32 protein-coding genes and 15 pseudogenes (1 of these 47 only partly in view) are annotated in these 52,668 nt (G+C 38.4%); 23 read left to right on the plus strand and 24 right to left on the minus strand.

Annotated elements, in window-relative coordinates; genetic code table 11:
- The 10 genes and pseudogenes from P4S71_RS04015 to P4S71_RS04060 all read right to left on the minus strand — a co-directional run.
- Positions 1-210, minus strand: partial view of a MotA/TolQ/ExbB proton channel family protein gene (locus P4S71_RS04015; protein ID WP_007377600.1) — the start only. Its footprint begins 318 nt before the window's first position; the window shows 210 of its 528 coding nt (coding positions 1-210); its start codon is at positions 208-210; its stop codon lies off the left edge, out of view.
- Entirely contained in the window at positions 198-1,580 is a 1,383-nt protein-coding gene (locus P4S71_RS04020; protein ID WP_337150141.1) for a MotA/TolQ/ExbB proton channel family protein, read from the minus strand. The genes P4S71_RS04015 and P4S71_RS04020 overlap by 13 nt, the downstream gene beginning before the upstream one ends.
- Before the next feature lie 10 nt (positions 1,581-1,590).
- Positions 1,591-2,343, minus strand: coding sequence for a DUF3450 domain-containing protein (locus tag P4S71_RS04025; RefSeq protein ID WP_337150142.1), 753 nt, complete (start codon positions 2,341-2,343; stop codon positions 1,591-1,593).
- A gap of 231 nt (positions 2,344-2,574) precedes the next feature.
- Positions 2,575-3,188 (minus strand): annotated as a pseudogene (locus P4S71_RS04030) (DsbA family protein).
- A gap of 8 nt (positions 3,189-3,196) precedes the next feature.
- A pseudogene (locus P4S71_RS04035) lies at positions 3,197-4,182 on the minus strand (GGDEF domain-containing protein).
- Positions 4,183-5,218: 1,036 nt separating this feature from the next.
- Positions 5,219-6,469: pseudogene (locus P4S71_RS04040) on the minus strand (sugar MFS transporter).
- Positions 6,470-6,760: 291 nt separating this feature from the next.
- The gene (locus P4S71_RS04045) at positions 6,761-7,654 is read right to left on the minus strand and encodes a substrate-binding periplasmic protein (RefSeq protein WP_096794621.1); all 894 of its coding nucleotides are present in this window, start codon (positions 7,652-7,654) and stop codon (positions 6,761-6,763) included.
- Between the two features lie 362 nt (positions 7,655-8,016).
- Positions 8,017-8,528: pseudogene (locus P4S71_RS04050) on the minus strand (RNA methyltransferase).
- A pseudogene (locus tag P4S71_RS04055) lies at positions 8,528-9,039 on the minus strand (YcgN family cysteine cluster protein). The pseudogenes P4S71_RS04050 and P4S71_RS04055 overlap by 1 nt, the downstream one beginning before the upstream one ends.
- A 97-nt stretch (positions 9,040-9,136) precedes the next feature.
- Positions 9,137-10,978 carry a DUF885 domain-containing protein gene (locus P4S71_RS04060; RefSeq protein ID WP_096794618.1) on the minus strand — a complete coding sequence of 614 codons (1,842 nt, stop codon included), beginning with the start codon at positions 10,976-10,978 and terminating at the stop codon, positions 9,137-9,139.
- A gap of 154 nt (positions 10,979-11,132) precedes the next feature.
- On the opposite strand from P4S71_RS04060, the pseudogene P4S71_RS04065 reads away from it, so the two are divergent.
- Together P4S71_RS04065 and P4S71_RS04070 are read left to right on the plus strand one after the other, a co-directional pair.
- Positions 11,133-12,409 (plus strand): annotated as a pseudogene (locus tag P4S71_RS04065) (Xaa-Pro dipeptidase).
- Positions 12,410-12,728: 319 nt separating this feature from the next.
- A pseudogene (locus tag P4S71_RS04070) lies at positions 12,729-15,148 on the plus strand (TonB-dependent receptor).
- A 71-nt stretch (positions 15,149-15,219) separates the two neighbouring features.
- Here the strand turns inward: P4S71_RS04070 and adhP are convergent.
- A complete protein-coding gene (gene adhP, locus P4S71_RS04075; protein WP_096794615.1) occupies positions 15,220-16,230 on the minus strand; it encodes an alcohol dehydrogenase AdhP in 1,011 nt (336 codons plus the stop codon).
- A 207-nt stretch (positions 16,231-16,437) separates the two neighbouring features.
- Between adhP and P4S71_RS04080 the strand changes: the two genes are divergently transcribed.
- On the plus strand, positions 16,438-16,983 hold the full coding sequence (locus P4S71_RS04080) for a GbsR/MarR family transcriptional regulator (RefSeq protein ID WP_033015088.1): 546 nt from the start codon (positions 16,438-16,440) through the stop codon (positions 16,981-16,983).
- Positions 16,984-17,023: 40 nt separating this feature from the next.
- Here the strand turns inward: P4S71_RS04080 and P4S71_RS04085 are convergent, their stop codons facing one another.
- Positions 17,024-18,040 carry a lytic murein transglycosylase gene (locus tag P4S71_RS04085; RefSeq protein WP_337150144.1) on the minus strand — a complete coding sequence of 339 codons (1,017 nt, stop codon included), beginning with the start codon at positions 18,038-18,040 and terminating at the stop codon, positions 17,024-17,026.
- Positions 18,033-18,320 carry a YcgL domain-containing protein gene (locus P4S71_RS04090; protein WP_008134235.1) on the minus strand — a complete coding sequence of 96 codons (288 nt, stop codon included), beginning with the start codon at positions 18,318-18,320 and terminating at the stop codon, positions 18,033-18,035. The genes P4S71_RS04085 and P4S71_RS04090 overlap by 8 nt, the downstream gene beginning before the upstream one ends.
- Positions 18,321-18,475: 155 nt before the next feature.
- Between P4S71_RS04090 and minC the strand changes: the two are divergent.
- From minC to minE, 3 genes and pseudogenes are all read left to right on the plus strand, one after another.
- Positions 18,476-19,179: pseudogene (minC, locus tag P4S71_RS04095) on the plus strand (septum site-determining protein MinC).
- A 5-nt stretch (positions 19,180-19,184) separates the two neighbouring features.
- Positions 19,185-19,993, plus strand: a pseudogene (gene minD / locus P4S71_RS04100) (septum site-determining protein MinD).
- Position 19,994: 1 nt separating this feature from the next.
- Positions 19,995-20,258, plus strand: a complete 264-nt coding sequence (gene minE / locus P4S71_RS04105; protein WP_007377619.1) for a cell division topological specificity factor MinE — start codon at positions 19,995-19,997, stop codon at positions 20,256-20,258.
- A gap of 155 nt (positions 20,259-20,413) precedes the next feature.
- Here minE and rnd read toward each other — a convergent pair whose 3' ends face one another.
- From rnd to P4S71_RS04120, 3 genes and pseudogenes are all read right to left on the minus strand, one after another.
- Positions 20,414-21,544: a ribonuclease D gene (rnd, locus tag P4S71_RS04110; protein WP_007377620.1), complete on the minus strand. Its 1,131-nt coding sequence runs from the start codon at positions 21,542-21,544 to the stop codon at positions 20,414-20,416.
- 51 nt (positions 21,545-21,595) lie between these two features.
- Positions 21,596-23,247 (minus strand): annotated as a pseudogene (fadD, locus tag P4S71_RS04115) (long-chain-fatty-acid--CoA ligase FadD).
- A 115-nt stretch (positions 23,248-23,362) separates the two neighbouring features.
- Complete coding sequence (locus tag P4S71_RS04120; protein WP_337150145.1) at positions 23,363-24,214, minus strand: alpha/beta hydrolase; 852 nt, start codon at positions 24,212-24,214, stop codon at positions 23,363-23,365.
- A gap of 389 nt (positions 24,215-24,603) precedes the next feature.
- Here P4S71_RS04120 and P4S71_RS04125 point away from each other — a divergent pair, with 389 nt between their 5' ends.
- Complete coding sequence (locus tag P4S71_RS04125) at positions 24,604-25,893, plus strand: alkaline phosphatase (protein WP_337150146.1); 1,290 nt, start codon at positions 24,604-24,606, stop codon at positions 25,891-25,893.
- A gap of 98 nt (positions 25,894-25,991) precedes the next feature.
- Here the strand turns inward: P4S71_RS04125 and P4S71_RS04130 are convergent, their stop codons facing one another.
- The 5 genes and pseudogenes from P4S71_RS04130 to P4S71_RS04150 form a co-directional block, all read right to left on the minus strand.
- Positions 25,992-26,321 carry a hypothetical protein gene (locus P4S71_RS04130; protein WP_033029686.1) on the minus strand — a complete coding sequence of 110 codons (330 nt, stop codon included), beginning with the start codon at positions 26,319-26,321 and terminating at the stop codon, positions 25,992-25,994.
- Positions 26,322-26,389: 68 nt separating this feature from the next.
- Positions 26,390-27,089 (minus strand): annotated as a pseudogene (tsaB, locus tag P4S71_RS04135) (tRNA (adenosine(37)-N6)-threonylcarbamoyltransferase complex dimerization subunit type 1 TsaB).
- A gap of 9 nt (positions 27,090-27,098) precedes the next feature.
- The gene (locus P4S71_RS04140) at positions 27,099-29,015 is read right to left on the minus strand and encodes an ATP-dependent DNA helicase (RefSeq protein ID WP_337150147.1); all 1,917 of its coding nucleotides are present in this window, start codon (positions 29,013-29,015) and stop codon (positions 27,099-27,101) included.
- Between the two features lie 106 nt (positions 29,016-29,121).
- Positions 29,122-30,984 carry a M28 family metallopeptidase gene (locus P4S71_RS04145; protein ID WP_337150148.1) on the minus strand — a complete coding sequence of 621 codons (1,863 nt, stop codon included), beginning with the start codon at positions 30,982-30,984 and terminating at the stop codon, positions 29,122-29,124.
- An 86-nt stretch (positions 30,985-31,070) separates the two neighbouring features.
- On the minus strand, positions 31,071-33,263 hold the full coding sequence (locus P4S71_RS04150) for a M4 family metallopeptidase (RefSeq protein WP_008138583.1): 2,193 nt from the start codon (positions 33,261-33,263) through the stop codon (positions 31,071-31,073).
- A gap of 520 nt (positions 33,264-33,783) precedes the next feature.
- On the opposite strand from P4S71_RS04150, the gene P4S71_RS04155 reads away from it, so the two are divergent.
- Together P4S71_RS04155 and P4S71_RS04160 are read left to right on the plus strand one after the other, a co-directional pair.
- Positions 33,784-35,067 (plus strand): cation:proton antiporter, encoded by a 1,284-nt coding sequence (locus tag P4S71_RS04155; protein ID WP_096794607.1) that lies wholly within the window; start codon positions 33,784-33,786, stop codon positions 35,065-35,067.
- 283 nt (positions 35,068-35,350) lie between these two features.
- Positions 35,351-37,207 (plus strand): cytochrome c/FTR1 family iron permease, encoded by a 1,857-nt coding sequence (locus tag P4S71_RS04160; RefSeq protein WP_096794667.1) that lies wholly within the window; start codon positions 35,351-35,353, stop codon positions 37,205-37,207.
- A 356-nt stretch (positions 37,208-37,563) separates the two neighbouring features.
- Here the strand turns inward: P4S71_RS04160 and P4S71_RS04165 are convergent.
- Positions 37,564-37,799 (minus strand): annotated as a pseudogene (locus tag P4S71_RS04165) (hypothetical protein).
- A 418-nt stretch (positions 37,800-38,217) separates the two neighbouring features.
- Here P4S71_RS04165 and hisG point away from each other — a divergent pair.
- From hisG to P4S71_RS04215, 10 genes and pseudogenes are all read left to right on the plus strand, one after another.
- Positions 38,218-39,117 carry an ATP phosphoribosyltransferase gene (gene hisG, locus P4S71_RS04170; protein ID WP_337150149.1) on the plus strand — a complete coding sequence of 300 codons (900 nt, stop codon included), beginning with the start codon at positions 38,218-38,220 and terminating at the stop codon, positions 39,115-39,117.
- 5 nt (positions 39,118-39,122) lie between these two features.
- Positions 39,123-40,424, plus strand: coding sequence for a histidinol dehydrogenase (gene hisD, locus P4S71_RS04175; RefSeq protein ID WP_337150150.1), 1,302 nt, complete (start codon positions 39,123-39,125; stop codon positions 40,422-40,424).
- A complete protein-coding gene (hisC, locus tag P4S71_RS04180) occupies positions 40,414-41,523 on the plus strand; it encodes a histidinol-phosphate transaminase (RefSeq protein ID WP_337150151.1) in 1,110 nt (369 codons plus the stop codon). Before hisD ends, hisC begins: the two co-directional genes overlap by 11 nt.
- A complete protein-coding gene (gene hisB, locus P4S71_RS04185; RefSeq protein ID WP_008138596.1) occupies positions 41,520-42,581 on the plus strand; it encodes a bifunctional histidinol-phosphatase/imidazoleglycerol-phosphate dehydratase HisB in 1,062 nt (353 codons plus the stop codon). Before hisC ends, hisB begins: the two co-directional genes overlap by 4 nt.
- Entirely contained in the window at positions 42,578-43,168 is a 591-nt protein-coding gene (gene hisH / locus P4S71_RS04190) for an imidazole glycerol phosphate synthase subunit HisH (RefSeq protein WP_002960265.1), read from the plus strand. Before hisB ends, hisH begins: the two co-directional genes overlap by 4 nt.
- A 33-nt stretch (positions 43,169-43,201) precedes the next feature.
- A complete protein-coding gene (locus tag P4S71_RS04195) occupies positions 43,202-43,936 on the plus strand; it encodes a 1-(5-phosphoribosyl)-5-[(5-phosphoribosylamino)methylideneamino] imidazole-4-carboxamide isomerase (RefSeq protein WP_337150152.1) in 735 nt (244 codons plus the stop codon).
- Positions 43,918-44,697 carry an imidazole glycerol phosphate synthase subunit HisF gene (gene hisF, locus P4S71_RS04200; protein WP_007376298.1) on the plus strand — a complete coding sequence of 260 codons (780 nt, stop codon included), beginning with the start codon at positions 43,918-43,920 and terminating at the stop codon, positions 44,695-44,697. The genes P4S71_RS04195 and hisF overlap by 19 nt, the downstream gene beginning before the upstream one ends.
- Complete coding sequence (hisIE, locus tag P4S71_RS04205; protein ID WP_033029702.1) at positions 44,688-45,302, plus strand: bifunctional phosphoribosyl-AMP cyclohydrolase/phosphoribosyl-ATP diphosphatase HisIE; 615 nt, start codon at positions 44,688-44,690, stop codon at positions 45,300-45,302. The genes hisF and hisIE overlap by 10 nt, the downstream gene beginning before the upstream one ends.
- 108 nt (positions 45,303-45,410) lie before the next feature.
- Complete coding sequence (locus P4S71_RS04210) at positions 45,411-45,941, plus strand: hypothetical protein (RefSeq protein ID WP_337150153.1); 531 nt, start codon at positions 45,411-45,413, stop codon at positions 45,939-45,941.
- A gap of 2 nt (positions 45,942-45,943) precedes the next feature.
- Positions 45,944-46,133, plus strand: a pseudogene (locus P4S71_RS04215) (DUF1289 domain-containing protein).
- A 40-nt stretch (positions 46,134-46,173) separates the two neighbouring features.
- Here the strand turns inward: P4S71_RS04215 and P4S71_RS04220 are convergent.
- The gene (locus tag P4S71_RS04220; RefSeq protein ID WP_337150154.1) at positions 46,174-47,301 is read right to left on the minus strand and encodes an O-acetylhomoserine aminocarboxypropyltransferase/cysteine synthase family protein; all 1,128 of its coding nucleotides are present in this window, start codon (positions 47,299-47,301) and stop codon (positions 46,174-46,176) included.
- A 353-nt stretch (positions 47,302-47,654) separates the two neighbouring features.
- Between P4S71_RS04220 and P4S71_RS04225 the strand changes: the two genes are divergently transcribed.
- From P4S71_RS04225 to P4S71_RS04235, 3 genes are all read left to right on the plus strand, one after another.
- Complete coding sequence (locus tag P4S71_RS04225) at positions 47,655-49,577, plus strand: hypothetical protein (protein WP_337150155.1); 1,923 nt, start codon at positions 47,655-47,657, stop codon at positions 49,575-49,577.
- A 127-nt stretch (positions 49,578-49,704) separates the two neighbouring features.
- A complete protein-coding gene (locus P4S71_RS04230; protein ID WP_337150156.1) occupies positions 49,705-50,298 on the plus strand; it encodes a hypothetical protein in 594 nt (197 codons plus the stop codon).
- A 43-nt stretch (positions 50,299-50,341) separates the two neighbouring features.
- The gene (locus P4S71_RS04235) at positions 50,342-50,782 is read left to right on the plus strand and encodes a hypothetical protein (protein WP_337150157.1); all 441 of its coding nucleotides are present in this window, start codon (positions 50,342-50,344) and stop codon (positions 50,780-50,782) included.
- 130 nt (positions 50,783-50,912) lie between these two features.
- Here the strand turns inward: P4S71_RS04235 and P4S71_RS04240 are convergent.
- A pseudogene (locus P4S71_RS04240) lies at positions 50,913-51,788 on the minus strand (S46 family peptidase); the annotation flags it as partial.
- 76 nt (positions 51,789-51,864) lie between these two features.
- On the opposite strand from P4S71_RS04240, the pseudogene P4S71_RS04245 reads away from it, so the two are divergent.
- Positions 51,865-52,532: pseudogene (locus P4S71_RS04245) on the plus strand (transposase); the annotation flags it as partial.
- Between the last annotated feature and the right edge of the window lie 136 nt (positions 52,533-52,668).

Genomic DNA, 52,668 nt, shown 5'->3' on the forward strand with positions numbered 1-52,668 from the left:
TTCAGCATTCCAGCTATTACGCTCATCACGAATAGTCCATGTGCTTTTAACACCTTTTTTATAACTGCGAAAACCATTGAAAAAGTAAATAAATCGCTCGAGTATCAATAACCACATCGCGAAGATTAACACCCCGATGACCAACAGGACTTGGCCACCGGTGTCGAGAAAATCACGGATAGCATTGATTGAATCAATCAATAGCACCATGGTTTATGCTCCTTCTCGCTTCGCTCTGCGATAATACCTGCGCTCTGCTCTTGTAAAATAAGCAGTAACCCTTTTGAACGTGTATTAAGCAGCGTATATATGAACACAGTAGGAATCGCGACAACTAAACCTAGGACCGTTGTTACTAGTGCTTGTGAAATACCACCCGCCATGAGTTTTGGGTCGCCTGTGCCAAATAAAGTAATTGCTTGGAAAGTATTAATCATACCGGTTACCGTACCTAATAAACCCAATAACGGTGCAACAACAGAGATGATTTTAATGAGAGTAAGGTTACGTGTTATTTTTGGCATTTCACGTAGAATAGCTTCGCTTAATTTTAGTTCAAGCGTGTCGTAGGCCACATTTGGATAGTCGTCTTTTACTTTCATAACACGACCCAGTGGATTGTCATCTCGCGCTACATTATCTTTTAGTTGACGACGAATTTTGCCACCAACAAGTAATAAAGATACAAAGCGTTCTATCGCAATCAACAGTGCAAGTAAACCTACACCTAAAATAACATAACCAACCGCACCACCTTGGTGTACTTGCTCAGCAGTATCTGGGGCTTGTACTAATAAACCTAAAATTGAACCGCCTGTTGGGTCAAGTGCAAACTGAACTGCACCACTTTTAGCATTTTGTAGATCACTCGCTGTTGCGGTAAAACGTGAAACAGGCTGACGAGTAAGTTCACTTAACGTGTTTGTACCTGGATTGTACTCTAAGTATTTACCATTTGAGATTAAATTAAATGCACCAACACGAAGTACTTCTTGCTCTGCCTTGTTACCACCTTCGACTATGACGGTGGTATTAAAGCGACTTACTTTGCCCTGCTCAGTCATTTCACGTTGTAATTCGTACCATACTTTTTCAATATCTTCGATTGATGCAAGTTTAGACGTCGACCCCATTTTTTGTGCTAACTCATCCATAAATGCGCTGCGACCAGGGATTTGCGCCGATACGACAGATGTCGCAAATTTATTACTCGAATCACCAGCAACCTGCTGTAATACACCAAATAGTTCTTTAAGTGAGCCCATACGCTTTGATAAGGTATCCGTTAAATTGGCTAATTTAACTTCATTTTCTTCAAACTGCGTTTCCAGTCGCTCTGACTCAACAAGCATTTGATTACGTTTTGCTTGTGTGTTTTTTAACATTTGCACTTGTTCATTTTGACGCGTTGCAAACGCTTGCTCTCGTTGTTGGTTTTGTACGCTTTGGGCTGATTTACCCTCTTCTAACGTTTTAAGTAATGAATCAAGGTTCATTGGCTCAGCGGCTAAACTCGAACCGGTAAAGCTAAGGCTTGCAACGAATAAAGCCATTTTTGTCATTTGAGTAAACAATTTCATTTTCAACCTCTTATTCTGCTGCGTGAACTGGCAGAGTTAGCATATCTGGGGCAAGTTGTTTACGCGCTATGCGCAAACCTTTGTTAATTTGACTTATTGTCGAATCAGGAAGTGCTGCAAACGATTTCGTTTCTATATTCCAGCTACCTGCTTGTTTGCCATCACGTGTTAAGTAAATAAGTTCTAAACGGCCTATGCGTAAGAAATCAACTTCACGTTCTTTGCCACTAACTTCTAACAAAGCGGTGTACGCTTCGATTGTACGGCCGTAATCAACTTCGATTTGGTACGCTTCGAGAACACGACGAAACTTTTCGCTTGAAGTAATATCAGCACGATCCATCATCGTTTTTAAAGACGTTAAACGTTTTGCACGTTCATCTTGTAAAAATGGCACATCAAGAGATATGAACTGTTCAAGACCAGTGATCATGCGCATCATTAAAGGTGTTATTTGACGTTCAATAATCGAAACCTGATCCATTGATAAATTCAATGATTCCATTTCTTCGATTTGATTATTTAATTGCTTAGTTAGCTGAGAGTTGTAAACAGCTAAGCCGTCAATTTCTTTATTTAGGGTTTTAAATTGCTGTAAACGTCCCTGCATTGAATCTGCAATCTTGTCTATTTTTGTTTGTGATTGCGCAGCGGATATATTAATTTCACTGCTTTTATCAATAATCTTATTTAAATCGTTTGCCTGTACTGCTGCACTTGCGGCCACAATACCAGCTAAGATTAATGGTTTAACGCCTTTCATCGCATACACCTTCACTCGTTAATTAGCAGATTTGCTAGTTTATTTTTCAAGGCCAAAAACTTTGTTAGACAAATAATTTATGGCTTGAGATTTCCAATGAGCAGAAGTTTATAGATAAAACATGACAGGGATGTTGCGCAAAAAAGTCTATTTTATGACAACTGAAACAATTAAGACTTAAAAGGAAGGAGTGAGTATTTGTTGAGCAAACACTCACAATAAAGAGATAAATTAATCTAACAGTTTAATAATTTGATTATACGTGTGGCGCCAGTCTTTATAATTAATCTCAATTGAATACAGCTTATCCTCACGAAGAAATACTAAAGATGGGAATCCATGAATAGGTAAACTCCGTGTATATTGTAATTCAGCTTTGAGTTCATTATTAACTTCATCTGATAGGAAAGCGACGGTAAATTCATTTTTATTTAAACCTATTTGTTCAGCTAAACAAATTAAAACGCTATCATCTGACGGGTTTTGTGCATTTAAATAATAAGCATGTTGAATTGCTTCGATCATTTCACTTTCTTTATTTTTTTTCGTGCAATTAATGCAGCTCTACATGCTGGGTATGTTGAACGTCTTGGTTGGTTTTTCTGCCAAAATTCGAAATTAAATTGTGTACCTAATTCGCTCTCTATTTTATGCCATATACTTTCAAGCCGCTCTTTCATATTTTGCGTCATTGCAGTTTGGCTATCAGGGGCTAAACCACCTACTTTATATTCAACCGTCAGTTTATTTTCAAGCTCAGCTTTTAATTTAAGCCAGGTTGGTGTGTAGCCCCAACACCAGCTGCACATTGGGTCATGGATATAAATAAGTTTACATTGATTCATATTAATCCTTAATCTTTTGTAGAAACAACCTTGTTACGACCAAGCGCTTTGGCGTTATAAAGATACTCATCAGCTTGTTTTAGCGCACTATTATAATCGCCTACTTTATCAACTTGTACCACACCAATACTACAGGTAAGTGATATTTGTAGGTTATCTTCAGCTAATAACACTTGTGCTGCTACGTGTTCACGAAAACGGTTAGCAATATCAACAGCATTCGCACTTGTTTCTTTTGGTAAAATAACAACAAATTCTTCACCGCCGTACCGTGCTTTTACTGCTGATGTAGGAAATTGTGATTCGAGTATTTTGGTAAATTCAATTAACACAATATCACCAAAATCATGGCCGTACGTATCGTTAAGTCGTTTAAAATGATCTAAATCCAGTAATAATAATGAAAATGGAAGGTATTCATTCGGTCGACTATCAACAAGCTTTAAAAAATGAGAAGTAATAAAGCGTCTATTAGCAATCCCTGTAAGTTGATCGGTATAAGCATCTTGTTTTTGTTCCAGTGTAATATCAGCAATTGCCATATGACTTCGATACCTAAAAAACTCACCAATAAATGAGAATATGTACACTAAGGTAAACGATGCTATAAATCGTGTTTTTTCAATATCACCATAAACAACTTGACCGAAATTTGGACCATATAAAATGGCGATACAACACAGTAATAAAGTTAAACCTAGCCATGTGCCCAGTCTTACACCTAGAGAAGAAAAGGTAACAACAGGATAAAACATGAGCCAATACAATGCAGTATTTTCTTTTCCTCCAGTATAAGTAAGGACAATACACAATATAAAAACAATACTCATACAAATTAATGCGACAGTTTCTAATTCCCCAGTTTTTATAAAGTAAAACATACTACAAATAATGGTTACATTAACTGCAATTAATGCACTTGTTAATATTGGTGAGTAAACATCATAATTCAAAAAATTAGAATGCTAATAACAACAATAGATATAGCAATCATAGTGAATAAAGAAAACGCTTGACGTTGTTTGTCAGAACTATAAACACTGTCAATGTTAATTAAGTTTAGCTCAGCTTTGTTTGTTAGAAATTTTATTCACCATTGTTTTATTACTTTAAATACTTTATGAGAGTTGTTAAATGCCTTGTATTTCAATAAGAATACGTCGACAAGGAGGGTTTTCACTCGTCATCATACTGGTATAAGGTAAAGCGAAAGCCATTTTTAATTTTTCTTCAACTTATTTATACGTATAGCCTATCAAAAATAAAACCGCTTCATCATTTAGTAAAAATAACTGACTAAATTTATTCACATACATGTAATTAATCGAATACGGCTAAAATACGAAAGCTTAAATGCATAACGCTGCAATAGTCACCTTGCTATAAAGTTCAGGCTTAGCGGACATAAATGCATTATTTTTATATTCGTTAGCCTGTTAATTTTAGCAAAATTTAGAAAGTTTTCTTACTTAATAACCCCTGTAAGCTGCGATTTCGTTAAAAATAAGAGTAAAGGACTAACTGACAGAACGTAGATTTTCTGTGCGATGAGTTAAACATAAAATTGGAACGTTCTACAAAGTAACGGCTTGATTAGTAATTGAATACGTATTCAATCACTAAAAACATTGTGCATGAAGGGATGAATGTACGTTAACTAAATAAGGTTTAATCACTGCAAAGGAGTATTTACCATGGTCGGCTTATTTTCAGGCAGACCTATGTGGTGTCGTTATTTCCCGTAAATAACCGAGAATACAGTGTAGACGTCAAACATGCGCAGCGCGGTAATTAAATTTACTCGTTAGAGCAACTTTCGAATTGTAAAAGTTAGTAAGCCCTAATAAAATCTTCAATCGCCTTTTATAAAGACAACAAGCTGAGCTAGTTTACTTGTACCAATCTGCATAGGTATTTGGACAACTTAACAAATTAAATTACCTCATATCTAAGCAGATTGGTATTATTTAAACCAAATATAATAAAAGCTTAAACTTATGAAATTAAAAAGATTAAGTACAACGGCTCAATCACCATTTTTTTGCTAGTTTAACTACGTTCAAACCGTACCAAGCAATAAATACATAACACAACATTGGGACAAAGAAACTAGCTTGTATATTAACCGTGTCAGCAAAGTACCCTTGTATCAGAGGGATCAACGCGCCACCGACAATTGCAAGACACAACCAACCAGATCCTTTACTCGTTAATGAGCCTAATCGTTCTATTGCAACAGAAAAGATGGTTGGAAACATAATAGAATTAAATAAACCAACTGCTAATACTGAATATAATGCAACGTCGCCGTCGCTAAATATTGTTATCAATAATAAAACAATGACACTGCATGCATTAAAAGCAATAGCTTTAGATGGTGCAATTTTTTGTAAAAGTGCAGAACCAATAAAGCGACCGACCATGGCACCTCCCCAGTAATAACTAATGAGTTTAGCTGCTGAGTGTTCTTCAAGACCTGCAATATGTGCCTCGCCAAAGTAATTAACTAAGAAGCTTCCTATAGCAACCTCTCCTCCTACATAACAAAATATAGCTAACACACCCATTGTTAAATGAGGCGCTTGAGTTAATGAGCGAGTTTGAGTTTGTTGATCGTTATTGTCTTTATGCGCTTCTATTTCTGGTAATTTAATAAAGGCAAAAATAATAGCAATTGACAACAGAGCTGCTGCTAGCAGTAAGTAAGGAATTTTCACTGATTCTGCAGAAACTGCTGAGACAGCAAGGCTACCTGCAGCGCCAAAAAACAATAACCCACCAACATAAGGACCAACGGTGGTACCTAATGCATTAAGAGCTTGTGCTAAGTTTAAGCGCGACGAGGCTGTTTTTTCAGGACCAAGAGCGGCCACATAAGGGTTTGCAGATACCTGTAAAACTGTAATACCTGAAGCAAGGACAAATAGCGCACTTAAAAAAGCCAATATTCATGCACAACCACAGCAGGATAAAATAACATGCACCCAATCGATGCCACAACTAAGCCAGTTAAAATACCTTTTTTATAGCCTAGTTGTTTAACTAAAATTCCAGCGGGTAACGATACAATAAAATAAGCACCAAAAAAGCAAAATTGCACAAGCATTGCTTCAAAGTAGCTTAAATCAAATACGCTCTTTAAGCGGGGTATTAGTACATCATTTAATACCGTTATAAAACCCCATAAAAAATAGGGTTGTCATTGCAGTCAGCGGAAACAGATAATTTTTCTTTTGCTGTTCGTTGACCGAAAATGATTGTTTTGTATTTATTTCACTCACGTCGTTTTCACTCCATTAACAAATTGAAAACGATTTTACATGTTTATTTGTGAATAATACGCCACCTACTAGGAACGTTCCACTACAACATTTATTGTTACTAACCTAAACTCTGGTAAAGAGATTTACTAACGTATTGAATTATGATTAAATTTATTTTCTCTAACCGGAGATTTTAAGTGGGGACAAGGCGAATTTACGCGTCAATAGCTGACCTATTGCAGTAACCCAACGCAGTTAGCGCTGAAAATAGCTGCTCGAGATAGATTTATTATTCACAGTTCAGGTTAACTAGTATCCACACTCAGAATTAAGGCTATCAATTAAACGTTGAGTTTCGCCGCTATTATTAAATTTATATAATCCCTTATTAATATCCTCCAAAACACCAAGCCAATTATGGCTCAATTTACTTATTGCAAAATACAGAGGGTTATTTTGTAGTGGGATACTTTCTTCTTCGATTGAATTTAATAAAAGTTGTTTTTGTGAATGACTTAACGATGAGTATTGTACTGAAAACTTTAACACTGTCGGATCGCCAATAATTAAATCAACTCTTTTCGCCACTAATAGCTGAACAAGCTGTAAGTCATCAACTGAATGCATTATTTGAAATTCATTATTGTCCATCATTGCATCAAACTCAGGCGTATTTTGATAGCCACGGACCACACCAATCCGTTGACCTTTGAGTGATTTCAAATTGCCAGAAAAGCGGTCAGCCTCATGCTTTCTTTTTAGAAACGCAATTTCGCCCCCTTTAAATGAATTTGATAAACCTAATAAGTCGCTGCGAGTTTTTCCTAATACATAATCAGAAGGTGCTGTGTCTTCAATAAAATATTCAGGCATTAAAATATCTGCTTTGCCTAACTCAACATTTCTTACCGCTCGTGCCCAAGGTAAAAATTCAATATGGACGCTATAACCTTGACTATTAAGTAGTGAAACTGCAAATTGGTACACCCACCCTTTATTGCATAATTTATCACCAATGTACGGGGGCCAATCTAATGTCGCAATATGAAGCGTTTGTTTACTGTTATTTGCTTTATAGAGCGTCCCTGATTTATAAGGTTCACCGTGCAGCATAATATTATTACCGCTACTTTGATAAGTAATCGGTATTTCAGCAGCCGTCTCCGCAGTAAAGATCAAAAGGAGAATAAACAAAAATCGCATGGCATACCTATTAAAAAAATAGTATTAATAGCAATAAGTGTAGGAGAAAATTTAGCCTTGTGTATTTATATTCTCTTTAATTAGCCTAATTAAAAAGTTAATAATGTTAAACACGACTTTACTTAATACTTACCAGCTTACTTAAATCATCGAAGCCAACTTCTACGCAAGTGAGAGCAAGCAAGTGTAATTCGTTTACTCTATGTCCAAATCTTTTAAGCACAAATATATTAACTGCGGCATGCTGAATTAGGGTTATCATTTTAAATAGGCAAAAAAACACCAACCCATTTAGATGCGGAAAGATTAAAAAGCCAGTAAATTAAATGACTTACAATGATTTGCGTAAGAAAAAAGATGAGCTAAGATTTCACCCATTTCATTTTATTGTTTGTATCACGAGAGCTAATAATAGTATCGTCACTACTCTCAACGCCGCCTAATTTAGCTAAGCGATCATACAAAACAACATTACAGGTAGCCGCTAAGTTCATGCAGCCAATAGTTGGAATATACACAACTTCATCACACCACTTTAGAACGTCTTTTGATACAGAGCCATCTTCGGGGCCAAATACATAAAATGCATTTTCAGGGTGTTTAAACTCAGGTAAAGGTGTTGCACCTTCAATAAGCTCAATAACAACAACGGTAGCGCCCTCTGGTTTTACCGTCTCTAAACTGTCGGTTTCAGTTAAAGGAATACGTTCAACCACATTTTTTGTATCTGTATGAAATTTTTTAGCATTTAAGTAACGATTGCCTGTAAAAAAACTTGTTTAGCATCGTAACAACCTGCTGCACGCAATACACCGCCAACATTAGTCGGGCTTTTAGGATTGATTAAACCAATTACGGCTTGTTGCTTACTCATTAATCTACGTCCTTTGTTGGCCATTCTGCAATGTACAAATCAAAGTCATCGAGCTTAACATCACAATCTTTAACTGTTTTGTCTTTTACAGAAATACCTAACTCATGCATACTCGTTTTATCGCCATTATTTAATAACGGGTGCCAAGAAGCCAAACCACGACCTTCGTGTAAACGACGGTAACTGCAGCTTTGTGGCATAAAAAAGATGTCTTTAAGGTTTTCTTTTGTGAGTTTTACACAAGAAGGAACAAGCGTTTGGCGGTTTTCGTACTCGCTACAACCACAGGTGTTGTTATCAAGATACTGACATACAATATTAGTAAATATTAATTGCTCACCTTCGCGTAACTGATCGGTGGCGGTAAATTCGTCTTCATCTTCGCTATCAATAAACGTATTTAAACAACATTTTCCGCATCCATCACAAATGGCTTCCCATTCATTTTGACTCATGTCGCTTAAGCTTTTTTAAGCCAAAATTGTGTATTTGCTAATTGTTGATCAAACATAGTTTACTCGTGCCCCCTAAAGAGCGCGCATTCTACCGTATTGCTGTAAATGGCGCAAAGCCAATACCCTTTCAAAGTACAGGCTTTGCGCTACAAATTAGCTTTGAGATTTAACCCAACGCTTAATTTTTTCCTCTAATATTGGCATTGGCAATGCGCCATCAATTAATATTTGCGTGTGGAACGCTTTAATATCAAATTTATCACCCAGTTGTTTTTTAGAAAAATCACGTAACTCTTGAATTTTAAATTGCCCTAACTTGTAAGAAAGCGCTTGTCCTGGCCATGCAATATATCGCTCAACCTCTGCAATTACATCGCTCTTTGCCATAGACGAATTTGTAAGCATGTAATCTATTCCCTGCTGACGCGTCCACCCTTTTGCATGAAAACCGGTATCAAGCACTAAACGCATTGCACGTAATTGCTCATCCGATAAACGCCCGTACCACATGTAAGGGTCGGTAAATAAACCTAGCTCTTTGCCTAAGCTTTCTGCGTAAAGCGCCCAACCTTCTGCAAACACAGTGTAACCACCAAATTTACGAAAATCAGGTAAGCCCTCTATTTCTTGCTGAAGTGCTATTTGAAAGTGATGACCTGGGGCTGCTTCGTGAATTGATAAAGTTTCGAGTAAAAATTTAGGCTGCGCTTTTAAGTTATAAGCATTGATATAAAAAATACCTGGGCGAGAGCCATCAGGTGCCGGAGATGCATATGATGCACCTGCTGCAGACTGGGCTCTGTATGCTTCAACCGCTTTTACAACGTAAGGGGCTTTGGGTGAGATGTTAAAAAGCAGAGGCAAACGCGCGTCTATTTTTTTCTTAACGTTTTCATATGCTGCAATTAACTCCTCAGGCGTGTCGTAGTAAAATTCATCTGAATCACGTAAATGATCAAAAAATTCAGATAGTTCACCTTTAAAGCCTACGGTTTCTTTTACTTTTTTCATTTCGCTTAAAATGCGCGACACTTCACTTAAACCAATGTCATGAATTTCATCTGCAGATAAGCTAAGCGTTGTGTTTTTCTTAATTTGGTATTCGTACCACGCTTTACCGTTTGGTAAATCACTGTAACCTACGCTTTCTCGACTATTAGGAATATACTGATTAGCTAAAAAGTCACTCATGCTTTTATAAGCCGGTACTAAGTGCTGCATAATCAATTGACGATACTGCGCTGTAATTTTTTGCTTTTGCTGTGCGCTAAACGATTCTGGTAATTTTTTAATTGGTCCCCAAAACAATGAATCTTCGGCATTTTTAACTACATGAGCTGCAAATTGTGGCTGCAGTTTTTCGGCAAGTGGTTTTGGTAACGTAATACCTAGTTTAATGCCTTGCGCCATTGAACGCTCTACACTGGCAAGCCACTTTACAAAACCTTCGCTACGCGAGATAAAAGCCGTGTAATCTTCAACGGTATTAAACGGCTGAGCACTTTGGCCTGAACCAAAACCTGCAAAGGTGTTATGCGCACCCGCCATTTGATTTATTGGTAGTAAATAATCAGGAAACTGCATGCCTTCTAATTTAAGTGCGAGGTCGCGCTCTAATATTTCAAAACTTAAAAGCGACTGCCCTGTTAACTGTGCTTTATCTATAAAGTTTAAGTGCTGTTGATATTTTTTATAAAAAGCCGCTTTTTTAACTCTATTTTCTTTTGAAATCGCAGGCGTAAATTGGTCGTTAAACTCATTACGACCATTGTACGTTGCGCTGATAGGGCTGTATGTGAGCGATTCATCGTAATACTGCGCAACAAGTACATCGAGTTGTTGCTCTGCCGAAAGCTCTGAAACAATACCTGCCGATGCGTTAACGGTGTTTAACTGCGCACTGGTATTAGTGTGTGTACTAAACCCAGTATTCATACAGCCACTTAAAGCAAACATAACGCCGCTGGCAACTAATGCTAATTTAATTGATTTCATGATAATCCTTTTTAATATCGTTTTTTAATTATGCGCATTAAACCGTGCTTAATAAAGAAATTACGATAGATTGCATTCATCGTATTAAATTTGCACTTTTATCTGAACTTGTTACATTTCTATTAATTCAAATATGATTTAAAAGAAAAATAAAATGAAAAAACAACTACTCAGCACCTCTATTGCCTTACTTTGCTTAACCACTTTTAATACCTATGCAGTTACATACCTATCAGCTAAAGCCATGGTTGATGTTAAAGATGGCAAGCTCATTAAATCCCCCTTAATTACTATTGATGATGGCGTGATCACTAATATTGAACAAAATAAAAAACCAACGCTGACTAAAGATGATAAACATATTCAACTACCTGATTTAACCCTTATGCCAGGTTTAATGGATATGCATGTGCATTTAACGAGCGATCCTACGGTGCCGCGCAGCGAACGTTTAGGCCAGTCAGTTCCTAGAATGGCGATTAAAGCGGCTCATTTTGCAAAAAAACCTTAGAAGCCGGATTTACAACTGTACGTAATGTTGGCGCAGAAGGTTACAGCGTTATAGCGGTGCGTGACGGCATAAATGCGGGTGACATAGTTGGCCCTCGTATTTGGGCTGCGGGGCCATCACTCGGAATTACTGGCGGGCACTGTGATAACAACCGACTACCTCCTGAGCTTAAATATACTTCAAGTGGCGTCGCAGACGGTCCATGGGCTGCACGTATAAAAGTACGCGAAAACATTAAATATGGGGCAAACGCTATTAAGTTTTGCGCCACAGGTGGAGTATTTTCGAAAGGGACTAAAGTAGGTGCACAGCAGTATTCTTTTGAAGAAATGAAAGCCATCGTTGATGAAGCCCATATGCGAGATTTACCTGTTGCAGCTCATGCACACGGTACAAGCGGGATTAAAACAGCCATTAAAGCAGGTGTTGATAGTGTTGAACACGCCAGCTTTTTAGATGACGAGGCCATAGCGCTTGCCAAAAAGCACGGTACTTGGCTTTCTATGGATATTTATAATACCGAATACACGCTAACTTATGGCGAGCAAAACGGCGTAGACGAAGAAAACCTAAATAAAGAACGCCAAGTATCTAAAAGGCAACGAGATAGCTTTAGCCGTGCTGTAAAAGCGGGTGTGAAAATGGTGTTCGGTACTGATGCAGCAATTTACCCGCACGGAGATAATGCAAAACAGTTTAGCCGCATGGTTAAGTTTGGCATGACAGAGCTGCAAGCAATCCAAGCATCAACGATTAATAGCGCGAAACTATTAAAAGTGGATGATCAGTTAGGACAAATTAAAGCAGGCTTTGCCGCAGATATAATTGCCGTAAAAGGCAATCCATTAACAAACATATCCCTTTTAGAGCAAATCCCTTTTGTTATGAAAGCAGGTGTTGTGTATAGAGCTAAAAAATAATACCGAGCTTTGGGTAAAGCCGCTATTTTCAGCGCTAACTGTGTTGAACTTACTTACCATAGGCCACAAAACCTAATAAAAGGCTGAATAATTAAAACTCAGCCTTAATTATTTTTTAACATATACATTTTCTATTTTACCAAACTACTCCCAAACTAAATGTTAACAAATTTGCATTAATGTTTATAAAAAATCACTTAAAGCTCAAATATAAAGCAATCAACTCTATTAAATAAAAATTATTGAACTTTTTATTCACTTTAAAAACAATAACCATTATCATTCGCGCAAATAGTTAAATACGAATGCTTATCTCCTTATGAAAAAATTTAAATACTCATTACTTACCTTAGCTTGCTTGAACGCGCACGCAACAATCGCAGCGACAACCTCTGTTGTAGACGATATTGAACGCATCAGCGTATACGAAAAACAAAACCGCGTTGTAATGAGCTCTGGTCTTGCTACTAAGTCAGACATGTCTTTAATGCAAACACCCGCACCGGTTGTAGTTATTGACCGTGAATTAATTGAATCTCAGGGCGTTGATAGCCTTCAAGATTTAGTAAGGAACGTAAGTGGCTTAACGCAGGCTGGCAATAACTATGGTATTGGTGATAATTTAGTAATTCGTGGTTTAGACGCAAACTACACCTACGATGGCATGTACGGTGGCGCAGGTTTAGGCAATACATTTAACCCAACTCGTTCACTTACAAATGTTGAATCTGTTGAGGTTTTAAAAGGCCCTGCAACAGGTTTATATGGCATTGGTAGTGCAGGTGGCGTAATTAACCTAATTGAAAAAAACCGGAGTTTGAAGAAAAACACAAAGTAGCGGCTGAGCTTGGCCAGTGGGATAGCTATTCATTATCATTTGATAGCACTAACGCTATAACAGATGATTTAGCTTATCGTGTAATGGCTAAAACAGCGTCAAGTGACGGCTTTCGTGATTTAAAAGAAGATCGCGATGAAATTTATACCTCACTTAAATACGTGCTTAATGACAGACAAAACATCATACTTTCTGCAGCCTATATAAAAGATGAAATAGCGGTTGATTCTATTGGTCACCCTATTCGTATTTACAATGCAGAAACTGCAAACGGCTTAAGCGCGGGTGAAGTAACTGGTGCCGATTTAGTAAACGATCCGACAGGAAGCGGCGTACAGTTAAGTGATGCACAACGCGACCAACTTGCTAATTCACTATCGGCATCTGATGGTTTAACACCTTACAGCTTTGGCACAAATGGTATAATTTCGCCAATGGCAGATGCTAATGAAGGTGAAGAACTGCGTTTTAAATTAACGCATAACTATTATATTACTGACGATTTGTTTTTAAACCAGCAGCTACAGTACCGCAACTACACATCAAGTTTTGCACGCCAAACCGGTGCTTATAACTACGTTTATTCAACGCGCAGTAACATTATTAATAATGACCCTCGTGCACCTTTAGTTGAAGACGGCGTACTTTACCCGTTTGCAGCACGCCGCCAAGAATACCGCCAAGTAGAAGCCGATGAAAAATCATGGCAGTACTTTTTAGATTTACGCTATGACTTTATGCTAGGCGACGTAGATAACGAGCTACTTGTTAACGCAAACTACGAAGATAGAGATATTCGTTTTAAACAATTCTCAATATGGGATCAAGATTACGTACTCACAAACAATGATGGTGATGTAACGTACCAAGGTTCATTGCCATATATTTACGACATCAGAGAACCAAATTGGCCATCGGGTAGCTTTGATGATTACGATCCGCTTAAAACAAGCAACTATAATAAAAAAGTACAAGCATGGGGCTTAGGTATTCAACATGTAGGTTATCTAACGGAAGAGCTTACAACGCGTATTGGCGTGGCATATAACCGAATTGAGCAAACTTACGAGCACTTTGGTGTTGATGAGCGTTACAGCTCTAGCCGTGCAGAGCCAACTCCTGAAGCGAGTACATCAGATTCTGGCTTAACATATAACCTTGGTGCAACTTATCAGCCATCTGAAGATTTATCTGTATTTGTAAATCATTCAAAAGGCCGTACAGCGTATAGTGTATTAGGCTCAGTGGCAGGTAATGAAGCTGACCGAGAAGATTCAGAGTCTATAAGTAACGACCTAGGCTTTAGATTTAAAGCATTTGATGACCAACTACTGGCATCTGTTGTTATATTTGAAAGCGCTCGTACAAATTTAGAATATGCAAATCCACTTTATGACGCTTTAACATCAAGCTCAGATGTACCTGAAAGCTATTATGATGGTAAAGAGCAAACAAAAGGTGTTGAGCTTGATTTAAACGCTTACTTGAACGATAAATGGAAAGTAAACGTAAACGGTATTTATCAAGATGCACGTGACAAAAGTAATCCTAACAGCAGCAGTTACGACACACGCCAAAAAGGTGTGCCTTACGTAACAGCAAGTACGTGGGTAACCTACTACGCAGATATGTTTAACTTACCTGAAGCTGTGAATATAAGTGGTGGTATTACGTTTGTAGATAACCGCAGTACTAATTCAAGTTCGTTCTCGATCCCTGATGGTTATGTACCAAGCTACACGATTTACGATACAGCGGTATCGTACACCACCGATAAATGGCATATGCAGTTAAACTTAAATAACTTGTTCAACAAAAAGTATTACTCAAAAGCGATGTTTTTAGGTGGTATGCCAGGGGAAGAGCGTAATGCAAAACTAAGTTTTAGTTACACACTTTAACTAGTTAAATACTTAAAAAGCACGGTTTTTTAGAAACCGTGCTTTTTTGTTTGATGAGCGCTTAATTTAGGTCAGATAGTAACCACTATGCGACCGTTAATTTCACCTTTGAGCATATCGTCAAAAATTTCGTTAATGTCCTCTAAGCGCTTTTCTTCAATAATTGCTTTTACTTTACCTTGAGCAGCAAATTCTAAACATTCTTGCAAATCTTTACGTGTACCAACAATAGAGCCCACTACTGACACGCCATTGAGCACTGTATCAAAAATAGGAAGTGGCATATCCTCTGGAGGTAATCCCACTAATACACATTTACCGCCTCGGCGTACACTCTTATAAGCTTGTTCAAACCCCGCTTTAGAGACCGCAGTACACACAACACCATGCGCGCCACCTACTTGTTCGAAAATAGCTTCACTCGGAACCACGTCTTTAAAATCGAGTGTTATATCTGCGCCAAGCTCTTTAGCAAGCGCGAGTTTTTCTTTGCCTGTGTCAACAGCTATTACATTAAAACCCATTGCTTTGGCGTATTGAACCGCTAGGTGCCCAAGACCACCGACGCCAACAATAGCAACCCACTGCCCTGGTTTAGCACCGGATACTTTTAATGCTTTATAGGTTGTAACGCCTGCACAAAATAATGGAGCGGCCTCAGAAAATCCTAACCCCTCTGGTATTTTTACAACGTAATCGCCATGGGCCAAGCAATACTCTGCATAACTACCATCAATAGAATAACCAGTATTATGCTGCGATAAACACAGTGTTTCTTTACCATCTAAACAAAACTCACAATGCCCACATGCACTGTATAACCAAGGAATACCCACTCTATCGCCAACTTTAAGGTGCTTTATGTTACTGCCTAGCTTTTCAATAACACCAACCCCTTCATGCCCTGGTACTAGTGGCATTTTGGGTTTTACAGGCCAATCACCATGACAGGCATGCAAATCAGTATGGCAAACACCACAGGCTGCTATTTTTACTAGTACATCGTTAGTTCCAACCTCAGGAATTGGCAGGTCAGTAATTTCTAATTTACCTTTATATTCATTATTTATTGCAGCTTTCATAATCATTCCATCGTATGTAAGAAGTCGTAAGTTAAAAAAAGTATTTTCGTGAGGTTATTTAAATAACATAACCTAATATAGGCGGATACAAGTTAATCTAAATCAAACTTTAGTAGCGAAAAACAAATTTTACACTGCGTAAGATCTTGCTATCCAAAATCAGCGTGCTAGCATTTACTTTCTGAAATTATTGAAAGTTAATAAGCTATGAGTTTATCCGAAAAGAATTTTGCCTTTGTAATGCATTGTGGTGAGATGGGCAGCCGCTGGGGATTCAATCGTACCATCGGACAAATGTGTGGTTTGCTGATTATTACTAAAAACCCAATGACAGCCAATGAGATTGCAGATGCGCTTAGTATTTCTCGCGGTAATGTAAGTATGGGTATTAAAGAGCTGCAATCGTGGCAGTTAATTAAGGTGCAACATATACCTGGAGATCGAAAAGAATACTACGCCCCTGCAGGTGAGATTTGGGATATGGCAAATCGAGTATTTGAAGAGCGTAAAAAGCGCGAAATTGAGCCCACCTTAACGCTACTACGCGATAACTTGTTAGACGAAGCCAGTAATGACGATGAACTTTACGCGCAAAAACAAATGGGGGAAATTCACAACCTACTTGAAACCGTCACTAAATGGTCATCAGAGCTGCAACGTTTAACGCCAGAGCAACTTAATAAGCTGATGAAGCTAGGTTCTGGAATTGGTAAAGTTATTGACCTAAAAGATAAGATATTCAAAAAAGAATAAAGCCGCAATTGCGGCTTTATTTATAGGTATATTTCAAAAATTAGATTTTTGGATAACCAATTCTATCCGACAAGTAACCTACGCTAGTAGCAAAGTAATACGAGCGATTCCAATGCATAAACACTTTGTAGTTATCGTACGCTAAGTACATACGGCCATTTATATCATCAGGCATAACCAGCGCAGCACGTACGTCTACATTCGGTAAATCAGAACCATCAGCTTTACGAACACCCAGTGCTTGCCAATCAGCTAATGAGCGCTCTGAGTCGTTCCAATATTCTAACCACTGCTTGCGTGTTTTTGTTCCACGAACTAAAACATATTTATTATCAAAATTTTCAGGTAACTGAACTTGGCGACCCCACGTAAGAGAGTCGTTCCAGCCTTCTTGCTTTAGATAATTAGCAATTGAGGCAAAAGCATCTTCTTTTGTAGTCCAAATATCTTTACGACCATCGTTGTTGTAATCAACCGCGTAAGCATTAAAAGAGGTAGGCATAAATTGCGTTTGCCCCATTGCGCCTGCCCAAGAGCCCTTAAATTTATCAAGCGTTATGTGGCCCGACTTTAAAATATCCAGTGCAGCCCAAAGTTGGCGCTTATAAAGTGCTTCTCGGCGTCCATCAAAAGCAAGTGTCACTAATGATGAAATAACGTTATGACCGCCTTGAATTGTACCAAAGTTACTTTCAAGTCCCCAAAGCGCGACTATAAAGCGTGCTTGTACGCCAAACTCTTTCGCTACTTTTTCAAGTACCTCTTTGTTTTCTGCGTAAAGCTTACGTGCGCGGTCAATTTTCCATTGTGGTACACGTTTTGGTAAATACGTTTCAAGGGTTTCTTTTACTTCTGGCTGGTTTTTGTCAGCCGAAACCACTTTTTCTTTATACGTTGCTGTTGCAAACGCATCGTCAATAAGTTTGGCCTCATAACCTTTTGCAATAGCTTCTTGCTTTAAATTAGCTAAATAATCTTGAAAATCAGCCTGAGTTTTTGCAATCACAGGTGAGTTTAAACATACACCACATAATATAACGATAAGTTTTTTAATCACTATCGACTCCATTGTCTTTTCGTAATTGGCTTAGCAAATTTTGCTCAGGTGGTGGAATTTGTAAGTAGTAGCCTTTATCAGGGTTTGATAACGCTGCTTTTACTGTTTCTAAATCTGCCCCACCTAAATGCTCACGTTTTGCTAAATTGATGATCATCACATAAACAGGTTGACCAAACATAGTCATCAAAGGTTCCGGAACTTTACTAAAATCATCTCTTTTTTCAACAAATAAGAACGTATCCGCTTTTTTCTTACTTTTATATACTGCAGTGAGCATTATGGCCCTATAAATTCTTGCTTAACAATGCCGCACACTATAACATGAGAGTAATAATAAGTTAGAAAAATTAGATTAGAAATTTCATTAAAGGCCTTATTCAGCCTATGTTTATCTAAGATTAATTTCTGATCAGACAATTCAATTGAGCGTGTATGTCGGACCAAATTTTTGAGTTAAAAGGGAATCTTTTTACGTTATCAGTTTTGCATCTCTATACTACTGATATAAACCTTTTAGCAGAACAACTGTATATAAAAATAGCCCAAGCACCTAAGTTTTTTGAGGGTGCACCTATTGTTGTTAACTTAATTGAGATAAAAAATAGTTCACTCGATTTTGTTCACTTAAAATCATTAATCGAGCGGATGAGTTTTAATGCTGTTGGTGTGTGTAATGGTTCTGATGAACAACACATAGATGCGAAAGCTGCTGGGCTCTCTGTTTTAAATTATTCACAAGACGTTAAGAGTGAACCTGTTAAACAGGAAACTAATACGTCTATCATTGAAAAAAATGTAATTTTACCAGCACAAATTATCAATGGTGCTGTACGTTCGGGACAGCAAGTTTATGCAAAAGACAGAGACCTAATTGTGTTAGGTGCTGTAAGTCATGGCGCCGAAGTTATTGCCGATGGTAATGTGCATATATACGGAACTCTTCGCGGGCGGGCTATCGCCGGTGCAAAAGGATTAAAAAATGCACATATATTCTGCCAAAAATTAGAGGCAGAGCTTGTTTCCATTAATGGTAATTATTGGATCAGTGATTCACTCCAAGGTGAGCATTGGGGAAACGCCGTGCAAATACAACAAAAAATGAATCATTAGAAATTTCAGCTTTGGTTAAAGGATAAATCTCATGGCAAAAGTAATTGTCGTTACCTCAGGTAAAGGCGGTGTTGGAAAAACAACATCAAGCGCTGCAATCGGCACAGGCTTAGCACTAAAAGGCTATAAAACTGTTATTATAGATTTTGATATTGGTTTACGTAACCTAGACTTAATTATGGGTTGTGAACGCCGTGTGGTTTATGACTTTGTAAACGTAATCAACGGTGAAGCAAAACTTAATCAGGCGCTTATTAAAGACAAGCGTGTTGATAAATTGTTTTTACTCCCTGCATCGCAAACGCGTGATAAAGACGCATTAACACGTGAAGGTGTTGAACGCGTACTAAACGAATTAAAAGAAGACTTTGATTACATTGTTTGTGACTCGCCAGCTGGTATTGAAGCCGGTGCAATGATGGCAATGTATTTTGCTGACGAAGCAATTGTGACAACTAATCCAGAAGTGTCGTCAGTTCGAGATTCGGATCGTATTTTAGGTATTTTACACAGCAAATCGAAACGTGCTGAAGAAGGCCTAGAAAACATTAAAGAACACTTACTATTAACACGCTACAATCCTGATCGAGTTGCTAAAGGTGAAATGTTATCAGTCGAAGACGTACAAGACATTTTAGCTATTGATTTATTAGGTGTTATTCCAGAATCTCAAGCGGTACTAAGTGCATCTAACTCAGGTCAGCCAGTTATATTAGACAGTGAATCTGACGCTGGGCAAGCTTATGCAGATGCTATTAACCGCTTACTCGGTGAAACCGTCGATTTTCGCTTCTTAGATGTAGAGAAAAAGGCTTATTTAAACGGATTTTTGGAGGTTAACGTGTCTTTACTTGACTACTTCCGCTCAGAAAAGAAAAACAGTGCGTCATTAGCAAAAGAGCGATTGCAGATCATTGTCGCGCACGAGCGTTCTCAACGAGGAACGCCGGATTACTTACCACAATTAAAACAAGATATTTTAGATGTGATCCGTAAATACGTGAACGTAAGTAGCGATGCGGTACAAGTTCAATTCGATCAAAACGAAGATGATCTAGCTGTTCTTGAGCTAAACGTTACGTTACCTGATGAAGAAAAGAAGTAAATATAAAATGGGCGCTTAAAGCGCCCATTTTATTTATATCTGCTTTGTAATAGCGGCTCTAAATACCTATGCTTTGATCCTCTGCGCTGAACTAAAAGTTTTTCACCATGCAAATCAACAGATAAATGTCACACAATTAAAGGGTATATTTAATCTTAAGTATCCCACTCTTTTAGCGCATCTTGAACATATGAATAACGCCAAGAGCTAAGTAAGTCAGGCTTTATATGACTCCTTTTTTGCTCATTAGTAAGCTTCCAATTCCAACTGATCAATTGATTAATTTGCTTTTTAGAAGCCATAACGTCTTCTGGTATATTGTGCTCTTTAGCTACTTTGGTGATTTTTTGCTTTATATCTTTAGCAACTTTTTTGTAAGTAGGAAAATCAATTAAGCGCTTAAGTACTTCGGGGTGCTCGCTCTCAGGTATTGCTTTAGCTGCTTCAATACATTTTAGTACCTCAACACCAGAACGATTAACTTCTATAGCTTCAACACCAGGAATTTGACGAAGAGCATTTAGACTAGAAGGGCCACGTTTTGCAATTTCAGTCATGTTATGTTCTTTTAAAACAAAATTAAGCGCTAAATTTTTTCTAATTGCTTTATTTCGTCGCCATACAGCAAGCTCTTTTAATACAGCCAGCTCATGTGGTTTAAGTTGCCATGCATTTTTAATATCTTTATATAAAAGTTCATCGGGTGTTTGAAACGCACGTTTATTAGCAATTAATTCGCTTTCATTAATAACAATATCAAATAAATCAGCTGCTTTAATACGCTCAATAATTAATTTAAAACACGGCAGCAAATGAAATGTGTCAGCTGCTGCATAATCAAGTTGTTTAGTCGTTAACGGACGTTGCAACCAATTAGTACGCGATTCACTTTTATCTATTTCAATACCCAGCAGCTCTTTTACCATAAGCGCAAAACCCATACAGTTGCCTTCACCTAGCAATTGCAGTGCAAATTGTGTATCAAATAACGGCGCAGGGACAAAGCCTGCGTATTTTTGAAATACTTCAATATCCTCTGAAGGTGAATGTAATACTTTTAGTACGGTGGGGTCTTTTAATATTTGCCAAAAATCAAACAAAGAAAGTTCAGCCAGTGGATCAATCAAAGCTAAATGCTCGCCATCAAATACTTGGATAAGTGCAACTTCTGGATACAAAGTGCGACGACGCATAAACTCGGTATCAATAGCTAAAATAGGCTTGTTTTTTATTTGTTCAACAAAAGTGTTCAGTTGATTTTGTGTTTCGATTAATTGATATTGCACTTAGTCTCCTACAATAAAAAAGCCGGCTATTGCCGGCTTTTTTATAGGTTGCTAATCTTTCAAGGCTCTTCTGAGTATTTTACCTACATTAGTTTTAGGTAATTCATCCCTAAACTCAACGAGCTTGGGAACCTTATAATTAGTTAAATTATCACGACAGTGATTTATTATATCTTTTTCAGTCAAAGAAGGGTCTTTTTTTACAACAAAAACTTTAACTTGTTCACCGCTTGCATCATGTGGAATACCAATAGCTGCTACTTCAAGCACACCTTCGTGCATAGCGATAACTTCTTCAATTTCATTTGGGAAAACATTGAAACCAGAAACAATAATCATGTCTTTTTTACGATCGACGATAAAAAAGAAACCTTCCTCATCATAGGTTGCAATATCACCTGTTGCAAACCAACCATCTTTTAAACATTCAGCGGTTGCATCTGGTCGCTTGTAGTAACCAAGCATTACCTGAGGTCCCTTAACGCATAGCTCACCAGGCTCACCTTGTGCAGCCTCTTCACCATTATCAAGAATTAACTTTATATCAGTATTTGGCGCTGGTAAGCCAATAGAACCGTTGTACGCTTTCAAATCGTAAGGACTGATAGTCACTAAAGGAGCACATTCAGTAAGGCCGTAGCCTTCCATTAATTTTGAGCCAGTTACTTTTTGCCATTTTTCAGCGACTGGACGTTGAACGGCCATACCGCCGCCTAATGACATTTTCAAATGGCTAAAATCAAGTTCAGCAAAACCTGGAGTATTTAACAAGCCATTAAATAACGTATTAACACCCGTAATGGCAGTAAATTTTGTTTGTCCTAATTCTTTAACAAACCCGGGCATATCGCGCGGATTAGTAATTAATAAGTTTAAACCACCATATTTCATAAAGGTTAAGCAGTTAGCCGTTAATGCAAAAATATGATAAAGCGGCAATGCGGTAACAACAACTTCTTTACCTCGTTCCAATACTTTATCTAAACAGCCCGATACTTGCTCAAGATTCCCCACCATATTACCGTGGCTCAGCATTGCTCCTTTAGATACACCCGTTGTACCACCAGTGTATTGTAAAAAAGCTAAATCGCTTAAGTTCATTTCCGGGCGTTTATATGCATCTGCATCTGCTTCTAACAAGTCAGAAAACTTAATCGTATTAGGTAAATTGTATGTAGGCACCATTTTTTTAACGTGCTTAACAACAAAGTTTACTATGTGTTTTTTAAGGCCACCAACCAAATCGCCTACTTGCGTAACTACGATATGTTTAACATCAGTATGTGCAAGTGATTTTTCAAGCGTATCTGCAAAGTTTGCAAGAATAAAAATTGCGGTGGTATCAGAGTCTTTTAATTGATGCTCTAACTCACGCACGGTATAAAGTGGATTAACGTTAACAACCACACAACCCGCACGTAAAATACCTAAAATTGATATCGGCGTTTGCAATAAATTGGGCATCATAACAGCGACTTTGTCGCCTTTTTTGAGACCTAAATTATTTTGAATGTAAGAAGCAACTTTTTTGGTTGCTGTATCAATTTCGTCATAAGACAATGTTTTACCCATATTAGTAAATGCAGGTAAATCTTTGTAGTCACTAAAACTTTTTCGAACACTTCGAGTAACGAGTTGTAATGCTCAGGATCGATTGTTTCAGGCATACCCTCTGGGTAGCGCTTAAGCCAGATTTTTTCCACTCTTAGCCCCTGTTTATAATTATATTTTTATTAACCTTAATCTAAGTAAGGCACTTTAACAATTGAGCAAATACTCTAATGCGGGAATAATCCCACATTTATCGACAATATACAATTAACGTGCACCACTTTGCACCATAAATGCTTGAATATATTCAAAACATTCGTTACTACTTTGCATATGACAATGATGTCCACCACCAACATTAATTACACTTAAGTCACTGTAATAACTAATATACTTAGCTAAATTCTGTTTTACAAACGTATAACCTTCATTACCTATAATTAATTGACATGGTGCAATTAAATCTTTTATTGCACCAATACATTGCGCTTCATCAAACCTAAAACCTGAGTGATTTTTAAGCTTTGGGTCAGTCGTTAATTCAAACCCTCCATCGATTGCTTTTATGTTTCGATTCATTAAAAGCATAATTAGTTCATTATTCAAATCGGTAGTTTGTGAGCGTGCTTCATAAATTAGCGTTTTCGATTTATAAATTCTCGATTTCTTATTTTTTAATCTTGCTCTATTTAATACCGCATTTTTTAACTGTTCGCATACATCTTGGCTAGGGGTTGTAACGCAGCCAATGCCTTCAATAAAGGTAACCGACTTAACATAATCGTTAAAACAGCTAGCAAAAAGTCCTGCCACCATGGCTCCCATCGAGTGACCAACTAAATGTACTTTTTTTACACCAAGCGCATTTATAAACTGGTATAAATCATCAATATAATCAACAAAATAATAGTGAGCATCTTGACTTCGCCAAGATGACAAACCGTGGCCTGCAAAGTCAATACAGTACCAAGTATGCTGAGGTTCAACGCCATCAAGCATAGGAGCAAAGCTATTACTATTATCGAGCCAACCGTGCAGTGCAATTACAACATCAGTGCCCGCCCCTTTCTTTTGACCATGAATATTTAAATTGTTGGTTTGAATATTAAATGGCTGCACACCAAACCTCTTGTTGTTTTAATGCATTATCATTTATAGCATACAAGTTGTCAGACCACTAACACCTCCTATTTGTTCAGCCTTGATGAGACTTTCACTCAATAAATAAAAAACAAAGTAACCATTAATTTTCAATAAGTTAAATAAACCCTAAATTTAAGAAAAGATCAATTTTCTAAAAACTAAACAGCGTTTTAATCTATTGCATGTTTTTATAAATAATAACAAGTATAAATACTGTGAATGACAACTTTAATTACTATTTATAACCTATCGGCTTAAATAATCCACCTACCGAAATGGTTTATTACAAATATTCATTTATTTATCATACTAACTCTATACAATAAAAGCGGCTATTAAATAAGGTACACTCATAAGGTACAACCATGAAAAAACAGATCAGCTTATTGGCACTTTTATGCGTCACATCGGGTGTTTACGCAGAATCAGCACCTAAAAATGTAATTTATATGATTGGTGACGGCATGGGTCCGGCTTACACCACTGCTTATCGCTATTTTAAAGATGACCCTGCGACTAAAGAGATCGAAGGTACTGTTTTCGATACAATTTTAAAAGGTATGGCACATACTTACCCTGACGATCATACTTATGTAACCGACAGCGCAGCAGGTGCAACAGCACTTAGTAGCGGTCATAAAAGTTACAATGGCGCAATTGCAGTAGATACAGACAAAAAATCAGTTAAAACCATGCTTGAAATAGCAAAAGAGCGCGGTATGACAACAGCGCTTGTAGTAACATCACAAATAAATCATGCCACTCCAGCAAGCTTTGCTGCACATAATGAATCGCGTAATAACTACGACGATATTGCCAACGATTATATTGATAATAAAATTGTAGGTAAATTACCTGTCGATTTAATGCTCGGTGGTGGTACTCAATACTTTATTAGAGACGATCGTAATTTAGTTGATGAGTTTAAAGCTGCTGGTTATCAATACGGTGACGATATTAAAAACCTTGGCCAGATAACAAAAATACCAGCCATTGGCTTATACGCACCTAAAGGACTGCCTTTCGCACTTGATGAAAATCCAACTCGCCTAACTCAGCTCACATCTAAAGCGCTCAATTTGCTAGATGACCAAAACAAGAATGGTTTTTTTGTAATGATTGAAGGCAGCCAAATTGATTGGTGTGGTCACGCAAACGATATAGCCTGTGCAATGGCTGAGATGGATGATTTTGCTAAATCAATAGAACAAGCAAAAGCGTATGTTGATAAAAACAAAGACACTATATTAGTCATAACGGCCGATCATTCAACAGGCGGGTTAACCCTTGGCGCACATGGTCAATACAAATGGGAAACTGATGTAGTAAAAGGTGTTAAAGCAACTGCTGGTAAATTAACTCAACTTTTACTGGATGCTGATGATTTAAAGCCAGTATGGACTGCTAACACCAATATTGAATTTACAACTGAAAATCAAATAAAACTTGAGCAAGCTAAAAAAATGGGTGAAAAAGCGCTTAATTTAGCTGTTAAAAGCATTATTAGCGATGCAAGCTTTACTGGCTGGACAACCGGCGGACACACCGCTGTAGACGTGCAGGTATTTGCTTATGGTAAAGGCAGTGAACAATTTATTGGATCGCAAAACAATACCGATATTGCTGATAAACTAATCGGCTTTATTGAAAAATAAAAATTGTATTTCATTTTGAATGACAAAAAGCCCGAACACATGTTCGGGCTTTTTATTAAATCTTATAGCTATATTCAAGTAAAGCGCGGTAATGCACTTTAAGCGTATATATCAACGCCTATTAAATTTTGTACTTCTGCTCTGCGTTCTAAATTAGCAAATTCAGTATAAGTAGAAATCGCTTTGCTTACTTGAGCTGTCGGTTGGTCGTAAATTGTTTGCCTGTACTCATTGCTTTTAGCACTGCTTTTAAACAGCTGATTAGCCAGTTCAACACCCTCGACACTGCTTTTTACATAATCGGTATTCGTTTTTTTAGCAGCCGGTTGGTCTAATAAGCTCTGTGGTTTATTAGTAACAACTTTGGTAGAGCTAACCCTACCCGGAATATCTCCGGTAAAAAAACCTGAACCAATAGGCAGCGTCATTACGCGTCTCCAACCTTAATAATGCATAAAATTATGATTTAAAAACAACCAATTTGCAAATAATATGATTACTCACGTCCTGGTAGCTTTTTCCAAGTCACCGTATCGCGCACATATTTAGGTTGAGCGTCGCTCGCTTTTACAACATCACCCGCTAAAAACGCGGCTTCAACATGCGCTAGCATATAACGTGCATCGGGTAATGTAATTTCACTATTAATTGTCACATTTTCAAAGTCATTAAGCGCATCAGGATAGGTTTTAAAACCCGTGCCCACCGCTACAGATGGCTCAGTGGTTGCTATATAATCATTATTTAGTAAATCAGGTTTTATAACGCATTCTTGGTTAACTAAAAGCATTAAATTATTTTGCGCTTGGTAATGGGCAAAATATATTTCCCCATACGCGCATCTATACTTGGGTAAACACTAAGACTGCCGTTTTGTTCAAACGCTTGTTGCGCCATAATTGCAAGTGTAGAAACACCTACTAGCGGTAAGTTAGTTGAGTACGCTAAACCCTGCGCTATTGCTACACTAATACGTACACCAGTGAAACTACCTGGCCCTTGGCCAAAACCGATTACATCTAAATCTTTTAATTTGCAGTTTGCTTTAGTTAACAGCTCATCCACGAGTGGAAGTATTTTTGGCTGTGCTGCTGCGGACACTCTTCAAAATGATGAAATGTTTGGCCCTGAAAATGTAAAACAATTGAAAGCGCCTCAGTAGAAGCATCAAGGGCTAGAATGTTACTTTTTATCATTTTATTACTCTAATTAATTTGTTGTAAAAATTTATTGGCATCTTCTAAACTTCGTGTTCGGCGCATTGGCGGTAAGCTTTTTAAAAATACTTGGCCATATTGTCGTGTAACTAAGCGATTATCACATATGACAAGTACACCTTTATCTTTGCTATCGCGTATTAAACGCCCAACACCTTGTTTAAGTGCAATAACAGCTTGTGGCAATTGTATATGCGCAAAAGGGTCTTTCCCCTGCATTTGGCAATCTTGCATTTTAGCTTGTAATAATGGGTCATCGGGTGCTGCAAATGGCAATTTATCAATAATAACACAACTTAACGTACTGCCGCGTACATCAACACCTTCCCAAAAAGAAGCCGTGCCGAGTAATACCGCATTACCATGGCGGGTAAATTTCTCTAAAATAATACGCTTAGACATTTGCCCTTGCATATAAACTGGGTAGTCTATTTGTGTAGTTAGCCCTTCGGCTACCAAATGCATCATTCGATAGCTAGTAAATAATACAAAACAACGCCCTTGTGCTGATTTTATAAGCTCAAGCGTTAATTTTACAATTGCATGGGGCATATTATCAGCGTGTGATTCGGGTAAGTAGCGAGGTAAACACAGCAGCGCCTGATTAGGGTAATCAAATGGGCTATCTACCATCATGCTTTGTTTTGGTTTTAAACCTAGGCTTGCATTAAAATGCGCTAGTTTGTTGTCAACCGAAAGTGTTGCTGAAGTGAATACAAAACCTGCGCCCGTGTCTTGCATCATTTGAGCAAACTTAGCTGATACATTTAATGGCGTTATATTAATTGTTAAATAACGGCGCGTTGTTTCATACCAATAACTAAAGCCGGTTTGGGCTGTATCAAAAACCCGCTCTAACTGCCCTTTAAACGCAAGTGCACGTTCAAATGGATGCTCAATTTTGTCGCTTCTATCTAGGCAAAGCTTAAGTACTTGGTAAACAAAATCTAAATCACTGATCACACGATGAAGTGCTGCGCATATTTGTTTATCACTGAGCTTTTCACGCCAATCGCCACGGCTGCCATCAACGCCAAACTGTAATCGTAAATCAGCAACGCTTGTCTCAAGCTTATTTAAGCTTTTACCGAGCTGCAGCATATCGGGAATTTCGGCTCTATAAATAGCACGTAAGTCATTAATTAAGTCCACCAGCTTTTTAGTGCTAACACTTTCACCAAAGTAATCGCTGGCAATTTCGCTTAACTGATGGGCTTCATCAAATATGTAAGCATCTGCTTTTGGCATAAGCTCGGCAAAGCCGCTTTCTTTTACGGCCATGTCGGCAAAAAACAAATGATGGTTAATCACAACCACATCGGCATCGGCCGCAGTTAAACGTGCTTTGCGTATATAACAGCTTTGAAAATCTGGACACTCTTTACCTAAACAATTATCGGCTGTTGAATTTACATAAGGCAGTACTTTGGCATCATCCTCTATACCAATACAATCAGCTAAATCGCCTGATTGCGTTTCGCTGGCAAATTTAGCAACCATGGCTAGTTGATGCATAACATCAGAGTCGTCCGTAGGTACATGTGCAACATGCTGATTAAGGCGGTAAGTACATAAGTAGTTGGCACGCCCTTTTAATAGGGCTGTTTTTTTAGAGGCGCCGAGTGCTTTAACGAGCTGTGGTAAATCGCGATGGTACAGCTGCTCTTGTAGGGCTTTAGAGCCTGTCGATATTATCGTTCGGCCTTTTGATTTAAGTGCTGGGGCTAAATATGCAAACGTTTTACCCGTACCAGTACCGGCTTCAACGACCAATTGCGAACTGTTTTTTAATGCATCAGCAACGGCGACAGCCATATCTATTTGAGGTTGGCGAGGAGTGTATCCATCTAAAGACAACGCCAAAGGCCCGGTTGCGCTAAACAGTTGTTTGATAATACCAATCACTTTACAATAAATAATAGCGGGATTTTACGTAAGCTAAACATCAAGGGCAAGTAATTAAGTAATCGGTTTGAGTATATAAATAAGGGAGCAGAGCTCCCATTAGTTATTATTGCGCATTTATAGTTAAGGTTATTCCACTAGCTGCGCTGTACCCCTTTAAGTCAATATACCACTTGCCCACTTGTGGGTTGGTAATACTACACGTTTCAGCATTACCATTTTTATACGGTCTACATTGATATACAGATTCAGTTGATTGACTGGCAAAATTCACATATAAATCGGCATCGCCTGAGCCACCAGCCATAGTTATATTTAAAGAGGAATACCCAGCTTCTAAGTCTTGTGTAAACCGCCCCCAATCTCCCGTAGCAACACTAATATCAGTTTCTGTTCGATTAATGGGTTCAATCGCTGTTGTTTCACTATAACTGGCAATAAGAGAAACATTAGCAATAGCGTTCCATGCTTCTACCATAACGTAATAAATACCGTTTTGGGCACTCGCAATATCACAACTTTCATTGCTCGATGATGTTGTACTTTTACAATCAAAATTTTCTAATGTAGGCGCTGTATTAAATTTAACATATAGGTCTGCATCACCACTGCCCCCTGAGGTAGTAAAGTTTAAGTTACTTACATTATTAGGTACCTGTAGCGTATAGATAAGCTGCGCTTTAGCATCACCTGCAAGGCCAGAAACTGCAACACCATTTTGTAACTCATTATTAGCTGGTGGCACTATATCACCAGCATTTTTTGCCATTTCAGCTAAATAACTCACAGCAAGTTTTGCAAATTTACTAGCGTGGTCAGCATCAAAATTAGCGTCATTCTGTGTATGAATTAACGGATTAATATCAGCCATCCTAGATTCAAATGGCATTGATGCTGCAAAGCCTTGTTGATACCATGATGCATGATCAGAACACCCATACCCACATTGGTCAAAACCATAGGTAATGCTAGGTAAGTAGGTATCAATTAACTGACCTAAAAATTGGTTTTGAGCATTTGTAGTGTAATCAGTCATCATTACAATATCTTCGCTACTGCCATTGTTTCCAGTCATATCAAATTGCACCATGCCGATCACATTTTTTCCTTGTGATTTATAAGATGAAGCAATATCTTTTGAACCTCTTAAACCAACTTCCTCTGCAGCAAAAGCCATTATATGAATTGTTTTTTGCGGTTTATAATCATTTTCAACAATCGATCTTAACACTTCAGATAATACAGCAATCCCCGATGCATTATCATCAGCCCCTGGTGAGCGACCGTTGCTTGGATTTGATTGATTAATTGAGTCTAAATGCCCACCAATAATGACAATTTCATCAGCCTCTTCATCTCCTGCAATAGTAACAATGACCGACGACTGCGCCCAGCTATGAGTAAAGTAATCAACATTTATATCATTACGTGTAGCTGCTAACTGTTGCCAGTAATCTTTTAGCCATTGTGAGGCATCTACCCCAGTTTGAGCCGTGTAATAGCGATTATAAAAGCTACTCATCGAATTAACTGTGTTCGACAAATTATTTGGACTAATACTATTTATTAATTGCTGAGTTGTTTGCGGATTGTCAATGCTATATGTAGCAGCTAACGCACTTAGATTTTGATTTTGAACGGCAGCTAACTGCTGAGTGTATTCATTAGCCTCGATTAACGAATCATGAGCAACAAACCCTCCACAGCGATGATAATTATCATGCATAAACTCACTTAAATGAGCAATATTTGCAGGCCTTATTTTTAACAAATTCACTGTTTGTAATGTTGTATCTTGTATACTCAATAATTCATCATTTGGTTTAAGCGAGTTTTGAACCTGTTTATAATGTTTGGCTGCAACGGGATCTATCGTTACCCAAACACTTTCAGTGTCTTGTGCGTATGAGGGTTGGGTAAGTAATAAAGTACTAGCACTGAATAGCATAATTTTTATCGCGTGTTTCATTAATTGATACCTTTTAAGTCGAGTAATGCCTTTGAGACGAGGAAGTTTTGAAAAATAAAAAAGGAGCGAATGCTCCTGAAATTAACTTAATTGGCTGAAATACTTAATGTTATACCGCTTGCCGCGCTATAACCTTGTAAGTCTATATACCATGTACCTGCTTGAGGATTTTCTATCGTACACGTTTCAACGTTTCCATTTTTATATGGGCGGCACTCATAAGAGCTAGTACTAGATGCTGAACCAAAATTTACATATAAATCAGCATCACCAGAACCACCGGCCATTGAAATATCGAGTGAAGAATACCCTGCATCTAAATTTTGCGTAAAGCGTGTCCAACCACCTGAAGCAACACTCACATTGCTTTCTGTACGGTTAATTGGCGAAACACCTCCGCCAGTAGACCCGTCATAACTACCTGTTAATGAAACGCCTGAAATAGCATTCCATGCCTCTACCATAACGTAGTATGTACCCGCTTGAGCACTACCTATAGAGCAGCTTTCAGTACTTGTAGAAGTTGTACTGTTGCAATCATAAGTGCTAAGTGTGGGTTTGCTTCCAAATCGTACGTATAAATCTGCATCACCAGAGCCGCCATTAGTATTAAATACTAAATTGCTAGCACCCGCTGGTACATCAAGTGTAAAAAACAACTGCTCTTTAGCTGAGCCACTTATACCAGTACGAGTAACGCCATTAGATAACGCTTCATCTTCCGCTGGCGGAGTGGTTGTGCCACATGAACTACCCGAACTTAAATTAGAGTTTACGCCAACAGCACTTAGAGCTGCTTTAACAGCACTTGGATCGTAATTTAAATCACAAGCTGCATCCATAACGCCGTTACCAGCAAGATCCCAGTTAGTGCTTGCAGTCCAATATAATTGGTTTGCACGTGCCATCACTTTAAATGCCTTTTCAGTATCCCAACCAGATGTAGTTGCTAAGTTATAAAATGCTTTATTAAACACCCCAGAACTATAATGAACATCCATTCCTGAAGAGTAGCTTGATTGATTATCAATTGATCTACCATCTTGTGTTGGATTATTCATGTAACGAAGAGCACCGTTGCCTTTAAATATATCTTTACCAACTAACCAATCGTTTGTGCCTTTCATGTAAAATTCAGCCGCTTCACCAGCCATATCAGAGAATGCTTCGTTTAAACCACCTGACTTTCCACTGTAAACTAAACCTGAGTTTTGCTCAGTAAAGCCGTGGCTTACTTCATGAGCTGATACGTCTAGGCTAACAAGTGGATAAAACGTATTTTGGCCATCACCAAAGGTCATCGCACTGCCATCCCAAAATGCATTTTCATAGTTACTACTATAGTGAACTCGCATTTGCAGTTGGAATGAAAGCGGCGGCGTACCAATCCAATCGTTATACATATTAAAAATTACGTTACCAAAATAATGTGCATCATTAAGTGGCGAATAGGCACCATTAATTTCTTTAAAGGTATTTTCAGGACATGTAAATGAATATGCACTTGAGCCACTAGTACCACCATTTAGGTTAATGGTTTTTACATTTGTGGTATTCATTGAACAGTTATTGCCTGTCTGACTTACATTTAAGCTATCAAAATCAGTGCCATAAATGTATTTCCCGGTTTTTAGATTACCACCTGGGCCTGTCGCATCAGCATGTTGAAGGTTATCAAAGCTAAAAAGTACATCTCCAGAATTTGCATCTATGATTTGATATGGACGTGATGGGTTACTTCCGTAAGTAACATAAGACACTTCATAAACCAAATGCGCTTCACCTTGCTCATCAACCCAAATGGCTAATTGTGATTTTTCATTATGTTTTTCTAAGCCAACAGACTTTATCGCTGCAGATGATTTTTGCAATCCCTTAGCTACTGCCAATTTTTGATTTAACTTTGGAGTAACTGTGTCAATATCGCTTGATATATCATATACAGCAGCACCATGAGCACGTTTAAGTTGCCCATTGTTGTTAAACGTCAAGCTCACCGTATCTCCAATTACCGGTAATCCATTATATACTTGTTGATAACGACGAGTTGTATCACCGTTATTACTTTTTATTTCTTTTAATACAACCAGCTCATTTCCTGCCTCTAAACCTACTAACTGATCAGGGCTAACCATCAATACAGAAGACACACCATTTTGTGCTGAATTATTTATATTTGCTTGTTGATTTAAATATTTTTTATTTGCAGCTACTGCGCTTGTTGCTTGTACCAAAGTAAAGGCAGCAAGTGTTGCTATTGTGATTTTTGATAAATTCACGTTTACGCTCCATTTGTTTATTTGTTTGAATATACTTTTATTAATCGGTACATCTTGTTCCCGATTAAAGCAATCCTAGGCTACAAATCATACAATTGAAAATGAAACAAAAAATTTACAATTAAAGTATTAAAAAATAAATTAAAAGCTTTTAATTCAATATCTTAATAAGAACCCACTAAACATTAAAAACATTTAATTAACATAATGTAAACATTTATTTACTTTGAGTAACATATTGAAATAAAAATAATACAATTAAGTGTATAAATTTAATAAAGTGATTTTTACAATACAAACACTATTAAATTTAACAAAAGGCCTAAAAAACAAACCTATTTTTAAAGGCGCGGCTGAAGCTTTAACATCTTTAATTTCTTATTTACCAAAACTATTTTTATTAAAAATAAAAATACAAATTGTCTAACAAACACTGTGACATAGCTATATCTCGGGAGTAACATAGGCATGTTTAGATCCCGCTTAACCATATGTTTTTCTCGTTAATTAAGGTTATTAAATGAATGCTTGGTACCTCATTTGTTTTCTCTCTGCACTTGCAATTTTTATTGCATTTGCAAATCAGTACATCCTCAAAATGCAAACTACTATTGCAATAACTACAGGCTCGGTTGTTATTTCTTTACTTTTGATTGTTGCAGTAAAATTATTAGGCGATCAAAACGCACTTGAAATGACAAAAATCGTCTCGAGTATTAACTTTAACGAATTACTCCTCAAAGGTATGTTAGGTTTCTTGCTTTATGCAGGTGCACTGGAAATAAACCTGTTAGCACTTAGAAAACAACGCTGGGAAATAACGGTGTTGGTACTGTTTTCCACTCTTGTTTCTACTTTTATTGTTGGCTACTTAAGCTTTTACTTATTTGCTTTTCTTGGCTGGCCAGTGCCTTTTATTTATTGTTTATTATTTGGTGCGCTTATTAGCCCAACCGACCCTATTGCTGTACTTGCTATTATTAAACAAATGCGAGCGCCAGAAGGAATCTCAATTCAAGTAGAAGGTGAGTCGCTATTTAACGACGGTATTGGTTTAGTAATATTTACGACCATTTTTTCGGTTGCTTTTTATGGCACCGATGCACAATTTGGCGATATAGCAGAACTCTTTTTTGTAGACGCCCTAGGCGGTATTGCGTTTGGTTTGGCTATCGCTTTGGTTGGCCACTTTTTAATTATTAACAGCCGCGATGTAAATATTCGTTTATTGATAACCTTAACTATTCCTACTGCAGGTTTTGCTGCTGCAAATATTTGGGAAATATCAGGCGCACTTGCCATGGTAACCAGCGGCATATTAATGGGTAACATTACTCGTACTAAAGCAACAGAGCGCACGGGGCCTGAAGATACTCGTTACGTAAAAGATTTTTGGCATGCAACCGATAGCTTTTTAAATGCCCTACTGTTTTTAATAATAGGTATGCTAATTGTGACTATGCCTATTACAATCGGGGAAATTGGCTTAGGATTGTTAATGGTACCGGCTGTATTACTAGCGCGTTTTATAAGTATTGGAGCACCGTTTATTATCTTTAAACGCTTTAGAACTTACGACAAGCACAGTGTTAAAATATTAACTTGGGGTGGTTTACGTGGCGGACTTGCACTTGCAATGGCGGCAGCAATCCCTCGCGAGCAAGTTTTTGTAGGCGGCTCTGACTTACACAACCTTATTGTTATTGTTACTTACGTTGTGGTTATATTTTCTATTATTGTACAAGGTTTAACTATCTCGCCGCTTATTCAAAGCAGCATTAAGTCAGCTGAGCAAGCAAAGTAATAAATGCTTTGTGAGCAATCAAATCAGTAACCAAGTTATTATATAAATCACTTGGTTACTGTTACTCTCGTGTTACAAAAACACTTTAAAGTTCTATAAATTGTTATCCTTTTTATTTATCTGCTTTGTTTAAATTAATCCGCTTGAAATACAAATGAAAACAATTATAATTTTGGCTTTTCCTCTGTAGGGCTTTTCAATGTCCAAAAATAATTCTCACGTGTTTTTTAATTTTGTATCTCTGGGCAAACATCAATTTCATTGTTTTTTTGTGCTTTTTATAATGGCTATGGCAAGCTTTAATGTGTCGGCCTCACCTAATGAGCAAACAAAAATAAAACAAATTGCACAGCTTGCAGAGTATGTAGGTGTAGATTACGTGGCAGCTGTTGGTAATGGTGAAATACTTGACCCTGACGAATATCAAGAAATGACTGAATTTTCGCACGTCATTATTGAGCAAGCTGGACAGCTATCAAGCCAAACCAATGAGTTTGATACAGTAAAGGCACAAGCTAAAGCACTGCATACAGCGATTGCTAATAAATCGAGTGTTGTAGATGTACGTGCAGCAAGCTCAGCACTTCGTGAGTCACTACTTACCTTTATGCCGCAACTATCGTTACCTACATCACTACTTCCCGTTGAGCAAACTAAAGCGCTTTTTGCTACTAACTGCTCAATATGCCACGGCCCAAATGGTCAAGGCGACGGCCCGCTTGCAAAAAACTTATCGCCAGAGCCTACCAACTTTACCGATGAAGAACGCGCAACAAACCGCTCTTTAATGGGGTTGTTTGACGCTGTAAGTAACGGCATTAACGACACACCTATGGTTGCTTTTACCCAATTTAATGAACAACAACGATGGTCTTTAGCTTTTTATGTAGGTAGCTTGGCATTTAAAGATGTTCAAAAACCACAAACTGTAGAACAAAACATTACCGCTTCGCAGATTGTAAACCTAAACCCCGCACAATTATCGGCAGGTCAAAGTGAAGCACAAGCACATTACGTTAAATGGCTTCGTGGTAATCCAGAGCAATTATTTAGCGCTAACAAAAATCCGATAACAGTTACTCGCACGCAGTTACTTGCAGCGCAAGCCGCACATGCTAAAGGCAATTACTCACAAGCAAGTGATTTAGCAATTAGCGCATACTTAGATGGCTTTGAGCTTGTTGAAAACAACTTAAATGCCTACGATGAAACACTGCGTAAAAACATCGAAGTACGACTGATGAACCTGCGCCAAACATTCAAAAACGAAAAAGATACGGCCGTTGTTGCCGAAAAAGTAAGTGCGGCACTAACTCAACTCGCTAAAGCAGATAGCATGCTAAACGAAACTAAGCTAACTGACGGCGCGCTACTTTCAGCAAGTTTAGTTATATTACTGCGAGAAGGCTTAGAAGCACTCTTAGTTATTATTGCCCTTATGACTGTGCTTATTAAAACTAAACGCAAAGATGCGCTAAAATATGTACATATTGGTTGGATAACAGCACTTATTGCTGGTGGTTTAACGTGGGCTGCTGCGCAAACATTAATAGAAATAAGTGGTGCGAGCCGCGAAGTAATGGAAGGTGTTGGCGCATTATTTGCCGCTGTAATTTTACTGTATGTTGGCGTATGGATGCACAGTAAAACAAGTGCGCAACAATGGCAAAAATATATAAAAGACAATATAGATAAGCGCCTTGAGTCGGGTACATTATGGGGATTAGCGGGGCTTTCTTTTATTGCCGTATACCGAGAAGTATTCGAAACCGTGCTGTTTTATCAGTCATTATTAACGCAAAGCTCGCCTGCTCAATATTCATCTATTGCATCGGGTTTTGCGATAGCTATAGCAATACTGGCTATTATTACGTGGGTATTAATTAAATACTCAATTAAATTACCGGTGGCTAAGTTTTTTGCCATTACCACTTACCTACTATTTGCACTCTCGTTTGTGCTTATGGGCAAAGCCGTTATTGCATTACAAGAGGCCGATATAATAGGTATTGCGTCGCTGCCGATGAGCTTTGATATAGCATGGCTTGGTATAAAATCGACATGGCAAGGTATTGTGGCTCAGGTATGTGTGTTTGCAATATTTAGCTTTTATCTATTAAAAAGTAAAAGTCAAAACTAATTAGTTCAACAGAAAAAAGGAAGCCTATTTACTAGGGCGTGTTGACCTTCCGAGGTTGAATTTGCAGCAGTATGTTTGGTTTTCAGGCAAGGCAGAGCCTATGTAGTGTGGTTATTCCCCATAAATTGGCGATAACGCAGCATAAATACCAAACATACGCTGCCCTTTGGTTCTTTCTAGGGACGATTAACTCTTTGTTGCTCGGTTTTTACTTAGCCCACTAGGTTACAAACCTCGCGCCGCGATTAAATCGCCCCTAGATTGAACAAATTTTAATCCTCAAAGATCAACACGCCCTAGGCTTCCCTTTTTAAACTCTAGCAATATATAAGTAACTGTTACCTATTAACCGTAACCTATGCCCATGTATCTAAATGGGGGTTTTCGTCATCGTCTACGTTAGACTTTTTTTACTACTTTGATCATCAAGCATATTGAGCTTTTTCTTTTTCTGTAACTCACGCCTTTTTTTATTCTCTAGTTCAACTTTTTCAGTAGCCGATCCACTTTGCAAACCCGCAATATGGAAAGCGCCTTTTGACTCAACTTCTAGCCTGGTGATTCTTCCTAAATAAGGGATCATGATATCCATACGTACTTCCTTATTTAACTGTTTGATTATCAAAATGCTAAATTTGAATGATAAACAAACAATTATTCGCTAAAATTGCGCTTATTATCTTAATATTATCGACAGTTATAACATATGCTTTAATTAAGCTAAAAAAACTTGCCATAATATGGCCGTTTATGTTTTTATGAATGCGAAATTTATTTAAACAAATAACAACTGCACGTTTGCGAACTTACGGGCAGTTACATAGGACAAAAAATGCGCTTAAACCTGACAACAGTACATCATCACCACCATTCACCGGAATAACCTGTCAGGTCTTTCGCTGAGAGGTTATTCCTAAAAGGAACCTCTGGCGATTCAAATAACATTGATTCATTTTCGCCCTGAGGTTCCTCTCGGGGTTTTTAGTTTTTAAATTAAAGGAAAATGAATAATGAACAACAGTAATCGTCTACGTATCGCCATCCAAAAAGGCGGCCGCCTATCTAAAGATTGTCAAGATCTACTAAAACAGTTAGGTGTTAAACTTAACCTTCGTGAACAACGCTTAATTGCACACTCAACTAATATGCCAATTGACGTACTACGTGTGCGCGATGACGATATTCCGGGTTTAGTAATGGACGGTGTATGTGACTTAGGTATAGTTGGCGAAAACGTACTAGTAGAAGTTCAAGCAGAACGGATGCGCCAAGGTGTTCCCAGCGAAGTAAACAAACTTTCAAAACTAGATTTTGGTTACTGTCGTCTTGCACTTGCATGGCCACAAGAGCTAGGCGCTCGCGATAAGAGCTGGTTTGAAGGCAAACGTATTGCAACTACCTACCCAGAAATTTTAACTCAGTGGTTAAAGCGCGAAGGCATTAACGCAAGTACAGTAATGCTTACTGGCTCTGTTGAAGTAGCACCACGTGCAGGTTTATCTGATGCAATTTGTGATTTAGTATCTACTGGCGCAACACTTGAAGCTAACGGCTTAATTCAAGGTGATACAATTTTAGAATCAAACGCATGTTTAATTCAAAATAAAGATCTGCAAGACGCTGACAAACTAGCACTAATCAATAAGCTTATGCCGCGCCTACGTGGTGTTAGACAAGCTAAAGAAAGCAAATACATCATGCTACACGCACCAAAAAATAAACTTGATGAAATTTGTGAAATTTTACCTGGTTCTGGTCAACCGACTCTACTTGCCCTTGCGGGTAATGAAGAATACGTAGCACTTCACATGGTAAGCAGCGAAACATTATTTTGGGAAACAATGGAGCAGTTAAAGGCCCTAGGCGCTAACTCTATTTTAGTTATGCCAATTGAAAAAATGATGGAGTAAGTACCATGCTTCGTTGGAATGAGGAATCTTCACAAGTACAAGCCGCGGCGCTAATGCGCCCTGCAGTTTCTGTAAGCGCAAAGGTTGAAGCAATATGCAAAACTATTTTAGCTAATGTAAAAGAGCAAGGCGATGAGGCCTTACTTAGCATGGCCAAAGAGTTTGATAATAGAGCTAACCCACGTTTGCGTGTACCGCTAGATGAAATTAACGCATCAGAGCAAGCACTAAGTGCAGAGCTTAAATACGCAATTGATACCGCTTATGCAAACGTTAAACGTTTTCACGAAGCGCAGTTGCCAAAAGATATTAAATTATCGACCCAACCAGGCGTTGTATGTGAACTGAAATATCAAGCCATCGAAGCAGTCGGTATTTATGTACCCGGTGGCAGTGCTCCACTGCCATCGTCGGTTATTATGCAAGGTGTATTAGCACAGTTAAGCGGCGCTAAAACCGTCGTACTTGCTACACCGGTACAAGGTGACAAAGCAATTAACCCTGCTATTTTATATGCAGCTAAGTTATGTGGCATTACTACTTTGATAGAAAGTGGTGGCGCAGGCGCAATTGCAGCAATGGCTTATGGCACCGAATCAGTTCCTAAAGTAAACAAAATTTTTGGCCCAGGTAATAGCTTCGTAACAATGGCTAAACAGCTCGTTGCGCAAACTATCCCAGGTATGGCAATTGATATGCCAGCAGGTCCTTCTGAAGTATTAGTTATTGCAGATGAACGTGCAAACCCAGAATTTATAGCCGCCGATTTACTCTCTCAAGCAGAGCACGGGGCAGACTCGCAAGTTATTTTACTATGTAACAGCGAAAGTATTATAAAACAAACTCAGCAGGCACTTACACGCCAGTTAGCTAATTTGAGCCGCAAAGAAACAGCCGAGCAAGCGCTCGCTAATTCTTCACTTATTTTGGTTGATTCAGTTGAGCAAGCATTTGACGTATCGGCGCAATACGGCCCAGAGCACTTGATTTTACAACTAGGCGATGCAACACCTTACCTAGATAAAGTTAAAAATGCAGGCTCAGTATTTGTAGGTGACTACACACCAGAATCTGCAGGCGATTACGCATCGGGTACTAACCACGTGTTACCAACATATGGTTACAGTGCAACTTACTCGAGTTTAAACTTGCTTGATTTTTTTCGTACATACACAGTGCAAACAATTACTAAAAGTGGTTTAACGCAGCTTTCAAAAGCAATTTTACCACTTGCAGATGCAGAAGGCCTTGATGCCCACGCTAATGCGGTTTCAATTCGTTTAGAGGCAATTAAAAATGAGCAATGAGAGCGCACAAGCGTCTAGCTTATTACCTAAGAATATTGCAGCCCTTGCTGCATACAGCTCTGCAAAAAGTGAAAAGCTAACCGGTACTACGTGGCTAAATGCTAACGAAAGCCCGTATGCTAAAAATCTTGAACTGAGTATTGAGGATTTAAATCGCTACCCCGACCCACAACCGCAACTGGTTATTGACCGTTACGCCGCTTATACAGAGCTTGAAAGCGAAAATGTATTAATGACGCGCGGCGCAGATGAAGGCATTGAGCTTTTAGTGCGCACATACTGTGAGCCAGCTAAAGATAGTATTGCGCTATTTTTACCAACCTACGGTATGTACAAAGTTACCGCCGATACACACAACGTTAGTATTAACGCGCTTACCCAAGAATTATTATTAAGTGGCAGTGTTGATGAAATAGTTGAGGCAGTGGGCAGCTCAAAACTGGTATTTATTTGTAACCCAAATAATCCAACGGGCAGCCTAACACCACTTGATAAAGTAAAAGCGATTGCAACAGCACTTATGGGTAAAGCACTGGTTATTGTTGACGAAGCCTATATAGAGTTCTGCCCAGAGCAAAGCGCCACAAAACTTATTAATGAGTTTAGTAATGTAGTGGTTTTGCGCACGCTTTCTAAAGCCTTTGCGCTAGCAGGGCTCAGAACGGGCTTTACGCTTGCACAAGCAGCAACACTAGCGCCAATTCGTAAAGTCATTGCGCCGTATCCGGTATCTGGTGTTGTAGCAAGTATTGCAGCGCAAGCAATTGCACCCGATGCAATTACATCAATGCGCCGCCAAGTTACTATTTTAAATAGCTTAAAAGCTAAGTTGGTAGATTGGCTAAACGCCTCCCCTGCTGCATTAAAAATTCTCACTGGTGAAGGTAACTTTGTTACTTTAAAATTAGCCGATAAAAACTATTTTAAAATTGCACTTGAGCAAGGTTTGGTTATGCGCGCTTTTACACTATACGGTGAAGACGACTGGCTACGAATTTCAATTGGCAGTGAACAAGAACTTGAACAAGTAAAAATTTGGTTAGATGGCTTACAAACGCCGGCTACCGCAGCATCTTTAGCAGGAAACGAAGTATCATGAGTAACCCCTATTTATTTATAGACCGCGACGGCACTATTATTGAAGAGCCAATTACCGACAAACAGGTGGATAGCCTTGAAAAGCTAGCATTTTTACCTGGTGTTATTCCTGCGTTATTACAATTACAAGCCGCAGGTTACCGTTTAGTAATGGTGTCTAACCAAGATGGCTTAGGCACAGACAGCTTCCCGACTGCTGACTTTGATATAGCACAAGATAAAATGATGGACATAATGCAAAGCCAAGGCATTAGCTTTGACGAGGTATTAATTTGCCCACACTTTGACGAGCAAAATTGTGACTGCCGTAAACCTAAAACGGGCTTACTTACCGAGCTTATGCGCTCTGGCAAAGTAGACTTAGCGCGCTCTTTTGTTATTGGCGATCGCCAGACCGATATTGGCCTTGCTCAAAACTTATGTTGTGAAGGTATTTTATACGACGGCGATTGGAGTGCCATAGTAACTAAATTGACTACCGCAAACCGCGAAGGTCGTGTTACACGCAACACTAAAGAAACCCAAATTGATGTAGCCATAAACTTAGATCAAACTAAAAATGGCAGCATAGACACCGGACTTGGCTTTTTTGATCACATGCTTGATCAAATTCGCACCCACGCAAACATTGGTTTAAACATTAAAGCCAAAGGCGATTTACACATAGACGAGCACCACCTTGTTGAAGACATTGGTATTGCTCTTGGTGTCGCACTTAAACAAGCGCTTGGCACTAAATCGCAAATTGCACGCTATGGTTTTGCGCTTCCTATGGATGAATGTAAAGCTGAAGCACAAATTGATTTATCGGGCCGTGCATCATTTGTATTAAATGCTAACTTTAGCCGCGAAAAAGCAGGCGACTTAGACGTGCAAATGGTTGAGCATTTTTTCAAAAGCTTAAGTGATAATGCCGCTATTAGCCTTATTTTATCGGTAAGCGACGGTAACTGTCATCACCAAGTAGAAGGCTTATTTAAAGCGTTTTCACGTGCTCTTCGTATGGCAGTGGCACAAGACACGACCCAACAAACAGCCAGCTCTAAGGGATGTTTATGATTGCCATAATTAATACCGGTTGTGCCAATATTAATTCAGTACGCTTTGCGTTTGAACGCTTAGGCCAAACGCCAACAGTAATTACATCACCAGAGCAATTAGCGGGTTTTGAGCGCGCTATATTGCCAGGTGTAGGTCACGCGTCGGTTGCTATGAAACGCCTAGTAGATAACGGCTGGCAACAAGCTATAAATGAATACCAGCGCCCGCTTATGGGCATTTGTTTAGGTATGCAGTTACTGTGCGAAAGTACCGAAGAAGGTAACGTACAGTGCTTGGGTAAAATACCAGGGCAAGTAAAAGCGCTTGATGTAGGCAATTTAACGTCGCCGCATATGGGTTGGAATAACTTAAGCGTTAACAAAGAGCATGCATTAACTAAAGGGCTGACGCTCGATGAGCAAGTGTATTTTGTTCACAGCTTTGCGCACACCGTAAACGACGCCACATTAGTGAGCGGCGAATATGGTCAAACCTTTTCAGCCATTGTTGCTAAAGACAATTACGCAGGCATGCAATTTCACCCAGAGCGCAGCGCAAAAGTTGGCGCACGTTTATTACAAAATTTTGTTGATTGGCAGTTGTAAGCTGCCCATTAACTAACAAAAAAGAGATTATTTGTGATTATTCCAGCATTAGACGTATTACAAAATCAAATTGTGCGCTTGTACCAAGGAAAATACGACACAGCACAGTTTTACCCTTTCGAACTTGGCGCGCGTTTAAAAGAATACGCCGACAGTGGCGCAGGTAAACTACACCTTGTTGATTTAGAAGGTGCACGCGATCCAAGTAAAAAGCAGTGGAAACATATTCAAGCTGCGACCAAAGCACTTAACGTACCGTACCAAGTGGGCGGCGGTATTCGCTCAGAGCAAGATGTAAGTGATTGGCTTAAAGCCGGTGCAAACCAAGTGGTTATTGGTTCAATGGCAGTAGAAAAACGCGAACAAGTAAAAGTCTGGATTGAACAATTTGGCGCAGAGCATTTTGTAATTGCTCTTGATGTAAATAAAACATCCACGGGCTGGGCACCTGCTACGCACGGTTGGTTAAGTGAATCTGAATTTGGTTTACTTGAGCTGGTAGATTTTTATGTGAGCTTAGGTGTTATCGATTTTTTATGCACGGACATCAGTAAAGACGGCACTATGACGGGTCCATCGTTTGAATTATATGAAGATTTAACTCGCCATAACAGCACAATCAAAGTGCAAGCTTCAGGTGGCGTAAGCTCACTAGATGACATTAAAAAGCTTAAAGAGCTCGGTGTGGGCGGCGTTATTTTAGGTAAATCATTGCTTGATGGTGCATTTAGCGTTGAGGAGGCACTGGCATGTTATCAAAACGCATAATCCCGTGTTTAGACGTTAAAGACGGCCAAGTAGTTAAAGGCGTTAAGTTTAAAGGCCATGAAGTTGTTGGCGACATTTTAACAATGGCTAAAGCCTACAGCGAAGCTGGCGCCGATGAACTGGTTTTTTACGAAATCAGTGCAAGCGTTGAAAAACGCCTACTTGATGTAAATTGGGTAGAAAGTATTGCACGAAATATCGATATTCCATTTTGTGTAGCGGGCGGTATTAAATCAGTGGCTGATGCAGCGCGTGTTTTAGAACGCGGTGCTGATAAAATAAGCATCAACAGCCCTGCTATTGCGCGCCCTGAACTTATTAAAGAATTACACGATGAGTTTGGTAAGCAATGTGTTGTAGTCGGCATTGACAGCTTTTTTGATGAAATTACCGGCGAGTATTTAGTGTATCAATTAACCGGCGATCCTAATGCATCAAGCCGTACGCGCTATAAAACACAAGAATGGGTTAAACGCGTACAAGACCTAGGCGCAGGCGAAATTGTATTAAACTGTATGAACCAAGATGGCGTTCGTAACGGTTACGACAACGAGCAACTAAGTAAAATTCGCGAGCTGTGTGATATTCCTTTAATCGCCTCTGGCGGTGCGGGTAGTATGCAAGATTTTGTTGATGTATTTAAACAAAGCAAAGTAGATGGTGCATTAGCCGCCAGCGTTTTTCATAAAAATGTGATTAACATTGGCGAACTAAAACAATTTTTAACAGATAACCAAGTGGCAGCAAGATTATGCAAGTAACACAACAAAACCAAGCTCAAGTCGATTTCGCTAAAAGTGACATGATCCCTGCTATTATTCAAGATGCCCGCTCGGGTGTTATTTTAATGCAAGGCTTTATGAACAGCGAAGCACTCGCTGTTACGCTTGATACCAATAAGGTAACGTTTTACTCGCGTTCAAAATCGCGTTTATGGACTAAAGGTGAATCATCAGAAAACTACTTAAACGTAGTATCTGTGCATACAGATTGTGACTACGATTCAATTTTAGTACTTGCCAATCCAGAAGGCCCAACGTGCCACTTAGGCACACAAAGCTGTTTTGGTGATGAAGCAAAACCAAGTTTAAGCTTTTTAGCACAATTAGAAGATGTGATTGTTGAGCGTAAAAATGACGACCCATCAAAAAGCTACACTGCCTCATTATTTGCAAAAGACTTAAGCCGTAGTTGTCAAAAAGTAGGTGAAGAAGGCGTAGAAGTTGCCCTTGCCGCTATGAAACACGATAACGATGAGCTAACAAACGAATCTGCTGATTTAATTTATCACCTGACAGTATTACTACAACGCCAAGGCTTAGCCCTTGAAGATGTAGTTAAATGCTTGCAAGGTCGCCATAAATAGCATTAGTTATGACTAACAAAGAGGCTCATATTTATATGGGCCTTTTTATTTTTACAGTAAATCACGTGTGATATAGTGCGTGGCTCAATTAATCGGTTACTGTGAACTATGAAAAACTATATTATTATTCTTATCATCGCGTTTATTTTAGCGGGCTGTACCAGCAAAACTAATCAGACTACAGCAACCACTAATACAACAAATCAGTCTGTAAAAACCTCAGTAATACCCGATGAATGCAGCACCATTAATAACCTAATAAATGGTTATGAGTCTGGTTTTAATTCAATAAAAACAGATAAAGTAAATAACCAGTTTACTAATCAATGGCGCACGAATACTCATATGATTGGAGCAAACTGTACAGTTACTTTAAATCAGTCAGAGCAAGTAAGTTACCAATGCCAAACACCTGTTAAAACACAAACGCAAACAATAAAGTCACATCAAAAACTGGCTAAGCAATTACGCCAATGCTTAACCAAAACAGGTTGGTTTGAAAGCCAAAAAGAAACAGCAAGTTCAATTTACAGCACCTTTGTATTTGATACTAAAACCCCAGTGATTACACTTGCTACCAATCAAGAAGGTATTGGGTTTTCTACTCGCTTTGAAATTGCACCACCATTAGGACTTTAACAATGCGCCAATTAAATCAAAACAAAAAACCATCTAAATTTAAAACTGATTGCCTAGGAATATGCGAAAGGCGCAGCGGTTACTGCACCGGTTGTGGGCGTACCAACGAAGAAATATTTGATTGGATAATATTATCTGAAGATGAAAAAAGCGATTTTAGAAACACCACGAGTTGATATCACAAAAACGTAATAGAGCTAAAAGCCTCGATATCCGAGGCTATAAATTAACGTTATGCTTTATCAAGCGCTTGGCTTACATCAGCAATTATATCTGCAATGTTTTCAATACCGACCGACAAACGAATTAAATCGCGGCTTACACCCGTAATACCAAAACTTAAAATACCGGATGCTTTACCACTGGTAATTTTTTGGCTCATTTCGTTATACGGGCTTGATTCAAGCCCTGCGTAATTAACCCAAAGTACTTTTGGATGATTTTCTAAATATTCAGCTAACTGCTGTGCATTTTCGCAGTGACGATCCATTCTTAAGCCTAAGGTTTCAAGGCCGATTAAAATGTCAGATGCGTTTTTAGGCGCAAGCGCTGCGCCAGTATTTCTAAGTGGCACTACTCTGCAGCGACCAATAAATGCAGCTTCAGCAAAGGCTTCGGTATAAACCACATTATGATACGACGGATCAGGCTCGTTCATCATTGCAAAACGCGTGGCATTCGCTTTCCAATCAAATTTTCCTGAGTCAACAATCATGCCGCCAATAGCACTACCGTGCCCGTTTATATACTTTGTCAGTGAGTGAACCACTATATCGGCGCCTAACTCAAATGGGCGGCATAAATACGACGTAGCCACGGTATTATCAACAATAAGTGGCACACCTTTGCTATGTGCAATACATGCTAAACGTTCAATATCAACAATATTACCTGCAGGATTACCAATAGATTCACAAAAAACAGCGCGGGTGTTGTCGTCAATAGCATTCTCGAACGCGGTAAAGTCATCGGCCTTAATCATGCGCGCTTCAATACCTTGCCGAGGTAGTGTATGAGCAAATAAGTTATACGTGCCACCATATACTTGGCTGGTGCTTACAATATTAGTGCCTACTTCGCACAAGCATTGAATAGCATACGTAATAGCGGCCATCCCAGAGGCCACGGCTAGCCCACCAATACCCCCTTCCATTGCAGCAATACGTTGCTCAAGTACGGCATTAGTTGGGTTCATTATGCGGGTGTAAATATTTCCAGGTACTTTTAAATCGAATAAATCAGCGCCATGCTGCGTATTATCAAATGTATAAGAAGAAGTGTGATAGATAGGCACGGCTGCCGACTTGGTCGTTGCCTCAGATTCGTAACCGTGGTGCAATGCTAATGACTCTAATTTCATAATTATTTCCTTCAATTAATTTACCACTAAGCTAGCACTTCTTGGTTATAAAATGCACATAAAATATACTAAAGGATGTTGAGGTAGTGTTGAGGCTGTTTGATTTAAGTTAAAGGCGACGGTTAATGGGCATTCAAATGATATTTAACAACTAATCAGTCCTTTAACTAACAATATAATAACCCACCTCGGCATAATATTTATAATTGGTAATAACTTACACAATTTGCTATTAATAGAAGTCCATAAAATAAGAACATTTTTCGCGAAAAAATAGGAAATGAGGCCATTAAGAAAGCTGGTATTAAGCCCTGCTAGCCTCGGTTTAAAATTTAAGGATTGAATATATTAATATGACTGTTGAACACACTAAAGCAAAATTCTGGAAGTGCGCGCTACAAGTAAATCCGGCAAGTTATATAACGTATCGGGGACAGAATCAGGATTGTTCAGAAGATGACTATAATAAGAAATTATTAGAGGTTTGTCTTGAGGAATCAATAAAAGTTGTAGGGATAGCGGATCACGGCAATGTTGATTCAGTTGCAAAAATTAGAGAAACTTTTAATGCACAGGGAGTCATCGTCTTCCCAGGTTTTGAAATTGCAACTAGCGAGAAAATACATTTAGTTTGTTTATATCCAGAAGATACAAGTATTCAGACTTTAAATAATTATTTATATGAGTTTGATATAGACACATCTAACGGTACAAAGCCATCAACTAAAAGTGCAGACTTTATTCTATCTACAGTTATTGAAAAAGGTGGCTTTGTATATGCTGCACATTGCACAGATGACAGCGGTGTTTTAAAACAAAAGCTAAACAATATTTGGAAAAACCAGAATTTATATGCCGCTCAAATCCCAACTTCATTAGAAGCACTTAAAGAACAAGGCGACCAAGCAAATCATCAGATCCTTCAAAATAAAAATCCTGATTATAAACGTGAAAAAAATATTGCGATTATAAATGCTAAAGATATAGAAGATCCTGAAACATTGAGAAAAGAAAATGCGACTTGCTTAGTAAAGATGTCAAAACCTTGCTTTTCCTCATTTAAACTAGCATTTTCAGATTCTGAATCCCGCGTTCGCCTTAATTCTGATATTAAAGAAAAATATTACTCAAGAATAGAGTCTGTTAGGTTTGTTGGTGGATTTCTCGATGGAATCAATATCAACTATTCCGAGCATTTAAATACCTTAATAGGTGGCAGAGGAACAGGTAAATCGACTTTAATAGAGTCAATTCGTTATGTGTTAAAAATAGAACCTATTAGTAAAGAAACAAAAGCACAGCATCTTAAAGTTATAAAGCAAAATCTTGGTTCAGGGTTTGCTGAGTTGACTGTTAAGTCAGCAGTAAAGCATGGAAAGTTATATAAGATATCAAGACGCTTCGGTGAATCCCCAATAGTAAAAGATGAAAGCGGATCCATCTCTACTTTTTCCCCCTTAGATTTATTGCCTAATATTGAAATTTTTGGTCAAAATGAAATTCATGAAATAGCCAAAGAATCAAGTGAGCAACTAAAAGTAGTAGAGCGGTTTTTAAATACGGATAAAATTGAGCAAGAATCAGGTATTTCAACAGTTAAAGAATCGTTAGTCACAACACGAAATAATATCACTGGTTTAACATCTAGTGTTTCTAGTCTGGAATCTGATGTGGAAGATTTGAAGGCTCACGAGGAAGATGAAAATAGATATAAAGAGCTCGGAATAGACCAACAGTTGAAACTACTACCAATTGTTGAGTCAGAAAGAAGTACTTTCAATAAGGTTTCAGAAAAAGTAGAAACTTTAAAGGGTGCACTAAAAGAGTTCTCTGAATCTATCCCGTGCGCTGACTTTATTACCGAAGAGTCGATTGAAGAATTCCCCGATATAACAATATTTAAAAATGCTAAATTAGCGTTGGTTGAACTAAAAGATAATATCAACCTATCTATTAAAAAAATGGAACTGGATTTAGAAAAATCTCAGCAGAAGATTGTTTTTCTTGATAAAGAACTCCAGGAAAGCATTGAAAAGCAGGAAGAGTCCATCACTAAGGAGTTCAAAACACTAGATCCCGTTGAAGGTTTAACAGGAAAGCAAATTGGTGAGGAATATCGGGAACTGATTAAAAATATCGAAAGGTTAAAGCCTAAGCGTACAGAGCTTTTAGCTGAACAAGGTAAATTGGACAAAGAGATAGTTAAAAGACAAGCACTACTAGCAGAATTATCCGAGAAAAAACTAACAGAGCTACAGCCTTTGAGAAAGGCGTAAAAAAACTAAACAAAAAGTTGAAGGGTAATATAAAGGTAAATTACTCAGCAGAAAGAAACAGGCTTGGATTAATAAAACTTATCATTAGTTACCGCTTGCCTGATGTCGGTGAGGGAGGCTTTCATGGATGAAAGGAGTTGAGGAATTCTCTGCACCTTTATTTGCTGAGACTATCAAGAAAGGACAGGATGCTTTATTAGAGAAAAATTGGGGAATGACGCAGACGACAGCTGAAAGGCTATCTAAAATCAGCAATAAACAAATGATGGAAATTGAAGAGTTTAAAATTGATGATTTAGTTAGCATTGAACTGAATGTCTCAAGCAGTGAAGAGCCTCTATACAAAAAACTTGATTCATTATCAACGGGTCAACAGTGTACGGCTTTATTACATATGCTTTTACTTGATAATCAAGATCCTCTACTTTTAGATCAACCAGAAGATAATCTCGATAACGCATTCATAGCTGAGCGGATTGTTACTCAGGTGCGAGATGCCAAACTAACAAGACAGTTTATTTTTGCTACACATAACGCAAACATACCTGTATTCGGTGATGCTGAGTGGATTGGAGTTCTAGAGTCTACAAATGAGAATGCAACTTTGCCTATTCAGAATCAAGGTTCAATAGATCAGTCAAATATTCAAAATCTTGCTGCTAAAATTCTAGAGGGCGGCGAGGATGCATTCAATAGAAGAAAAGAAAAATATGGCTTTTAGTAAAGTCTAAATAACAAGCAATTTAACAGGAAAACAGTTGGCGATGTTCATATTAAACAATATCCACGACCGAAAATATAAAAAAGTCTTTTCCAATTACGAAAATGTAATCTTTGATTTGTCTTTAACTCAGATTAATAATGCCAATAATGTTGATTGGGGGAATATCAAAGAAGGTGACTTAGCTTGTGTTGTTACAAGTAGCAGAAAAGTAAGCACAATATACAAAGTATTAGATATTGTTCATTGTGGCGAAATTGAGGGGGAAGATGGTGATTTATATGTACTGAGAGGGGAAGTCGCTGCTAAGTTTGAGAGTCAATTAGATATGACACGACTTCTTAATAAGTTTGATGTAGTTCACCCAAAACTTCCGGCTAACAAGTTTTCAATTGGTTTTAATGTTGCCAATCTTGAGCATCAATTAGACTTACTTCAAGTACAAGTGGGACAAGTTAAAGTTAGCCTTTCCGAATTGAAGTAATAAATTGTATAACAAGCGACTAAGGTTTCGATTATCCGATCATTGTAGTGGTACACTGATTTTGGCCACTACACCTACAAAAAAGGCGCTTCCATTACGGTAAGCGCCCTTCTCTTATCTAGCTAATTACTTATTTTACTATTTTCATTTCGTCTAATAAGTTTTGTGCATTATCTACTTTATCCATTACCCACAGCATGTAGCGTGAATCAACGTGGATTGAGCGATTAAGCTCAGGGTTGTAATCCCAGTCACCAATAATACTTTCGTAAACACCGTCGAACAGTAAGCCTACAAGCTCTGCTTTACCGTTAAGCGTTGGCGAACCTGAGTTACCACCGGTAGTGTCTACATTTGATAAAAAGTTAACGGGTACTGTATTCATGCCACCGGTGTAATCACCATAAAGCTTGGCTTTAATTTGCTCTTGTAACTTTTTAGGTGCATTAAATGGGTCAACATCTGTGTTTTTAGCAAGTAACCCTTCAAGCGATGTAAACGGCGTTGCTACCAAGCCATCTTGAGGTGAATAGCCGCCTACGGTGCCATAGGTTACACGTAGTGTGCTGTTGGCATCGGCGTATACAGGTTTGTTTTTAGCTTTGTTAAACGCAATTATTGCGCTCATTAGCTCTGGGCGAGCTGCTTGTAATTTACCTGCAAGTGCTTTTGATTTATCTTCCTGTGCTTTCATTACTTTAAAGATTGCTTTAGCGTACTGCACAAATGGGTCTTGGCTTTGATTTAGCTGGCTAAACGATTGCTCAAATAATGAATTGCGAACAGTGGCATTATCAAGTCTTGACTGTTCATACATACTATCAAGTAACGCGCTTTGAGTTGCTTTATCAAACCCATTTTGTACTTTAAATACGTTATCAACCTCGCTAAAACGCTCTTCTTTTGGAAGTGCTGCATACAGCTCTAAAAAGTGCAGTAAAATAGCTTTGTCTACTTTGCTATCATAGCGGCGTGTCATTCGCTCAAGCCCTGCTTTAATGCGAGGTGTAGTGGTACAGTGATTTTGGCCACCCATTAAGAAAGAAATGTTATGCTAATAAGCATACAAATTTGGGTGAAAAATGACGAAATTAAAACGCGCAACATATTCAGCGGCAATTAAATTAGAAACGGCTCAGCTTGTAGTAGACCAAGGTTATACGCAAGAAGACGCAGCAAAAGCGATGGGGGTGGGTAAATCAACCGTAAGTAAGTGGGTTACTCAATTAAAGCTAGAACGCAATGGTCAGTCACCATCAGCGTCACCAATGACGCCCGAACAAATTGAAATCCGCGAACTTAAAAAGCAAATCCAACGCATTGAATTAGAAAAGGATATATTAAAAAAGGCTACCGCTCTCTTGATGTCCGACTCCCTGAACAATTCTCGTTAATCGAGAAGTTAAATCAACGAGAGCGTTATCCAGTTAGTCTGCTGTGTAGCGTATTCAATGTGCATCGCAGCAGCTATAAGTACTGGGCCATACGGGATACAGCGCCGACACCTGAGCAAGCAAGATTAGAGGCTGAAGTAAAAGCAATACATGCGATGAGTGGTGGTTCAGCAGGGGCACGGACAATCGCAGCGATAGCAACGAACAATGATTTTGAATTGAGCCGTTATCGTGCAGCTAAGCTAATGGTTAAATTAAAGCTCGAAAGCTGCCAAGTACCTCAACATTCATATAAACGTGGTGGTAATGAACACCTTGAAATCCCAAACCTGCTTGATAGACAGTTTGATGTTGTTGCGTATTCTCATTACTTTGATCACCGATTCTCATCAGCTTTGATCGCTTGATTTATCATTTTGTAGAGCCATTTTTAAATTAACTTAACTGATCATCATCAGTCAATTCATTTAACTGTTTTCGTATCGATTCTCC

Origin of the sequence: Pseudoalteromonas sp. B62, assembly GCF_037162565.1 — a bacterium.
GTDB lineage: Bacteria > Pseudomonadota > Gammaproteobacteria > Enterobacterales > Alteromonadaceae > Pseudoalteromonas > Pseudoalteromonas fuliginea.

What these genes read in the sequence shown, in the direction of transcription:
- P4S71_RS04020 (WP_337150141.1), bottom strand. Translation starts at nt 1,580, where the DNA reads ATGAAATTGTTTACTCAAATGACAAAAATGGCTTTATTCGTTGCAAGC.
- P4S71_RS04025 (WP_337150142.1), bottom strand. Translation starts at nt 2,343, where the DNA reads ATGAAAGGCGTTAAACCATTAATCTTAGCTGGTATTGTGGCCGCAAGT.
- P4S71_RS04045 (WP_096794621.1), bottom strand. Translation starts at nt 7,654, where the DNA reads ATGCGATTTTTGTTTATTCTCCTTTTGATCTTTACTGCGGAGACGGCT.
- P4S71_RS04060 (WP_096794618.1), bottom strand. Translation starts at nt 10,978, where the DNA reads ATGAAATCAATTAAATTAGCATTAGTTGCCAGCGGCGTTATGTTTGCT.
- adhP (WP_096794615.1), bottom strand. Translation starts at nt 16,230, where the DNA reads ATGAAAGCTGCAATAAATAATGAATATAAAGGTAAATTAGAAATTACT.
- P4S71_RS04080 (WP_033015088.1), top strand. Translation starts at nt 16,438, where the DNA reads ATGAGTTTATCCGAAAAGAATTTTGCCTTTGTAATGCATTGTGGTGAG.
- P4S71_RS04090 (WP_008134235.1), bottom strand. Translation starts at nt 18,320, where the DNA reads ATGCTCACTGCAGTATATAAAAGTAAGAAAAAAGCGGATACGTTCTTA.
- P4S71_RS04125 (WP_337150146.1), top strand. Translation starts at nt 24,604, where the DNA reads ATGAAAAAACAGATCAGCTTATTGGCACTTTTATGCGTCACATCGGGT.
- P4S71_RS04130 (WP_033029686.1), bottom strand. Translation starts at nt 26,321, where the DNA reads ATGACGCTGCCTATTGGTTCAGGTTTTTTTACCGGAGATATTCCGGGT.
- P4S71_RS04145 (WP_337150148.1), bottom strand. Translation starts at nt 30,984, where the DNA reads ATGAAACACGCGATAAAAATTATGCTATTCAGTGCTAGTACTTTATTA.
- P4S71_RS04155 (WP_096794607.1), top strand. Translation starts at nt 33,784, where the DNA reads ATGAATGCTTGGTACCTCATTTGTTTTCTCTCTGCACTTGCAATTTTT.
- P4S71_RS04160 (WP_096794667.1), top strand. Translation starts at nt 35,351, where the DNA reads ATGGCTATGGCAAGCTTTAATGTGTCGGCCTCACCTAATGAGCAAACA.
- hisG (WP_337150149.1), top strand. Translation starts at nt 38,218, where the DNA reads ATGAACAACAGTAATCGTCTACGTATCGCCATCCAAAAAGGCGGCCGC.
- hisD (WP_337150150.1), top strand. Translation starts at nt 39,123, where the DNA reads ATGCTTCGTTGGAATGAGGAATCTTCACAAGTACAAGCCGCGGCGCTA.
- hisC (WP_337150151.1), top strand. Translation starts at nt 40,414, where the DNA reads ATGAGCAATGAGAGCGCACAAGCGTCTAGCTTATTACCTAAGAATATT.
- hisB (WP_008138596.1), top strand. Translation starts at nt 41,520, where the DNA reads ATGAGTAACCCCTATTTATTTATAGACCGCGACGGCACTATTATTGAA.
- hisH (WP_002960265.1), top strand. Translation starts at nt 42,578, where the DNA reads ATGATTGCCATAATTAATACCGGTTGTGCCAATATTAATTCAGTACGC.
- hisF (WP_007376298.1), top strand. Translation starts at nt 43,918, where the DNA reads ATGTTATCAAAACGCATAATCCCGTGTTTAGACGTTAAAGACGGCCAA.
- hisIE (WP_033029702.1), top strand. Translation starts at nt 44,688, where the DNA reads ATGCAAGTAACACAACAAAACCAAGCTCAAGTCGATTTCGCTAAAAGT.
- P4S71_RS04210 (WP_337150153.1), top strand. Translation starts at nt 45,411, where the DNA reads ATGAAAAACTATATTATTATTCTTATCATCGCGTTTATTTTAGCGGGC.
- P4S71_RS04220 (WP_337150154.1), bottom strand. Translation starts at nt 47,301, where the DNA reads ATGAAATTAGAGTCATTAGCATTGCACCACGGTTACGAATCTGAGGCA.
- P4S71_RS04225 (WP_337150155.1), top strand. Translation starts at nt 47,655, where the DNA reads ATGACTGTTGAACACACTAAAGCAAAATTCTGGAAGTGCGCGCTACAA.
- P4S71_RS04230 (WP_337150156.1), top strand. Translation starts at nt 49,705, where the DNA reads ATGAAAGGAGTTGAGGAATTCTCTGCACCTTTATTTGCTGAGACTATC.
- P4S71_RS04235 (WP_337150157.1), top strand. Translation starts at nt 50,342, where the DNA reads ATGTTCATATTAAACAATATCCACGACCGAAAATATAAAAAAGTCTTT.